This is a genomic window from Frankia sp. CpI1-P (genome assembly GCF_001421075.1).
Lineage (GTDB): Bacteria > Actinomycetota > Actinomycetes > Frankiales > Frankiaceae > Frankia > Frankia torreyi.
This window is the reverse complement of the sequence record NZ_LJJX01000046.1, coordinates 1-49,334: the sequence shown is the minus strand read 5'-3', so window position 1 is coordinate 49,334 and position 49,334 is coordinate 1. Positions and strand designations below refer to the sequence as shown.

Below are 49,334 nucleotides of genomic sequence, written 5' to 3'. Positions count from 1 at the left end.
GCCCAGGCCGCCGCCCAGTCGGCGACCCGGACCATCGCGGTCGGGCAGGTCAACCGGTTGGCGATGAGGACCTCGATGACCTGGCCGTGGGTCAGCCGGGCGTCCTCGCGGACCGGGCAGAGTCGGTCGACGACGCTGGCCACCCCAAGCCGGCGCAGGAAGTCCCGCACGACCGGCAGCGCGCCGAGCATCTTCTCCACGCTCGGAGGTCCATAACCCGCCACGACCGTCACAGGCGGGAACCGTGCCAGGCCCACCACTCCACCCCGCGGCAAACCCGACACGGAACAACCAAAAGATCACGGAACTGTCACATCGCACGAACGTGCGAAGGACAGGGCTAGCCGCCGCGGCCACAGCCCCCTCCGCCAACCCGAGAACGGGAACGACGCGCGCAGGGGGCTGCAGGGGCAAGGGTCCAGGCGGGTCTCTCTGTGGAGACAAACCGGACGCGATGCCCACCAGAAGGACCCCTGTAGCCGGCTTCCCACGCAGCCTCCCGCAAACGCCAAACGCCGCCCCGACCGTGGGAGCGGTCGGGGCGGCGTTTCGTCGTGCAGGCTGTACGGCGGCGGGAGGGCCGCCGCCGGGTCAGACCGTCAGACCTGGCGGACGGCGCGGATGGACTCCTTCAGCGAGCCCATCGTCGCCAGCACGGCCGAGGTCTCGTAGCCGCAGTGCGCCATGCAGTTCGCGCACCGCGGGTCCTTGCCGCGACCGTAGGAGTCCCAGTCGGTGGTCTCGACGAGCTCCTTGTAGGAGGAGACGTACCCGTCGCTCATCAGGTAGCAGGGCTTCTGCCAGCCGAACAGCGAGTAGCTCGGGATGCCCCAGGCGGTGCAGTCGAGCTCCTTCTTCCCCTCGAGGAAGTCCAGGAAGATCGGCGAGTGGTTGAGCCGGAACTTCTTGCGCCGGCCCTCCGCGAAGACCTTCCCGAACATCTCGCGGGTCTCCTGGACGGCGAGGAAGTGCTCCTGGTCCGGAGCCTTCTCGTACGCGTAACCCGGCGAGAGCTGGATCTGGTCGACCTTGAGGTCGTCGTTGAGGAAGGTCAGGATGTCGATGACGTCCTGCGGGCTGTCGTTGTTGAAGAACGTGGAGTTGGTGCCGACCCGGAAGCCGGCCGCCTTCGCCGCGTGGAAGGCCCGCACGCACTCGTCGAACGTGCCCTCCTTCTCCACCACCGAGTCGTGCCGCTCGCGCAGCCCGTCGATGTGCAGCACGAAGGTGAAGTAGGGCGACGGGGTGAAGTTCTTGAGCTTCTTCTGCAGCAGCAGGCCGTTCGTGCACAGGATCACGAACTTCTTGCGCTTCACCAGCTCGTTCACGATCTCGTGAATCTGCGGGTGCATGAGCGGCTCACCGCCCGCGATCGCCACGACCGGAGCGCCACACTCCTTGACCGCGGCAAGCGCGTCCTCGGGGCTCATCCGCTGCTTCAGGACGGACGCCGGATGCTGGATCTTCCCACAGCCCGTGCAGGACAGGTTGCAGGCAAACAGTGGCTCCAGCTCCAACACGAGCGGGAAGTGCTTGCGGCGCCGCAGTTTCTGCTTCGCCAGGTAGGTACCGATACGGAGCTGGTACCGCCACTCGACCGCCACGGCGTAGCTCCCCTCTCCTCAGGTCGCCGGTGGGATGACCGATGATCTCTGCACTGACCATACAGGCTGTACGTACAGCCTGCATGTGGATCGAGCGATGAACTGTCGCACAGCCGTGTCCCGTAGCCGACCCGACCGTCCGAGCAGCCGGTCGCGGAACGTATTCGGCCAGGTCAGAGCCCTCGCTCGACGGCTCAATGACGCCGATGACGGCCTCCACCGGCCTCGCATCGTCAACCTTCGACGAGGCGTCGGAGGTGTGGGGACAACCTCCAACTCGCCCGCAGGTTCCACTGGCCGGACGACGGGATGCCGGCGACGACACTGACCCGTCACGCAGCGTCACACACCTTGGGGTTCCCGGCGACCGGAGCCGTCTCAGGCGAGGATCAGGCAGCTACTGCTGGCCGTGGCAACAATCTTGCCGTCGTCGTCGCGGACGTCCCCCTCGGCGAAGGCCNCCCGGCGCCCCGGCCTCGTGGTCCAGCCGTGCGCCGTCAGCCGGTTGGGCCGGCCCGCCGCGATCCGCACCGGCCGCAGGTAGTTCACCTTGATCTCGATCGAGGTGTAGGCGACGCCGGCGTCGAGCGTGGTCTGCACCGCGCAGGCGGCCGCGGTGTCGAGGATCGTGCAGAGCAGGCCGCCGTGGACCAGGCCGATCGGGTTGTACGCCGACTCGTCAGGCTGGCAGGTAAACACCACGTCGCCGCGCGCGACCTCGACCGGCCGGAAGTCGAACAGCCGGGAGATGGGCGGCGGCGGGATATGGCCGTCGCGCATCGCGGTCAGGAACTCCAGGCCGCTCAGGGTGGCTGCGGCCGACGCGACCCGGATCGGGTCGTACCAGGTGACGGACTTGCTACGCGGCTCGCCCCACAGCGCGGGGTCGGGCTCGGGAACGGCGGGCGCGGATTCCATCGCGGTCATGGTCAGCAGCCTAGGGAGACGCCGGGGGCGGGGATCGCGCACGGCGATCCCCGCCGAGCGGTCGGGCAACCGGCGGTCGGGACCGCGAGTCGGATTACGACGAGCCGGGTACGTGCGCCGGCGAGGCGGCGCCGGCCGCAGTGGCGCCGGCCGCAGTGGCGCCGGCGCGGCGCAGCTCCTTGGGCAGGTGGAAGGCGACCGTCTCGGTACCGACGGATCGGGTGGTCACGTCCGTCGTGCCGAGACCGGACAGCGCGGCGGTGAGTTCCTCCACCAGTGACGGCGGGGCCGAGGCGCCGGCGGAGATGCCGACCGTCTCCACCCCGTCCAGCCAGGACAGCTCCACGTCGCCGACGTTCTCGACGAGGTGGGAGGCCACCCCGTCGCGCCGGCTGACCTCCACCAGCCGCACCGAGTTCGCGCTGTTGGCCGACCCGACGACGAGGACGAGCTGCGCCTCCTGGGCGACCTTGCGCACCGCGTTCTGCCGGTTGGACGTGGCGTAGCAGATGTCGGCGGACCCGGGGCCGACGATCGCCGGGTAGCGCTCCTTGAGCGCGTCGACGACCTCCTCGGCCTCGTCCATCGCCAGCGTGGTCTGCATGAGGTAGGTGACCCGCTCGGGGTCGGGGACGTCGAGGGAGTCGACCTCCTCGGGCGACTGCACCAGCCGGATGCGCCCGGGCGCCTCGCCCAGCGTGCCGTCGACCTCTTCGTGACCGGAGTGGCCGATGAGCAGCACGGTGTCGCCTCGGGAGGTGAACCTGCGNGCCTCGGCGTGCACCTTCTCGACCAGCGGGCAGGTCGCGTCGATGACGGAGAGCTGGCGCCCGTCGGCCTGGTTCCACACCGCCGGGGCCACTCCGTGCGCGGAGAAGACCACGGTCGCGCCGGCGGGCACCTCGTCGAGCTCCTCGACGAAGATTGCTCCGCGGGCGGCGAGGTCGGCCACCACGTGGGAGTTGTGCACGATCTGCTTGCGGACGTAGACCGGCGCGCCGTGGAGCTCCAGGGCGCGCTCGACGACCTCGATGGCGCGCTCGACCCCGGCGCAGAACGCCCGCGGCTCGGCGAGCAGCACGGTGCGCCGGCCCACCGCCGCTGCCCAGGCGCCGATCGGCAGGCCGAGCCGGCGCATCGTGCGCAGGCCCAGCACGCCGCGGCGGACCAGGTCGAGGCGGCCAAGCGGCTCGTCGGCGGTGTCGACGATGACCCGCACCGCGGCGAACGGGACGTCCCCGACCCCCGCGGCGATCGGGGCGCTCTCCATGTCGACCGCGATGGCGCCGGTGGCGGCGAGCCGCGTGCGCTCGTCGCCGGTGGCGACCTTCGCCACGGTGACGATCGGGCCGACGTGGACGGTCAGGCCGAGCCGGCGCAGGTCACCGGCCAGCAGCGGGGCGGACGCGCAGCGGGCGGNGACCGAACCGTCGGCGGCGCGGACCTCGCTGGCGACGACGATGTCCCCGGGCTTGATCCCGGGGGCGAGGCCGCCGGACAGGCCCACGATGGCGGCGGCGTCGGGGCGCGCCTGACGGACCACCCGGGCGGCTCGGCCCGCCTTGTCGGGGCCCATCCCGGTGCGCACCATGACGGTGTCCGAGGGCAGGCCGGACCGGCCGGCCGCCATCGCCTCGAAGCGCAGCGCCGTCGCGACCACGAGCCGCCCGCGGCGGCGGGGCCGGGCCACGGGCGCGGCCGGCTCGGCGGGCCGCGGCGGCGCCTGCACGCCGCCGGCCGGCGCCCCGGCGGACGAGCCCACCGCGGCGGACGGGCCCACCGCGGCCGGGCCTGCGCCCGCCGGTGCCGGCGCGGTCGCGACGCTCGCCGAGCCGCCGCGGCCCGCCGCGGCGACGAGCGGCAACGCGGCCGGCGCGCCCGGCCGGCGCGCCCCGGCGGACGAGGGGACCGACGGCGACGCCGGGTCCTGGTTGGGGATCACGGCGGGTCCCCCCGCCGCGGCCGCCGGGGCCGTGCGGTCGGCGGGGGTCACGACAGCGTCGGGAGCGGTCCCGTCGCCGCCCGGGGAGGTGGAGGTGCTCATGGTGTGGCCACCCCGGTCAGGCCCACGTACCGGCCGAGCGCGGTCAGCGGGAAGACCAGCCGGTACAGGTGGTAGTTCAGGGAGAAGTCGCCGGGGAAACCGGTGCCGGTGAAGTAGGGCTCGTCCCAGGTGCCGTCCGGCCGCTGGGTCTCGCACAACCAGCGCACCCCGCGCTTCACGGCCAGGCTGTGCGGGTCCACCGCCAGCAGCGCGAGCAGCGCCCACGCCGTCTGCGACGCGGTGAGCTCGCCCCGGCCGATCCAGGCGGGGTCGGTGTAGGAGCGCAGGTCCTCGCCCCAGCCGCCCTCGGGCGACTGGTGCTCGAGCAGCCACCGCACCGCGGCGGTGATCGCCGGGTGGTCGGTGGGCACCCCGGCGCCGATCAGCGCCGGCACGACCGCCCCGGTGCCGTAGAGGTGGTTGACGCCCCACCGGCCGAACCAGGAGCCGCCCGGCTCCTGGTTGTCCAGCAGCCACTGCACCGCCCGCTGGGTGATCGGGTGGTCGGAGCGGCCGAGGTCGGCCAGCATCTCCACGATGTGCGCGGTGACGTCCGCCGACGGCGGGTCGACCACCTCGCCGAAGTCGCAGAACGGGATCTTCGTGGTGAGCGTCCGGACGTTGTCCGCGTCGAAGGCACCCCAGGCGCCGTTCGACGAGCGCATCCCGACGCTCCAGTCGACCCCGCGGGCCGCCGCCGCGCGCATCGCCGCGGCCAGCCGCGGGTCCGCGTCCTCGACGGTGTTCACCGAGGGGGCCTCGGCGCGGCCCTGCCGGGATGCCGGCGGGGCGACGTGCCCCGCGCCGAGCAGCCGCCGCAGCGCCAGCACCACCTCGGCGGTGTCGTCGACGTCCGGGTAGAAGTCGTTGTCGAACTCGAACGCCCAGCCGCCGGGGGCGAGCTCGGGGCGGCGCACCGCCCAGTCCCCGGCGACCCGGACCTCCTCGTCGACCAGCCACCGGCCGGCCTTCACCATCGCCGGATGGTCGCCGGGGACGCCGGCGTCGGCCAGCGCGACGACCGCGAGCGCGGTGTCCCAGACCGGCGACTGGCAGGCCTCGATCTGGCGGATCGGACCCTCCGGGGTGTCCCGGCGGATCACGTACCGCTCCATTCCGCGAAACGCGGTGGCGATCACCGGGTGGTTCAGCGGGTACCCCATCAGGTGCAGCGCCATGACGGAGTAGACCCAGGGCGGCTGGATGCCGCCCCAGCACCCGTCGGCCTCCTGCCGGGCGACGACCCACTCGGTGGCCCGCCGCAGCGCCAGGGTGCGCAGGAGCTTGATCGGCCGGCGCTCGTAGCGGTGCAGCAGCTTGTCGAGTCGCTCGAAGGCGCCCTCCCAGCTTCGCAGCGGGGCCGGCTTGCGCCCCGCCGCCGGCACCTTGAGCTCGTCGATGGTGAAGCCGAGGTCGTGCGACGGCCGCAGGGAACCGACGATCGTCAGCGCGACGATCGTCTGGCGCGCCCAGCAGGCGAAGTCGTAGACGTTCAGCGGGATCCACGACGGCAGGAAGATCAGCTCCGGCGGGATGACCGGCACGTCGTCCCAGGACCACTGGCCGAGCGCCGCCAGCCAGATCCGGGTGAACACCCGGGAGGCGGCCACCCCGCCCTGCGCGCGCACGAGCTCCGCGGCCCGCGCCATGTGCGGGGCGTCGACCGCGTCGCCGGCGAGGCGCAGCGCGATGTACGCCTCGATGGTGGTGGACAGGTCGGCCGGGCCGCCGTAGAAAGTGGGCCAGCCGCCGTCCGCGAGCTGCTGGGAACGGATCCAGCGGGCGGTCTGCTCGGTCTCGTCGTCGCCGCGAATNNCGAGGAACTGCTTCATGAACAGGTCCTCGGCGTCCATCGTGACGTTCGTCTCGAGGTCGCCCTTCCACCAGCCCTCATCCGACTGCAGCGCGAGGAGATGGTCCCGCGCGCGGGCCGCGGCGACGCCCGCGTTGATCGGGCCGGCCGTGTGCGGCCTGCCGGTACCGGCGGGCAGCGGTGGTGAGGACCGGGAGATCCCGTAGGCGTCGGCCGTGGCGGGCACCGGGATGGTGGGCCGCTTCGGGCTCTTCTCGGCAGTCGGAGCAGCCGGGGACGGGTCCGAGGTCAGGCTCATCGACGACTCCCCTCGTCGTACGTGCGATGGTCAAGCGGGCGATCACCAGGCTGATCGCCGGTCTGTCCGGCGTCGCGGCGGCCCGGTGGGGCCGCCCGCCGGTCGAGCCGTGGCGGGGCGCCGCCCGGCCTCCCGGCATCACCCCGGCCTGGTACGGGGCGGCGGGTGGACCAGGCGGCATGGGCGCCTGTGCTCACCTGCGGCCTCCTCAGCGATCGCGCTCGGTCACGAAGCGGGCGAGGGCGAGCAGCTCCGCCTCGACCGCGGCCGGCATCGACAGCGAGCGCAGCACGTTCTCGCACGCCTTGAGCTGCCGGTCGGCCTCGGCGGTGGTCCAGTCCCGCCCGCCCGCCTGTTCGACCAGTTCGGCGATGTGCGCGAGTTCCGCCTCACTCGACTCCCCGGTGCCGACGAGGAAGGCACGCAGTTCCTCGGCGGCGCCGCCGCCGGCCTCCAGCGCGACCACCACCGGCACGGACTTCTTGCGGGAACGCAGGTCCGACAGCACCGGCTTGCCGGTGACCGCCGGGTCGCCCCAGATGCCGAGCAGGTCGTCGATGAGCTGGAAGGCCGTGCCGAGGCGGGAGCCGTACTCGGCGAGCGCGTCGACCATCTCGTCGGCGGCGCCGGCGAGCACGGCGCCGAGCGACGCCGAACAGGCCAGCAGCGCGCCGGTCTTGCCGTCCTCCATCCGCAGCGTGTCGGCCACGGTGACGTCGGACCGGCTTTCGAACATCAGGTCCTCGGCCTGGCCGCGAACCAGGTCCTGGACGCCGGCGCCGAGGATCAGCGCCGCGCGCCGCGCGGCGTCCCCCTCGACCTCCAGCAGGACCTGGGTGGCGAGCCCCAGCAGGGCGTCGCCCGCCAGGATCGCGCCGTCGGCACCGAAGACCGTCCAGGCCGTGGGCCGGTGGCGGCGCTCGGTGTCGCCGTCCATCAGGTCGTCGTGCAGCAGCGAGAAGTCGTGCACGAGCTCGACGGCAACCGCGGCCGGCAGGCCGACCTCCGCCGGCGCGCCGGCCGCCTCGGCGGACAGCAGCGCCAACGCCGGGCGCACGAGCTTGCCGCCGCCACCGGGCAGCGGTTCGCCGGCGGCGTCCACCCAGCCGCGGTGGTAGGCGACGACGTGGCGAAGGCGCGGGTGCAGGCGGTCCACCACGGCGCGCAGCGCCGGCACGGTGAGGGTCCGCCCCCGCTCGATCGCATCCGGAACCGTCATGGTCATACCGGGAATCCCCCTGTGGATGAGTGCCCTGGCTGGCCGGTGGGCACCGGCCCGGTGACCGCCTTCGTTGCGGCGGTCACCGTGTTCTCCCCCCGTGGATCCGGAGAATCCGACGAATCCGATGCATTCGGTGCAACCGCTGTATCCAGCACAAGCGATGGGTCTGATGAAGGTGTGGTGCTCGTGGCGGACGCCCCGTCGGCGCCCTGCCGCGGAANGGCGCGAGCCGATGTCGGTGATGGTCCGGCGGCCCCCCGGTCTCCCCCGGCGGACCCGGCCAACCCGTTGACGACGACCCCCATGCCGGCCAGGCTCTCACGGGTTGCAGCGAGTCCGCTACGCACAGCAGATTCCATGGTCGCTGGCCACCCGGTGTCGGTCCAGGTGCCGGCCAGAGCAAAGCCGGGCAGTCCGGTCGAGGTACCCGGACGCAATGCGAGCGAACCGGGCGCCTGCCGGAAGGTGGCCGTGCGCTCCCGGGTCACGAAGACCTCGAGCGGCGCGGCCGCGCGGGCGGCCGGGAACAGCCGGGCCATCTCGTCGACGAACAACGTGCGCAGCTCGTTCGCCGACCGGTCGATCCACGGCTCGGCAGCCGACTGGGACAGCGCCAGGTACTGGGCACCCGGCGGGCCCGAGGCGGCCAGGCCGGAGGAAATCGTCCGGTCGAAGATCCACTGGATCGGCGAGTCGACGACGGCCAGGAACGGCCCCTCGATCACCTGCCGTGGATAGATCATGTGCACGTTGATGATCGGCGAGTCGCCCAGCTCGCGCAGCCGCTCGGGCCGCGGGCCGGCGCCGGCCGGCAGCAGGTCCGCCGCCGCCGGTGGCGGCACCGCGAGGACCACGGCGTCGGCGCGCAGCCTGCCCGCGGCGTCGGTGCCGGGCACCGCCTCGCCGCGGTTGGTGCCGCCGGCGGTGACCGCGAGCTCCCAGCCGCCGCCCGCGGCGGTGATGGCGCGGACCTTGGCCCCCAGGTGCACGTCGGCGCCGGCTGCGGCCAGGGCGGCCATCGCCGCGTCGCCGTGCAGCCGGGCCAGCGGGACCTCCGCCCAGCCGAGGTCGCCGGCGTCGGCGCCGTCCAGCAGGCCCGTGCGCACGACCTTCGCCGCCAGGCCCAGCGAGGCCTCGGCGGCCGGCGCGTTCAGCGTCGCCACGGTCAGCAGCTCCCACAGCGCCTTCGTCGCTGCCGGGCCCTGGCCGTGGCTGGTCAGCCACGCACCGAACGACCGCTCGTCCACCGCCGCGGAGCGCTGGTCGAGGCGGCCGAGCTGGAAGGCCGCGAGCCCGGCACGCAGCCGCTCGGCGAGCGGCAGTGCCCGGTAGCCCAGCAGCGCCGGGGCCAGGTGCAGCGGCGCGGGCAGGCGCACGCTGGTGCGCCGCAGCCGGGTCCGGGTGAGCGAGTCCCCGAGGAGCACCGGGACGTCCAGGCGGGGCTGCAGGGTGGTCAGGTGCTCCACCCCGAGGCGCGCCAGCAGCCCGCGATAGGCGGTGCAGCAGCGCATGAACACGTGCTGACCGGTGTCGATCCACAGGTCTCCCCGCCGGAACGACGTCGTCTGGCCGCCCAGGCGCGGCCGGGCCTCCAGCAGCGTCACCCGCGCGCCGCTGTCCACGGCGAGCAGCGCCGCGGCCATCCCGGCGAGACCGCCGCCGACGACGACCAGGTGTGGTCGGGACTCGTCCCGACCCGCCGCCACAGCCGCGCCGGCCACCCCGGCCGCCTCGCCCATCCCGCGTGCCCCGGAAGTCATGCGGCGCTCGTCTCCGGTCGCCCGGCGAGGCTGCGGGCGGCGACGACCGCCTTCTGCCACCCCGGCAGCGCCAGCCGACGGTCCAGCACAGCAGCCGGTTCGTTCTTGATCCGCCGGTTGAGCCGCAGGTAGATGCCGGCCATCGCGCCGCAACAGGCCGCGCTGCGCCGGTCGAGCAGGTCGAGTAGCACCATGCCGCGGTCGTACCATTCCTCGGCCCGCTGCGCCGAGGACCGCAGGTAGCCCAGCAGTGCCGTCGGCGGCCCGCCGAGACGACCGCTGGCGTCCACGGCGAGCTCGATCCCGGCGGNCTTGAGCTCCTGCGCCGGCAGGTAGATACGCCCGCCGAGCAGGTCCTCGCGGACGTCGCGCAGGATGTTCGTCTGCTGCAGGGCCACCCCGAGGGCGTCGGCGATGGCCGGGGCGGAGCGGTCGGAGGCCGCCTGCTCGGTGCCGAAGATGCCCAGCGAGAGCCGGCCGATCGTGCCGGCGACGAGCCGGCAGTAGCCGACCATGTCGTCGAACGTGTCGTACGTGGTGCCGTGCACGTCACTCTCGACGCCGTCGNCAAGCTCGATGAACGCCTCCAGCGGGATCGGGAAGCGCCGGGCGGCGTCGTCGAGGGCGACGTACATCGGGTCGGAGCTACCCGCGCCCAGGTTGTTGACCTCGGCCCGGACCTGGGCCAGCCCGGCGAGCTTCTCCTCGGCCGGCAGGTCCCCGTCACCGATGTCGTCCAGGTGGCGGGCNAGCGCGTAGACGGCGCTGAGCGCGCCCCGTTTCTCCGGGGGCAGCAGCCGGATGCCGTACGAGAAGTTCCGCGCCGCCTCCTTGGTCAGAGCCTCGCAGGCGGCGTACGCCTCGGCCACGGTCGGCCGGCGCGCCGAGTTCGACGCCGGGCTGTTCATCGACCCTCCTCCGAGCCGCGTCGGGCCGCGACGCCGGTCGCGCTGGTCGCGGTCGCCACCGCCGCGGCGGTGCGGGCCGCCGCCGGCGCTCCCGGAGCCACCGACTGCGCGAGCGCCACCAGAGCGAAGCGTGCCATCCGCGGCTTGGGTGCCTTGGGCGGGCCGCCGAGCACGTCGTAGCCAGCGCGGCGGATCGCGTCGAGCGCCGCGCGGCCGCCGCCGACGAAGCCGGCCAGCGCCAGCCTCAGTCTGCCCGGCACCATCGAGACCAGCGGCGCGCCCTGGTCGATCACGGTGCGGGCGCGGCTGACCTCGAAGGCCATCAGATGGCGCACCGCCGGGCTCGCCACCTTCGCCCGCAGGTCGTCCTCGGTGACCCCGAAGGTGTCGAGGTCCTCCTGCGGCAGGTAGATGCGCCCGGCGGCGAGATCCTCGGCGACGTCCTGCCAGTGCTCGGCGAGCTGCAGCGCGGTGCACACCCGGTCGGAGAGCACGACCCGGTCGGGGGTGGCGAGCCCGAACACGCCGAGCACCATCCGGCCGACCGGATCGGCCGACAGGGTGCAGTAGCGGACCAGGTCGTCGAACGTCTCGTAGCGGGTGACCCGCTGGTCCTGGCGGTTGGCCTCGACGAGCCGCTCGAAGGGCTCGGCGGGCAGGTCGCAGGTGTGCACCGTGCGCGCGAGCAGGCGCAGGACGGGGAGCTCCGGCTCACCGCCGGCCCAGATCACCGACAGATCGTCGGCGAGGCGGTCGAGCAGGATCAGCCGATCGCCCGCGGCCTCGTCGCCGATGTTGTCGACGAACCGACTGAAGGCGTACAGGGCGTTGAAGTGGGCGCGCACGGCCGCGGGCAGCACGATCGGCGAGACCGGGAAGTTCTCCGCCGGCGCGGCGCGCAGGAGGTGTTCGGCGGGAGTGGACAGGCCCGTCGCGCCCGACAGCGCAGGCGTGCGTGGTGGGCCGGTTGGGGCGTCGATGGCGGTCATACGCCTCTCCTTCGATGACGGTCTGCACTCCGGGCGCGGTGTGCCGGGATGGGGGTCCCCGCGGAGGCCGCGGCCGGCGCCAGAAACCTGGACAGCGCCGGGACCTTGGTCGGCGCCAGGACCTTGGGGCAGCGCCGAGGCTCGGCGGGTTCTGCGCTGGCGACGACCCGGTCCGCCGACGGGACCAGGGCGCCCGTTCGCACCGGAGGTCATGGGCGCGCCTCACGCGGACCTGCTCCGCAGGTCCGGACGGACCGGCTCAGGCGACCGGTCCTGGCAGGCGCGCCATGGTGCCACCCGGGGTTCCGGCGGCGCGGGGCCGACGGCGCCATGCGCCGCCGGCCCCACCCGGCGCGTCTGCCGCCGACGGCCCGAAGGCCGCCGGAGCTGTGGTCGGTGTCACTCACCCCCAATTGGCGACACAGGCCAGCCGGCAGCACGCTCCCGGTACCGGATCATCCGAAGACACCCGCCAACCTGCGGTACAGCGACGGCACCGCGCCGTGGATCCGCACCGCGCCGAGCAGCCAACCTGGCACCCAGACCTCCGCGCTGCCCCGTCCCGCCGCCGCCAGCATGCGCTCGGCGACCAGCGCGGCCGGGATCGGCCGCGGCCATCGCCGAACGTACGGCGCCCCGCGGCGGTGGAAGAACGGGGTGTCTACGACGCCAGGTAAACACAACGTCACCGTGATGCCACGTCCGGCGACTTCGGCCCGCAACGCGTCCGCGAAGCCGACCATCGCCGCCTTCGTCGCGGAGTAGGCCACCTCGCCGCGCACGCCGAGCGCACCGGCGATGCTGCCGACGATCAGGATGCGCCCCTGCCCACGATCGAGCATGGCCGGCAGCATGGCCCTGACCAGCGCCATCGGCGACAGGACGTTGACCGCGACGAGTTCCGCGATCGCCTCCGGCGACATCACGTCGAACGGGCCGGCGGCGCCGAGCCCCGCCGAGCACACCAGCAGATCGACGTCGCCGAGCAGCTCACTGGCCCGGGAGGCGACCGCCACCTCCGAGCCGGCGGCCGACAGGTCGACGGAGATGCGGTGACCCTCCGTGGCGGCGGCGACCTCATCCAGCGCCGCGCCGTTACGGCCGACCAACAGCGAGCGGCAGCCGCCGGCGGCCAGCAGCAGGGCGGCCTCCCGGCCGATGCCGCTGGATGCGCCGGTCACGACGGCCGTTCGAGGCGGCCAGGTGGCGGGGGCTGTGCCCGTTCGCGCGGTCCGGTTGGTGAGGACGGTCAACCCTCCCTCACGGAAAGCAGGCCGGGACCGTGTGCTCATGACACACCACTTCCGGTCGTTCCTTTCACGCAGTTCTCCCCCGCGGGCACTGGTTGCACGTCACCTGCTGCTTTCCCCACTCATCTCGCCCCGCGTCGCGAGGTGGCCCGACCGAGCATGATCGGCATGGTCCGATGGCACGAGCTCTCCCGTCGGACCACCGCTTCGACCACACTCGATGGCCGTGCCGATCCGGACAGCTACTGCTTCTCAAGCGTCGGACTCCAGGACCCCGGGCGCGCGAGCGCCACCAGGTCCACGACTCCCACCATTTCACCGTCCCGCAGTCGGATCGTCCATGGTCAGATGGGCGACATCGGGGCGGGCGGATCACATGCGCGGCTCCGGACTCCCTATCACACTCCCTCTATCGTCACGACCCCCGCTATCGGAGCCGTCCCGCTATCGCCGACCGCGGGTGCGGTCCGATTTGGCGGTCGTACGATGGATTCGGGATCTTCTGCTGGGACGTGCGAACCGCTTCCCACGGCCGGCCCGGGTATTGGGGTGATTTCCCACCGCATTGCCCACGCCGGAATTGCCCGGCGACGACCCGNGGCAGGGCCGTCACCACGACATCACAACCGGCGGGCACAGGCCCGCCACCTCCGCCGTCAGTACCCTGCCGTCAGTCCGATCGGGTCGCCACCAGAGCAGCCCCGTCGGCGCCCAGGTTCATCCGTGGATCGTTCCCGCGCCGGGTCGGGCCGGTCTGTGACGTACGCCNGACAGGCTGGTGGGGCATCGTCCGAGCACTGATCCATCCTCCACACGACGACCACCCTACCGCCTTCGACAAACGTGATCGAAAGCGGCATTTCTCCGAACCTAATGGACGGACCACCGGGCGGGGATATCACCCGCCACGGTGACATCCGACACATGGGCCCCGAAGATGCATCACGGGAGGTCCGACAGTGGTCGCCGGCACGACGACGGAGGCACGTTCGGTGGCTACCGGGGGTGCCGACTACCCCAATCGGACACTCAACCGCACCAGTCGATCACCCGTACGAATGCCGGTTCAATCCACCCATCCATCCAGCGGATGGACTACCCCGGGTGGATGCCCGAGGGATTCACCCCACCGATCCGGGTGATCCCAACTCCGCGCACACCGGGAAGCGCGGATGGGGAAGAAACCGACGGCACGGACAGCGCCCCGGATGTCGCGGATTCCACGCACGATCCGGTGGCCCCGGGGGACCGGGCACCCTCGCCCGCACCGGGGCAGCAGACGGATCCCGACGACCAGGGCGCCGGTTCCTCGGCGCCGAGAGCGGCGAGCGCGGCGGCCACGATCTCGCGCCGCTCGGTGGCGGAGACCAGCGGGCGCATGCTCTGCGGCAGCCGGGCCGCCACGGTGCGCAGCGCCGCCGAGCAGAGCGGCTCCCCGCGGCCGGGCGCACCGGTCAGATCGGACCCGCCGAAGGCGACCCGCGCGTCACCGGGAACCGCCCCGGCGCCGTCGGCGTCCTCAGCCCGGGCCTGGGCGTGGGCGCGCTCGAACGCCATCCCGAGAATCCCCGCGCGCAGCGCGCCGACCGCGCAGTGCGCCCGCAGCAGCCGCAGGTCCGACGGCGCCGGACCGGCGAGCGCCCCGACCAGGGCCTGCTGCAGGGAGAGCATGTCGCTCTTGCCGATCTTGCGATGGATCACCGAGGGATCGTTCACGAAGGCGAGCAGGACGCCGCCGGGGCCGGCCATGATGTCCACCAGCCGCTCCAGCAGGACCCGGGCGCTCGGCGGCGGCGACTGCCGGACCAGTTCGACCAGCCGGCCCAGTTCGGAGACGAAGGGCTCCAACAGCGCGTCGAGGATCGTCTCCTTCGACGGAAAGTGGTAATAGAGTGCTGCCTTCGTCACGCCGAGTCGCTCGGAGATGTCCCTCACAGAAGTGCCGGCATACCCTTGCTCTCCGAAGAGGCTCACCGCGGCGGCAAGGATCCGCGACCTGGTATCGCTCGCTGACCCGGGTGACGTCGACTCGACCATGGCAGCCCTGCACCCCTCCGATCGAGTCCGCGACGAATGTTACCCTCAAGCTTACCTACTAAACGACCGGTAAGTTCCCAGGTAGCAAGCAACGGACCGCTGCCGATCAAGACGTCGCAGGTGACGACACCGACCGATCATCAACGCTCGAGGGGAAACCGTGGCTTCGCTCGCCCGATGGTGCTTCAGGCACCGCCGGCTCGTACTGCTCCTGTNGATCGCCGCGATTGCCGTCCTCGGAGGGGTCAGCCAGGCGNCCGGAAGCGACTACAAGGACGCCTTCTCCCTGCCCGGCACCGACTCGCAGAAGGCGATCGACCTGCTGCAGCGCGACTTCCCGGCGGCTTCGGGAGACAGCGCCACCATCGTGCTGCACAGCAAGAACGGCGTCGCCGTCACCGACCCGGCCCTGAAGGCGCCGGCGACGGAGATGCTCGACAAGCTGGCCAAGGTCCCGCACGTCTCGGACGTCGGCAGCCCCTACGGCCCGCGCGGGGCCTCGCAGATCAGCTCCGACGGGCACACCGCCTTCGCCACGATCGACTTCGACGAGCAGGGCATCGACCTGCCCAAGGACGACATCCAGCAGCTCGTCGACACCGCCCGCGGCTACGACTCCAGCACCCTGCAGGTCGAGGCCACCGGTCAGGTCGTGTCGATCACCGAGCAGCAGCAGCAGAGCTACAGCGAGTTCATCGGCATCGCCGCCGCGGCGATCATCCTGTTCATCGCCTTCGGCTCGCTGCTTGCCATGACGCTGCCGCTGATCACCGCTATCGTCGCGCTCGGCGTCGGCAGCCTGCTGATCATCCTGCTCTCGCACGTGCTCACCATCGCCGAGTTCAGCCCGATCCTGGCGACCCTGATCGGCCTCGGCGTCGGGATCGACTACGCGCTGTTCATCGTCAACCGGCACCGCATCGGCCTGCGGGCCGGCAAGTCTCCCGAGGAGGCCGCGGTCACCGCGGTGAACACCTCGGGCCGCGCCGTGNTGTTCGCCGGCATCACGGTCTGCATCGCGCTNCTCGGCATGTTCGCCCTCGGGGTGAGCTTCCTGTACGGCGTGGCGATCTCGGCGGCGGTGGCCGTCGCGATGACCATGGCGGCGGCCGTCACGCTGCTGCCCGCCCTGCTGGGCTTCTACGGCATGCGGGTGCTCAGCAAGCGCGATCGGCGCAAGCTCGCCGACAGCGGCCCGGAGCATGAGAACACCGGAGGCTTCTGGTGGCGCTGGGCCAAGGGCATCGAGCGCCGGCCCCAGTTGTTCGCCGTCATCAGCGCCGTGGTGATCCTCATCATCGCGATCCCGTTCTTCTCGCTGCGGCTCGGCTCCTCCGACCTCGGCAACGGCGACAGCTCGAAGACCACCAAGCGCGGGTACGACCTGCTCGCCGACGGGTTCGGCCCCGGCTTCAACGGCCCGTTCACGATCGTCGCGGAGATCAAGTCGCCGCAGGACACGGCCAACCTGAACGCCGTGGTGAAGGCGGCCCGCGCCACTCCGGGCGTCGCGTCGGTGTCGGAGCCGCGGCCGAGCCCGAACGGCCAGGCGGCGATCGTCTCCCTGTACCCGACGACCAGTCCCCAGGCCGAGGACACCTCGAAGCTGCTGAAGAAGCTGCGCGACGACGTGGTCCCACAGGCCAACCCGTCCCACACCGGGATCTACGTCGGCGGCATCACGGCCATCTTCGAGGACTTCTCCANCACGCTGTCGAGCAAGCTGCCACTGTTCATCGGCGTCGTGGTCGTGCTCGCCTTCCTGCTGCTGGTGGCGGTCTTCCGCAGCCTGCTGGTGCCCTTGACCGCCTCCGTGATGAACCTGCTCGCGGTCGGCGCCGCCTTCGGCGTCGTCGTCGCGGTGTTCCAGTGGGGCTGGGGTTCGTCGCTGTTCAGCATCACCGGCGGCCCGGTCGAGGCGTTCATCCCGGTCATCCTGTTCGCGATCCTGTTCGGCCTGTCCATGGACTACGAGGTGTTCCTGGTCAGCCGGATGCACGANGAGTGGACCGCGCGCCGGGACAACCGGCTCGCCGTCTCGCTCGGGCAGGCCGAGACCGGCCGGGTCATCTCCGCCGCCGGCGCCATCATGACCCTGGTGTTCGCCTCGTTCATCCTCGGCGACGAACGCGTGATCAAGCTGATGGGCCTCGGGCTCGCAAGCGCGATCGTGATCGACGCGTTCATCATCCGGACCGTGCTCGTGCCCTCGCTCATGCACGTCTTCGGCAAGGCGAACTGGTGGGTGCCGGCCTGGCTCGACCGGATCCTGCCGCGGATCTCCGTCGAGTCCGCCGAGGACATCGAGGAGCTGCAGCACACCCCGCTGCCCCCGGACGCGCTGACCTCCGCCGGCCAGCCGGTCGGCACCGGCGGTCACGTCCGCCAGGTCCCCGGCCAGCCGGGACGGGAGGAGGGCAGCCCCCGCGCGGGGGAACCCACCCACTGAGGCGACCCGCCAGGTCCGCCCGCGAACAGGGGGCGTCCCCACGCGGACCGCTGAACTGACGAACCGGGGCCCCGGCAGGCACGTGCCTGTCGGGGCCCCGGCGCGTGCGGTCAGCCCGTGGTGAAGCCGTCGGCGACCGTCAGCGCCTCGTCGAGGATCGCCAGCCCGGTGCGCGCGTCCGCCTCGGAGATGGTGCACGGCGGTACCACGTGCACCCGGTTGAAGTGGGTGAACGGCCACAGGCCGCGCTCGCGGCAGGCCGCGGCGACCGCACCCATCGGGGCCGCGGCCGGGCCGGCGGCGTTGAACGNCACGAGCGGTTCGCGGGTGGCGCCGTCGCGGACCAGCTCCAGTGCCCAGAACACACCGAGCCCGCGGACCTCGCCGACCGAGGGATGGTTGGCTGCCAGCTTCGCCAGCTCCGGCCCGATCACCTCGGTGCCGAGCCTCCGCACATGGTCGAGAATCCCCTCCGCCTCGAACGCCTCGATCGAGGCGACCGCGGCGGCGCAGCCCAGCAGGTGCCCGGAGTAGGTCAGCCCGCCCGGGTAGGGGCGCTCGGCGAAGGCGTCGGCGAGGTGCGGGGCGAGGATCACCCCGCCGAGCGGGACGTACCCGGAGTTCACGCCCTTGGCGAAGCAGATCAGATCCGGGACGACCCCCCAGTGGTCGACGGCGAACCACTCGCCGCACCGGCCGAAGCCGGACATCACCTCGTCGGCGATGAACACGATGCCGTGGGTGTCGCACAGCTCACGCACCCCGGCGAGGTACCCCGGCGGCGGTACCAGGATCCCGTTGGTGCCGACGACCGGCTCGACGATGATCGCCGCGATCGTCGCCGGGCCCTCCAGCGTGATCACCTCCGCGAGGTGGGCGAGCGCGCGGTCGGACTCCTGGGCGGCGTCGGCGGCGTGGAACGGCGAGCGGTACGGGTAGGGCCCGAAGAAGTGCACCACGCCGGGGATCCCCGGCTCGCTGGGCCAGCGCCGCGGCTCCCCGGTCAGGGTGATCGAGCCGCCGGTCGCCCCGTGGTAGGAGCGGTAGGCGGCGAGGATCTTGTGGCGGCCGGTGGCGAGCCGGGCGATACGCACCGCGTTCTCGGTGGCCTCGGCCCCGCCGCTCGTGAAGAAGACGCGGTCGAGGTCGCCCGGCGCGCGCTCGGCGATGAGGCGCGCGGCGCGGGAGCGCACCTCGTGGGCGTGGAACGGCGCGACGGTCGTCAGCGAGCGGGCCTGCGCGACGATCGCCTCGACCACCGCCGGGTGCTGGTGGCCGATGTTGGCGTTGACGAGCTGCGAGGAGAAGTCCAGGTAGCGCCGGCCGGACTCGTCCCAGAACCAGCTCCCCTCGGCGCCGGCGACGACCACCGGGTCGAGGCTGGCCTGGGCCGACCAGGAGTGGAACATGTGCCGACGATCGTCGAGGTACGCCTCGCTGCGGCCGGCGACGCCCGGGGTGCCGGGGGTGGCGGAGGTGGCGGGGGTGGCGGGGGTGGCGGGGGTGGTCGTCAAGGGATCGGGTCCTCTCCTCGTCGTCGGCGTCCCGCGGGTGGGACCGCCCGGTCCGGGCGGACGCGCCGCGCGCCACCGACCCACGGTCGGGCCGGCGGGCGCGCGGCGGCGCCACGGACCATCGGATCTCACCGGCGCCGGGAGCGGGGGCGCCGTCGGTGTGACGGCGGAGACGGGGGGACGGGTCAGCCGCCGCCCGGGTTCAGGGTGACGGTCAGCGGCTTGAAGCTCGACCCCGTGACGTCGACGCCGTCACCCTTGAGCGCCGACAGCGCCTGCTCGACGTACTGATTGGTGTAGGCGAGCCCCTCGGGGGCCTTGGTGAGGACGGTCTGGCCGTCGGCGTTCTTCGTCGCCCTGGCGATCTGGACGGTCCGGTCCCAGGCCGCCTTGTCGACCATGCCGATGCCCTCCGGCGACGGCCAGACCAGCTTGTTGACCTCGTTGGTCTGCCAGAGCTGGTGGCTGGCGCCGAGCTTGGAGCCGGCGGCGACGACCAGGTCACGGCACTCCTGGGCATGGTCGCGGCAGTAGATCCAGCCACGCAGCGAGCCGGTCAGGAACTTCGTCGCGGTCTGCTGGTACGCCCGGTCGTTCTGGAGCTTGTCGGTGGAGGCCCACACCGCGTCCNGGAGCATGGCGGTGCCGACGTCGTTCCAGTCGACGACGGTGAAGTCCGACGGCTTGTACAGCTCGCCGGTCTTCGGGTTCTTCGCCTCCAGCACCTGGGCGTACTCGTTGTAGCTCATCGCCTGGGCGGCGTCGATGTCGCCGGAGAGCAGCGCGTTCATGTCGAACTGCTGCTGGACGAGGGTGACGTCCTTGCCGGGGTCGAGACCGGCCTTGGTCATGCCGGCGAACAGCTCGTACTCGTTGCCGAAGCCCCAGTTGCCGACCTTCTTGCCCTTGAGGTCGGCCGGCCCGCTGATGCCGGCGTCGGCGAAGCTGACCTGCCGGGTGCCGGAACGCTGGAAGATCTGCGCGATGTCGGTGATCTGCGCGCCCTGCTCGCGGGAGGCCAGCGCCTTCGGCACCCAGGCGACGGCGAAGTCGGCCTGCCCCTGGGCCAGCACCGTCTGCGGCACGATGTCCGTGCCGCCCTCCAGCAGTTTGACGTCGAGACCGGCGTCGCGGTAGAAGCCCTTCTCCTTCGCGGCGATGTAGCCGGCGAACTGCGCCTGGGTGAACCACTGCAACTGCAGCTTCACCGGGGTGAGCTTCGCCCCGGTGCCGGTCGTCGACGCATCCGAGCCGCTGCTGCCCCCGTCCGAGCCGCAGGCGGCCAGGGCCAGCACCGCGGCCAACCCGGCCGCGAGCCCACCCAGCGTCCTTTTCCTTCTCATATCGCTCCCGTTACCCCTTGTGAATAAATGCCGGATTCCCGGTTGGTGGCATTACCGACCGGCGTGTCGGCGCCAGGGCATCGCCGCCCTCTCCACCGCCAGGACGACCAGGTAGAACAGCAGGCCCAGCAGGCAGGCCGCGACGACGAACGCCCACGCCCGGGGGTAGGCGCTGTTCGCCGCCGCCGAGGTGATCCGTGAACCGAGGCCGTTCTGCCGGCCGCCGAAGTACTCGGCGACGACGGCGGCGATGACCGCGAGCGACGAGGCCAGCCGCAGCCCGGTGAAGAAGAACGGCAGCGCCCCGGGCAGCGACACGGTCCGGGCGAACCGCCACGGCCCGACCGCGAGGCTGCGCATCAGCTCGCGGTGCACCGGGGCGACCTCGCGCAGCCCGCGGGCGGTGTTGACGAACACCGGGAAGAACACGACGACCGCGACCACCGCGCGCCGCGGCACCGACGACGTCGTCGAGAACATCGCGTTGAACAGCGGGGCCAGCACGATGATCGGGATCGCGTTCATCGCGGCGGCGACCGGGGCGAGCATCCCGTCGATCAGCCGGGAGCGCGCCGCCACGATCGCCGCGACCAGCCCCGCGACCGCGCCGAGGGCCAACCCCACCGCCGCGTTGACCCCGCTGACCCATGCCGCCGACCGGATCGGACCGACGTGCTCGCGAAACTGGTGGGCGATCGCCGATGGGCTCGGCAGCAGGTAGGGCTGCACGTCGCCCAGGTCGACGAACGCCTGCCAGGCGCCGAGGACGACGACCGCGACGACGAGCGGTGGCAGGATCGCCCGCCCGCGGGCCAGCACCCGGGCGGTCGGCCGAACCCCGCTCACGAAGCCCCGACTCCCGCCGGACCGACTCCCGCCGGACCTCCCCCCGCCGGACCGACTCCCGCCGGACCTCCCCCCGCCGGACCTCCCCCCGCCGGACCTGCCCCCGCCGGCGCGCCGCCGCCCGACGCAACGCGCAGCAGGGCGGACTCGCCGGCGCGCAGCGCCTCGCGCACGGCGGTGACCGCGGCGAAGAACTCGGGCTGCTCCCGCAGGTCGGTGCTGTCGACGCCGCGGCCCACGCCGGCCCGCGCCGCCAGCTCCACCGGGACCATCGCCGTGATCCGCCCCGGCCGCGCCGACATGACCGCCACCCGGTCGGAGAGGAACACCGCCTCGGGGATCGAGTGGGTGACGAGGATGACGGTGGTCCCGGTCTCCCGCCGGATGCGGGCGAGCTCCGCCTGCATGCGCTCGCGGGTCATCTCGTCGAGGGCGCCGAACGGCTCGTCGAGCAGCAGCAGCCGGGGCCGCTCGGCGAGGGCGCGGGCGATGGCCACCCGCTGCTGCATGCCGCCGGAGAGCTGGCCGGGCCAGTGGCCGGCGAAGTCCGCGAGCCCGACCAGGTCGAGCAGCTCCCGGGCGCGGGCCCGGCGTTCGGCCTTGCGCATCCCGTGGACCTGCAGCGGCAGTTCGACGTTGCCGAGCACGGTGCGCCAGCCGAACAGGCCGGCCTGCTGGAAGGCGATGCCGTAGTCCTGGTCGAGGCGGGCCTGGCGGGCCGGCCGGCCGCCGACGAGGATCTCCCCGCGGGTCGGCGGGATCAGGTCGGCGACCAGCCGCAGCAGCGTCGACTTCCCGCAGCCGGATGGCCCGATCAGCGAGACGAACTCGCCGCGGGCGACCGTCAGGTCGATGTCCGTCAGTGCCACGGCNGGCGCCGCCCCGGCGACGTCGAACGCCTTCGTCACCCCGCGCACCACCACCGCCGCCTCCTCCTCCGCCGCCGCCACCGCCTCCACTACCGCCTCCGCCGTCATGCCGCTCGTCCTCGCTTCCGTGCGCCGCCCGCGCGGCCCGTCAGGCATGACGGCCCCACCGGCGGCCGACCGCCGCTTCCAACAGCGCCACCGCGGCGGCCATGACCAGCCCGATGGCCGCGGCGCCGAGCACCGCGTCGTACAGCCGGGTCGCGTCGCTGCTCGCCGACATGGAGTAGTCGATGATCAGTCGCCCGACGCCGCCGCGGGTGCCGGTGGAGATCTCGGCGACGACCGTGCCGATCACCGCCGAGGCCGCCGCGAGCCGCAGCGCCGGCATCAGGTACGGCACCGACGCCGGCAGCCGCAGCCGGATCAGCGTCTGCCACCATGACGCCGCGTAGCTGCGCATCAGCTCCACCGACTCCGCCGCCGGCGCCTGCAGCCCGCGCAGCATCCCGACGGCGACCGGGAAGAACGCCAGGTACGCGGCGATCAGCGCCACCGACATCCAGCGCTGCCAGGCCAGACCGCCCAGGTGCAGCCGGCCGCCCCAGCCGGCGACCAGCGGGGCGAGCGCGACCAGCGGGATGGTCTGGCTGGCGATCACGTACGGCAGCAGCCCGCGCTCCAGCACCCGCAGGCGGGCCATCGCGACGGCGAGCAGCACGCCGACCCCGACCCCGACCCCGAAGCCGGCGAGCGCCACCCGCAGCGAGAACCACATCCCGCGCAGCACCGACTCCCCGACGGTGCGGTCGTCGCGCAGGCTGAGCTCGGGCCGGCCCAGCTCCGCNAGCACCGACCAGACGTGCGGCATGGCCGCGTCCGTGGTCCGCGGCAGCACCGGCGCGCCCCACAGCCGGGTGCCCTGCGGCGACCCGACCGCCTTGTAGCCCTCCCACACGGCGCACAGCAGCACGAGCGCGACGAGCGCGAGGACACCCCGGCGCAGTCGGTCCCGCGCCGCCACGCCCGCGGCCTGCCGCCGCGGCGGCAGGCCGAGCGGGTCGGGGCCCGCGGGGTCGCCGGTGGGCGTGGCCCCGGTGGCGGGACCGGCCACGGTCGCCGCCGCGGCCGTCGACAGGGCGGCGTCGGTCATCCGCCGGCCGCCGGAGTCGGGTCCGCTGGCGGCCCTGCAGGAGACACCGCGGGCGGCGTCGCCGACGGCGCCCCGGTCGCCGGGGCGACCGGGGCGGGGGGCTGGGTGCCGGCGGAGGTGGCGCGCACCGTGCCGGCGACGGCGGGGATCACCGTCTCGCCGTACGCCTCGAGGGTCGCGAGCTTGGCGTCGTGCTGCAGGTAGACGGCGAACTGGTCGACGCCGAGCTCGGCGAGCTGCGCCAGCCGCTCGATGTGGGCCTCCGGCGGGCCGAGCAGGCAGAACCGGTCGACGATCTCGTCGGGGACGAACGTGGTGTGGGCGTTGCCGGCCCGACCGTGCTCGTTGTAGTCGTAGCCCGTGCGGCCGGCGATGTAGCTGGTCAGCGCGGTCGGCACGGAGCCGTCCGCGCCATAGCGGGCGACGAGGTCGGCGACGTGGTTGCCGACCATCCCGCCGAACCAGCGGCACTGGTCGCGCTGGTGGGCCAGCGACAGCGGGTCCGCGGCGCCGATGTAGGCGGGCGCCGCGACGCAGAACTTCACCGCCGCCGGGTCCCGCCCGGCCCGCTCGGCGGCGCGGCGCACCGCCCGGATGGTCCAGGCAGCGATGTCCGGGTCGGCGAGCTGGAGGATGAACCCGTCGCCGATCTCCCCGGTCAGCGCCAGCGCCTTCGGCCCGTAGGCGGCGATCCAGACGTCGAGCCGGCTCGCCGCGCCCCACGGGAAGCGCACGGTGCTGCCGTCGACCTGCGCGCTGCGCCCGTTCGCGAGCTCGCGCACGACCTCGATGCACTCCCGCAGGGTGGCCAGGGACGTGGGCTTGCCGTTGAGGACCCGCACCGCCGAGTCGCCCCGGCCGATCCCGCAGATCGTCCGGTTGCCGAACATCTCGTTGAGGGTNGCGAACAGCGACGCCGTGACCGTCCAGTCGCGGGTCGCCGGGTTGGTCACCATCGGCCCGACCAGCACCTTGCGGGTCGCGGCGAGGATCTGGCTGTAGATGACGAACGGCTCCTCCCACAGCAGGTGGGAGTCGAAGGTCCAGACGTGGCTGAAGCCCAGGTTCTCCGCCTGCCGGGCAAGGTCGATCACCCGGGAGGCGGGCGGGTTCGTCTGCAGCACCACTCCGACGTCCACCGCGTCACCNCGTCCGGGGGAAGCCGAGGTCGACCGAGCTCGTCGCCGGGTCGGGCCAGCGGGAGGTGACGACCTTGGTCCGGGTGTAGAAGCGGATCCCGTCCGGGCCGTACATGTGCAGGTCGCCGAACAGCGAACCCTTCCAGCCGCCGAAGCTGTAGTAGGCGACCGGCACCGGGATCGGCACGTTGACGCCGACCATCCCCGCCTGCACCTCGGCGGTGAACCGCCGGGCGGCCCCGCCGTCGCGGGTGAAGATCGCCGCGCCGTTGCCGTACGGGTTGTCCTCGATCAGCCGCAGTGCCTCGTCGTAGGTGGCGACCCGCACGACGGCGAGCACCGGCCCGAAGATCTCGTCGGTGTAGACGGCACTGGTCGGCCGCACGTGGTCGACGAGGCTCGCGCCGAGGAAGAAGCCGGGGCCGCTGGTGGCGGGGTCGGTGCGGCCGTCGACGACGACGCTCGCCCCCTGGGCGGTGGCGGTGTCGAGGTAGGCGGCGACCCGGTCCCGGTGCGCCGCGGTGATCAGCGGCCCCATCTCGCTGGCCGCGTCATACCCGGGTCCCACCCGGATGCCGCGCACCCGCGCGGCGATCGCCTCGACCAGCGGGTCGGCGGCCTCCCCGACCGCCACGACCACCGACACCGCCATGCAGCGCTCGCCGGCCGAGCCGTAGGCGGCGGAGACCGCGGCGTCCGCCGCCGCGGCGATCTCCGCGTCGGGCAGGACGACCATGTGGTTCTTCGCCCCGCCGAGGGCCTGCACCCGCTTGCCGGCGGCGGTGGCGCGTTCGTAGACGTAGCGGGCGATCGGGGTCGAGCCGACGAAACTCACCGCGGCGACGTCGGGATGGTCGAGCAGCGCGTCGACGGCGACCTTGTCGCCCTGCACCACGTTGAGCACGCCGTCGGGCAGCCCGGCGCGCCCCAGCAGCTCGGCGAGGAACAGCGCCGGGGACGGGTCGCGCTCGCTGGGCTTGAGCACGAACGCGTTGCCGCAGACCAGCGCGTTCGCGAGCATCCACAGCGGCACCATCGCCGGGAAGTTGAACGGGGTGATGCCGGCGACGACGCCNAGCGGCTGGCGCACCTCGTGGACGTCGACGCCGGCGGAGACCTCCTCCGAGTAGCCGCCGCGCAGCAGGTGCGGGGCGCCGCAGGCGAACTCGACGTTCTCCAGGCCGCGGGCGATCTCGCCGAGCGCGTCGTCGAGGGTCTTGCCATGCTCGGCGGTCAGCAGCCGGGCGACCTCCTTGCGGCCGGCGTCGAGCAGGTCGCGGAAGCGGAACATCACCTCGGCCCGGCGGCCGAGCGGCGTCGCCCGCCAGCCCGGGGCCGCCGCGCGGGCGACGCCGACCGCGGCGCGCACCTCCTGCGCCGAGGCGAGCGCGACGCGGGCCTGCTGCTCGCCGGTCGCCGGGTTCCACACTGGCGCGTAGCGACCGGCGGCGTCCGCCGCCTCGGCCCCGCCGATGAGATGACCGATCGTCCGCATCGCCGCACCTCCTCTTCCGTGTCAACGCAGGTCAGCGCAGGTCAGCGCAGGTACTGGGACAGGCCGCGGGGCACGTAGCGGCCGTGGCCGGCACGGCCGCTGAACTGCCCGCCGGAGACGACGACGGACCCGCGGGAGAGCACCGTGTCGACCTTCCCGGCGATCTCGAAGCCCTCCCAGGCCGAGTGGTCGAGGTTCATGTGGTGGGTGGCGGCGCTGATCGTCGTCGTCGCGTTCGGGTCGTAGACGACGATGTCCGCGTCCGAGCCGGGGGCGATGACGCCCTTGCGCGGGTAAAGGCCGAACATCCGCGCCGGGGTGGTCGCGCAGGTCTCGACCCAGCGCTGCAGTGAGATCTTCCCGGTGACGACGCCCTGGTAGATCAGGTCGATGCGGTGCTCGACGGTCCCGATCCCGTTCGGGATCTTCGAGAAGTCGCCGCGGCCGAGCTCCTTCTGCTCCTTGAGGCAGAACGGGCAGTGGTCGGTGGAGACGACGGCGAGGTCGTCGGTGCGCAGCCCCCGCCAGAGGTCGTCGGCGTGCGGGGCGGTGTTCGTGCGCAGCGGCNGGGAGGCGACGTACTTGGCGCCCTCGAAGCCGGGGGCGCCCAGGTGCTCCTCCAGGCTCAGGTACAGGTACTGCGGGCAGGTCTCGGCGAACACGTTGCGCCCGGCGGCCCGGGCGGCGCTGACCACCCCGAGGGCCTCGGAGGCGGACAGGTGCACGAAGTACAGCGGGGGGTTGCCGGCGACCTGGGCGAGCACGGACGCCCGGTGGGTGGCCTCGCCCTCCAGCGCCGACGGTCTGGTCAGGCCGTGGTGGATCGGGTCGGTGTCGCCGCGGGCCAGCGCCTGCGCGACGAGGACGTCGATGGCCAGGCCGTTCTCCGCGTGCATCATGATCGTGGCGCCGGAGTCGGCGGCGCGCTGCATCGCCCGCAGGATCTGGCCGTCGTCGCTGAAGAACACGCCGGGGTAGGCCATGAACAGCTTGAAGCTGGTGACGCCCTCGTGGGCGACGAGGGAGTCCATCGCCTTGAGCGCGGCCTCGTCGACCCCACCCATGATCATGTGGAAGCCGTAGTCGATCGCGCACTGCCCCTCGGCCTTGGCGTGCCAGGCGGCCAGGCCCTCCTCGACGACCTCGCCGGTGCGCTGCACGGCGAAGTCGACGATCGTGGTCGTGCCGCCCCAGGCCGCGGCGGCCGAGCCGGTGGCGAACGTGTCGGAGGCCGCGGTGCCGCCGAAGGGCAGCTCCATGTGGGTGTGCACGTCGACCCCGCCCGGGATGACGTACTTGCCGGTGGCGTCGATGACCCGGTCGGCGTCGACCGCCGGGCGGCCCGCGCCGCTCGCCGCCGGCCCGCCGCCGGCCGCACCCCGGGCGGACGCACCGAGCGCGGCCGGCGGGGCGAGCAGGGCGGCCACCGTCTCGCCGTCGACGAGCACGTCCGTCGGGGCCGCGCCGAGCGGTCCGACCAGCGTCCCACCCGTGATGAGCGTTCTCATGCGTCAGATCCCTCCTTGCGGCGGGGTGGGGTCAGGGGGCGGTGAGGTCGCCGTAGGCGTCCGGCCGGCGGTCCCGGTAGAAGGCCCAGCGGTTGCGCACCTCGGCCAGCAGGTCCAGGTCGAGGTCGCGGACCATCAGCTCGGGCTCGTGCGCGTCGCCGGTGCCGTCGACGAACGCGCCCTCGGGGTCGACGAAATAGGACGTGCCGTAGAAGTCGTCCTCGCCGAGGTCCTCGATCCCGACCCGGTTGATGGCGCCGATGAAGTACTCGTTGGCGACCGCCGCGGCCGGCTGCTCCAGTTTCCACAGATAGTTCGACAGGCCACGCGACGTCGCCGATGGGTTGAACACGATCTCGGCGCCGTTGAGGCCGAGCGCCCGCCAGCCCTCGGGGAAGTGCCGGTCGTAGCAGATGTAGACGCCGACCCGCCCGATCGCGGTGTCGAAGACCGGGAATCCCAGGTTTCCTGGCCGGAAGTAGAACTTCTCCCAGAACCCGGTCACGTGTGGAATGTGGGTCTTGCGGTACTTGCCGAGATAGCGGCCGTCGGCGTCGAGGACGGCCGCGGTGTTGTACAGCACGCCGGGCTGCTCCTGCTCGTACATCGGCAGCACCATGACCAGGCCGAGCTCCGCGGCCAACGCCTGGAAACGCTCGGTCGTCGGCCCGGGAATCGACTCGGCGTAGGCGTAGTAGGCGGGGTCCTGCACCTGGCAGAAGTACGGGCCGTAGAACAGCTCCTGGAAACAGATCGCCTTCGCCCCGGCGGCGGCGGCGGAGCGGGCGTACTCCTCGTGCGCCTTGATCATCGTTTCCTTGTCGCCGGTCCAGCGGGCCTGGACGAGAGCGGCTCGAATCACCCTGGACATGCCTGCACCACCCCTGTCGCCGGCCGGCCGGGCCGCTGCGTGTTCGCCCGACGGTCTGCCGTAGAAATTTGTCGTGTCAGATCCGCCGTGCACCGGTTCGGCGCACCGCCGCGGGCCGGTCCGGCGCCATTCGCCTTACCCCGCCGCCGGTCCGCGCACGCCGGAGGATCGGTTTTGCTTGACCGCAGACTACTGTCACACTTCAACCCGGACAATTGTCCTGTTGTTACCATTTGTTACAGGCAGGGGACGAACGCCATGCTCGAACTGATCGCCGCCGCGGTGGACGACCGCTCCGCGCGGGGCATCGCCGGGGCGGTGAGCCGGCTGGTCTCCGCGGGGAGCCTGCCCGGCGGGGCCCGGCTGCCCACCGTGCGGGAACTGGCTGCGATCCTCGGGACGAGCCCGACCACGGTGAGCCAGGCCTGGCGCACGCTGGCGCGCGCCGGGGTCATCGTGCCGCGCGGGCGGGCCGGGACCTTCGTGCTGGAGAGCGCCGCGCCCACCGTCGGCGGGGCGCGGCGCTACCGGCGGGTGACCCGCAGTCCCGGCCGGATCGGGCGGGACTACTCCACCGGAACGCCCGACCCGGCGCTGCTGCCCGACCTCGCCCCCGCGCTGGCCCGGATCGCCCGCGGCAACCTGACCACCAGCTACCTCGACGACCCCGTGCTGCCCGAACTGGAGAAGGCACTACGGGCCCGCTGGCCGTTCTCTCCCGAGGCGATCACGGTGGTCGACGGGGCCATGGACGCCCTCGACCGGGTGACCGGCTCGCTCGTCGGCTACGGCAGCCGGGTGCTGGTGGAGAACCCCTGCTTCCCGCCGCTGCTCGACCTGCTGGAACTGGTCGGAGCGGAGGTCGTCGCGCTTCCGTCGGACGCCGCCGGGGTGCGTCCCGACGCGGTGCGCGAGGCCCTGACCACCCGCCCGGTCGCGCTGTACCTGCAACCGCGGGCGCAGAACCCGACCGGGGTGAGCATGACCGAGCACCGCGCCCGCGAACTCGCCGAGCTGCTCGCCGGCACCGGGGTGACCGTGATCGAGGACGACCACGCCGGCGACGTGGCCCTCGCGGCGCCGGTGAGCCTCGGCCGCCACCTGCCGGCATCCTGCGTGCACATCCGCAGCTTCTCCAAGAGCCACGGCCCGGACCTGCGCCTGGCCGCCGTCGGCGGGGTCGCCGCCACCGTCGAGGCGGTGGCCACCCGCCGCCTGCTCGGCCCGGGGTGGTCGAGCCGGCTGCTGCAGGCCGTCCTCGCCGAGCTGTTGGCGGACCCGGCGACCGAGCGGACGCTCGCCGCCGCCCGCGCCCGCTACACCGCGCGCCGGGAACGGATGCTCGCCGCGCTCGCCGCGCGCGGGGTTCACGCGGTCGGCGCGGACGGCATCAACCTGTGGGTCGACGTCGCCGACGAACAGGTCGCCCTGGTCGCGCTCGCCGCCCGCGGCATCGGGGCCGCGCCCGGCACACCGTTCGAGGCGGCCCCGCTGGACGGCGACCACCTGCGCGTCACCGTCGGGCTCATCGCCGACGAGCTCATCGAGGCGACCGCCGACGCGCTCGCCGACGCCGCCCAGGGCTGAGCCCTCGCCGATCTGGTCTACTCGACGCCGCCGCGGATGAGCCGGGCGGTCTCCCGGGCGATCCGGCTCAGCGACTCCTGCGGCAGCTCGGCCTCGGCGGTGGACGCGCTGACCTGCGATCCCGGGCGCAGGCCGAGGTAGGAGGCCGCGGCGAGGGCGGCGCCGATCGCCGGCGCCACGATGAACAACCACAACTGCCCGAGCGCCCAGCCCCCAACGAAGACGGCCGGACCCAGCGAGCGGGCCGGGTTCACCGAGGTGCCGTCGAGCGGGATACTGATCAGGTTGCACAGGACGAGGACCAGCCCGATCGCGAGTCCCGCGAAGCCGAACGGGGCCCGGACGTCGGTCGCGCCGAGCACCGTGAACACCAGCAGCGCGGTGAGCAGGATCTCGACGAGGAAGACGCCGCCGAGACCGTAGCCGCCCGGCGAGTGCACGCCGTAGCCGTTGGCGCCGAGCCCCTGCAGGCCGGGCGAGTACCCGAACGGCCCCGCGTCGGCGAGCAGCCAGACCGTGCCCGCGGCGACGATCGCGCCCACGCACTGCGCCGCCACGTAGCCGAGCGCGTGCCTCGGCTCGATCTTCCGGCACAGCAGCAGCCCGAGGGTCACCGCCGGGTTCACGTGGCAGCCGGAGATCGGCCCGATCACGTACACCAACACGAGCAGCGCAAGCCCGAACGCCAGCGCGACCCCGAGCACGCCCACGGCGTCGCGGGCCAGCACGGCCGTCCCCNCCCCGCCGAGGACCAGCACGAACGTTCCGAGACCTTCGACCAGATACCTGCGCACACGGCACCCCCTCCGCCGCCGGGACCGCCCCGGCCGCGGCCGGAGGACACGTCCACCTAGTTACTCCAAGCGCATGAATCGTTTCACAGGGTCCTCAACCCCGCCAGATGATCATGTGTGAGCCATCGGTGGCCGGGCCGGATGTGCCGCGATGGGCCCGCCGCGCGCCCATACTCGCGCCATGGGCATGGCCACGGCACCGGCGGCGCCCGGCGACGACAGCTTCAGGGATGACGGCGGCAACGGCGGCGGTGGGCTCGAACCGGGCGCCGCGCTCGCCGGGGAGGCGGCGCGCTACGCGCGGCTCGGCTGGATGCGGGCGACCTCCGGCAACCTCTCGGTGGTCGTCGGGACGGATCCCGTGCGGATCCTCGTCACCGCGAGCGGCCTGGACAAGGGTGCCCTCGCCGCGACCGACGTCGTCGAGCTGGACGGCGCCGGGGTACCGACGGGACGGCTGCCGACCAGCGGGGCGCCGACCAGCGGGGTGCCGACCGAGNTGGCGCAGCCGCCGGGTGCGGGCAGGTCGCGAGCGGCGGGCGGCCCGCTGCGGCGGCCGTCGGCGGAGGCCGTCCTGCATGCCCGGCTGATCGCGCTGACCGGGGCCGGTGCGGTCGTCCACCTGCACACGGTCGCCTCGGTGCTGGCCGCCGACCGGTTCCCGGCCGGGCTGACCCTGCGCGACCACGAGATGCTCAAGGCGCTCGGCCGCGCCGCCGACGGCGATCCGGTCCGGCTGCCGGTCGTCGCGAACAGCCAGGACATGACCGTGCTCGCCGGGCGGGTGAGCGCGGCGTGGGACCCGGCGACGCCCGCGGTCCTCGTCGCCCGGCACGGGATGTACGTCTGGGGCACCGACCTGGTCGCCGCCCGGCACCGGGCCGAAGCGGTGGAGTGGCTGTGCGAGTGGGCCGTGCGCAGCGCGGAGCGGACGGTCGGGTGACGCCGAGACCATCCGGCGGAGCGGACGGTCAGGTGACCGTGGGGAGCGGGCCGCCGGGCCTCGCGCCGTCCTCGGTGACGAGGAGGCTGACCAGGTGGGCGGGGGTGACGTCGAACGCGGGATTGAAGCCGCGGACGCCCGGCGGCGCGATCGGGTGGCCGGCCAGCGTGAGTACCTCCGCGCCGTCGCGCTCCTCGATCGGGATGTCCGTCCCCGACGGGGTGTCCGGGTCGATCGTCGAGCGCGACGCGGCGACGACGAACGGGATGTCCGCGTAGGCGCAGGCGAGCGCGATCCCGACCGTGCCGACCTTGTTCGCGACGTCCCCGTTGGCGGCGATCCGGTCCGCGCCGACCAGCGCGACGTCGACGAGGCCGCGCAGGATCGCGCCCGCGGCGGCGCCGTCGGCCTGGATCCGGCAGTCGATGCCGGCCCGGGCGAGCTCCCAGGCGGTCAACCGGCTGCCCTGCAGCAGCGGCCGCGTCTCGTCGACGTGGACGACCTCGACGGCGCCGCGGGCGTGCAGCTCGCGGATGACGCCGAGCGCGGTCCCCCATCCGGCGGTGGCGAGCGAGCCGGTGTTGCAGTGCGTCAACACCCGCAGGGGGCGCCGGGTCGTGCGGGCGAGCACGCCGTCGGCGCCGTGCCGACCGATCGCCCGGTTGGCGGCCTCGTCCTCGGCGGCCAGCCGCTCGGCCACCGCCAGCACCGCCGGCAGGCCGTCGGGGATGCGCCGGGCGGCCGCGTCGACGCCGGCGGCGAGCGCCAGCGCGGTCGGCCGGGCGGCCCGCAAACGGCGCAGCGCCGCGTCGAGCCGCCCGGGTGCCCAGCCGTCACGCTCGGCGTTACGCAGCGCGAGCACGACGCCGAACGCCCCGGCGACCCCGAGCGCGGGTGCCCCGCGCACGGCCAGCCNGCGGATCGCGGCGACCAGCTCGTCCGGGTCGTCCACCTCCAGGTGGACCAGCGTCTCGGGCAACGCGGTCTGGTCGAGCAGGCGCAGCGAGGTGCCCGTCCAGACCAGCGGCCGCGGCTCGGGGTCGCCGGCATCTACCATGATCGGACCGTAACCGATGACCGTGGGTCGCGCCCGGCGAAACGACCGGGATACACCCGGTCGGCGGCACCGGACACCGGCCTTGACCCGCATCCCGGCCCGGCGGAACATTGACGGGCGATGACCTATCTCACGACGTGGACGGCCGATACCCGGCCGCGCCTTCTCGAAGAAACCGCCGATCCCGCGCGGATCGCGGCGGTATTGACCGGAATATCCGTGCGTTTCGAGCGGTGGCCGTTGGCCCCCGGGCTGCCGGCCGGCGCCGGAACCGAGGAAATCCTCGCCGCCTACCGCTNGCGGATTGACACGCTGACCGCCGCCGAGGGATTCGTCCTCGTCGACGTCGCCGCCCTGCACCCGACCGCGGCGGCCGACTGGCGCGAGGTGGCGGCCGCCGCGCGGGAGCGTTTTCTCGCCGAGCACACCCACGACGACGACGAGATCCGGTTCTTCGCCGCCGGCAGCGGCGTGTTCTACCTACACGTCGACGATCGGGTGCAGGCGGTGCGCTGNGAGGCCGGCGATCTGATCAGCGTGCCGAAGGGCACGACCCACTGGTTCGACATGGGCGTCGATCCGGATTTCGCCGCCGTCCGGTTCTTCCGCGCCGAGGACGGCTGGGTCGGCGCGTTCACCGGCAGCGACATCGCCACCCGGATTCCTGATTTCGACGCCCTCGCCCGGCGGGCCGCGAGCGCCGCCCAGCCGGCGGCGGAAGCGCCGGCCACCGGAGCGCCGGCCACCGAAGGGCCGGCCGCAGCCTCGTGAACCCGCCGCGCCTGAGCGCCGGGCTCGCCCTGCTCGACATCGAGGGGACGACCAGTCCCACCGCCGCCGTGCTGGGCACCCTGTTTCCGTATGCCCGGGCGCGGCTGGGGCCGTGGGTCCGCGAGCACGGTGATGATCCCGAGGTGCGCCGGATCGTCACCGAGGCACGGTCGCTGCTCGGTGAGGCCGACGCGCCGGTGGAGCGGGTCGTCGCCGCGCTCGCCCGGTGGAGCGACGATGACCGCAAGGTGGCGCCGTTGAAGGCGCTGCAGGGGCTGATCTGGGCAGCGGGTTTCGCGGCCGGGGAGCTCGACGGTGAGCTGTTCGACGATGTCGCCCCCGCGTTGCGGCGCTGGCACGCGGCGGGGGTCCGGCTGGCGGTGTTTTCGTCGGGTTCGGCCCGCGCCCAGCGGGCCTGGTTCGCCGCGACCCCGGCGGGCGATCTGACCAGCCTGTTCGACGGATACTTCGACATCGACAGCGCCGGGCCCAAACGCGATCCGGCCGCCTACCGCCGGATCGCCGCCGAGCTCGCCGTGACGCCGCCGCGCGCGGTGTTCCTGTCCGACGTGTCCGCCGAACTCGACGCCGCGGGGGCCGCCGGGTTCGCCACCGTCGCTGTCCTGCGGCCCGACGAGCCGCACCACGTCGCCGGCACTCATCACTGCGTCGCGTCGTTTGCCGAGTTGGCCATCGACCCAGCCTGACTCGCCGCCGACCCCGACTCGCCGCGGGCGCAGAGCGGGCCGAGCCCACGGATCGGGCCGAGCCCACGGATCGGTCAGCCGTGGCTCTCCCGGGTGTTGACGGACAGCGCACCGAGATCGGCCGGCCAGTCGGCGAGCTCGGGACCGGGCGCGGGGTCGGGAGGACAGCGCACCGCGCTACGCCCAGCCGTCCCACGCGCCAGGGTCTGGACGGGAATCTGCTCGCCGTGCTCCAGGTAGCCGGCCCGGTGCGGGGTGCGCCGCAGGCGGGCGGCCGCGGCGACCCGGCGGGCGTGCAACGGCGGGAGCAGCCGGTCGACCTCGTCCACCGGCACGAAGGCGAAGTTGACGAGCTCATCCATGTCGAGCCGGATGCGCTCGCGCCAGGCGGCGGGCAGCAGGCCGCCGTCGAAGACGAACAGCAGCATCTCCCCCTCCAGCCAGCCGTCCTTGGGACGCGGGNCCCAGTCGACCGCGAGGAGCTCGCCGATCGGCGGGGTGATGCCGAGTTCCTCCTCCACCTCACGCACGCAGGCGGAGTACGGAGATTCTCCGGGCTCGACAAAACCGCCCGGAATGTCCCACCCGGGCTTGTAGGACGGCTCGACGAGCATGACTCGGCCGTCGTCGTCGAAGAACAGGGCGCCGGCGGCTACATAGGGCCGCGCCATCGGCGGGATCTCGCCACTGGAGGCCGATCGGGTCACGGTGGGCACTCCACCGTCCACCACATAGTCTGCCGCCCCCTCCGGCGAGCGCTGTTCGCGTCCGACGAAATGCGCTCCGTTATAAGATCCGCTTCCGTCCGTCATACTGGAACTCTCACGATCTTCATTCATGTCCGTCCCCATCTGGCGCAGGACTGACGATCAGGCCGGCAGCCACGAAGCGGACCGCCTGCGCAGCCGCATCACCGATACCCGACCACGAAATGGCCGGCCTCGCCAGCGATTCGCGGCGACCTCGGGGAAGACCACGCGCCGGAAGCATGAACTTCCAGGCGAGCATAATCCACGAGATCCCGCGTTCATTTCGTTGACATCTGCGGCGACCCGAGCATCNGGGACGAGCTGTTGTGCCAACTAAGGCGGGCAGTGTCGACGATACGGAAGGATGCCACCTTCCGACCGGACCGCGATGAACGGCGCAGTCCGNCCAGGATCCTCACACCCCACCCGAAAACGAAGATTACGGATCCGCAAAAGCGGAGCATTCTGCTAAAAATAAACGCATCTACGTGTGCCAGAACGCATCTTGATCCGTAGATGCGGATGCACGCACGAAGNTGCACAGCAGGGACATCCGGGACCGTCCCGGCCGACCGTCGACATCGCCCCCGGTCGCAGACCGATGCGGCCGCAACCGTTCGGCCACCGTAGAGACCCCGCACGCCTCCAGGTCGACCACCGTGAGTAACGGGCAGCCCCGTCGCTGGGCACCGGCCGCCGGAGCGGTGTGATTCCTGTCATCCCGACCGATCAGTCGCCATTTCCCCTTTTTCGGTCGGGTTAGTGAAGGTTGCTCGGGAACGAGTCACTTTTNCGGCGAACGCGCAGGATCCGTCCGCCCGAGCAACCGCGGAGCCGGAAAGCGGCCCGAAAAGCCACCGTGACGGTTCATCCGCACACCATTGGTGACTGCCTGACGCGCAGGGTGGACGGGCGACCCCACCTCGCCCGGCGGAGTGGTCGGCTGGTGGCGGACCGGCGACGCCCGCGGCGGGGCGTGACCGTCGTTCGGGCAGGTGGCGGGCGCGGCGGGCCCACCCGGCGGCCGCGATGCCCCGGCCCGCCCCGTCCGTCACGGTTCTCTTGCCAACGCCGTTAGGTTGCCCTAACTTAGCTGAGGTTAACCGCAGGTGACGGGCCGCACATCCGCAAGGCCGGGAAGTCGCGGGCGAACAGAGACGGAGGCAGGGTTTGCTTCCCACGTTTGTGATCGGCCTTCGGGAGGGCCTTGAGGCGTCGCTGATCGTCGGCATCGTCGCGGCCTTCCTCCGGCAGCGGGACCGCCGGGACGCCCTGCGCCAGGTGTGGCTCGGCGTCTCGCTCGCGGTGCTGCTCTGCCTGGGCATCGGCATCGCGCTGCACGTCCTGGACCGCGAGCTGCCCCAGCGCAAGCAGGAGGGGCTCGAAACGGTCATCGGACTCATCGCGGTGGCCATGGTGACCTACATGGTGGTCTGGATGCGGCGTCACTCCCGCGACCTGCGGGGGTCGCTGGAGTCGGCCACGGCGTCGGCGCTGGAGACCGGCTCGACCNGGGCGCTGGTGTTCATGGCCTTCCTGGCCGTGCTGCGCGAGGGATTCGAGACGGCCGTGTTCCTCATCGCGGCGTTCAACGCGAGCAGCTCGCCGGGCACCGCCGGCGGGGGCGCGCTGNTCGGCGTGCTGGTGTCCGTGGCGGTCGGCTTCGGCATCTACCGCGGCGGCGTGCACGTCAACCTGGCGCGTTTCTTCCGCGTGACGGGCCTCGTCCTCGTGCTGATCGCGGCCGGCCTGCTGGCGACCGCGGCGCATACCGCGCACGAGGCGGGCTGGCTCAACATCGGCCAGCAGCGGACGTTCGACCTGTCGTGGCTGGTCCGCCCGGGTACGCCGCTGGCGAGCGTGCTGACCGGAGTGCTGGGGTTGCAGCCCCGACCCGTGGTCGCCGAGGTCATCGCCTGGCTCGTGTACCTGGTGCCGCTGACCGCGTACGTCGCCTGGCNGGCCCGTCGCCGCCCGCCCGCCGCCCCTCGGCCCACGACCACCGCGGAGCGGGACGCCACGGGCGCGCCGGCCACCGACCCGGCGCCCGCGGCCCAGTGACCGCCCCCGGGCCGCCGGTCAGGTCCCTGCCGTCACATGGGACCAGTCGCCATGCATATCCATTTCACTGATCCGGAAGAGAGAAGAGTGGGGGCACACGTGCGCCGCGCACCTGTCGCGTATAGNGCCATCGCCGTTGTGATCGCGACGGGCGCCGTCGCCTGCGGGGGAAGTGACTCGGGCAGTTCCGGGGGCTCGGGCGCCGCCGCCGGGGCGAAACAGACGGTCAACGTCACGATCACCTCGAAGGCGTGTACGCCGGACGTGTCGACGATTCCGTCGGGCCCGACCATATTCAAGGTGGTCAACAAGGGCGCGGATGCCGTCACCGAGGCCGAGCTGGTCGACGGCGACACCATCATCGGCGAGAAGGAGAACATCACCCCCGGCCTGTCCGGGACGTTCTCGCTGAATGTGAAGGCCGGCAAGTACCAGCTCTACTGCCCCGGCGCGGACACGGAGAAGGTCGACTTCACCGTCACCCAGGCCGCCGGCTCGGCCCCCGCCGCGACCCACAGCGCCGAGGTCACCACGGCGCTGACCACCGCGACCACCGGCTACGCCACCTACGTCCGCCAGCAGGTCGCGGACCTGGTCACCTCGACCGGTGCGCTCGTGACCGCGGTGAAGGCCGGCGACCTCGACCGGGCGGCCACGCTCTACGCCGCGCCGCGGCTGGCCTACGAGCGGATCGAGCCGGTCGCCGAATCGTTCGGGGACCTCGACCCCGCGATCGACGCGCGCATCGACGACGCCCCCGACGCCGCGAGCTGGACCGGCTTCCACCGACTGGAGAAGGCGATCTTCGCCGACCGTTCGCTGGCGGGCACCGGGCCGATCGCCGACAAGCTCAACACCGACGTCGGCAAGCTCAACACGCTCGTGGCGAAGACGACCTTCCAGCCGGCGCAGATCGCCAACGGCGCCACCACGCTGCTCGACGAGGTCGGCAAGACGAAGATCACCGGCGAGGAGGAGCGGTACAGCAAGCTCGACCTCGTCGACATCCAGGGCAACGTCGAGGGTGCGAACAAGGCGTTCACGCTGCTGGAGCCGGCGCTGAAGTCGCTCGACCCGAAGCTCGCCAGCACCGTGCGCACCCGCTTCACCGCGATGGACAAGGCGCTGGCCCCGTACAAGGAGGGCACCGGCTACGTCAGCTACGACAAGGTGACGCAGGACCAGCGCCGCGGACTGTCCCAGGCGGTCGACGCGCTGGCCGAGCCGCTGTCCCAGGTCGCCGGCGTCGTCGTCAGCTAGGCCGCGCCCCGGCGAGAGCCGGGCCGCAGAACAGGCAGGGCGGTGCGCGGGCGGCCGTGCACCGCGAACGACCAGGTCAGAGGGGTCGGGGGGCGGGCGGAAGCCTGACCCCTCGGCCCGTGGGAGAACCCCCTGACCCACGGGAGAAGGGGTATCGACATGGCCGAGCAAGTCGCGTTGTCGCGCCGGCGGGCGCTGTTCGGCGCCGCGGGCCTTGCCGGGGCAGGCGTGGTCGCGGCCACCGCCGCGGGCTGTTCGGACGACTCGTCGTCCGCGACCGCCGCAGCGCCCCGGGGCGTCGTGCCGTTCCACGGCGCGCAGCAGGCCGGGATCACCACCGACGCCCAGGACCGGCTCGCCTTCGCCGCCTTCGACGTCTCCGCCGGGGTGAGCCGGGACCAGCTACGCGAGCTGCTCGTCGGATGGACCGCGGCCGCCGCCCGGATGGCCGCCGGGCAGGCCGTCGCCGACGACGCCGCCGCGCCGCACTCGCCGCCGCGGGACACCGGCGAGGCGATCGGGCTNACCGCCGGCAACCTGACCATCACCTTCGGAGTCGGGCCGAGCCTGTTCGACGGACGCTTCGGCCTGGCCGGGCGCAGGCCCGCGGCGCTCGCCGACATCCCGCCGCTGCCCGGCGACAACCTCGACCCGCTACGCAGCCGCGGCGACCTGTGCGTCCAGGCCTGCGCCGACGACCCGCAGGTCGCCTTCCACGCCGTGCGCAACCTGCGCCGCCTCGCCCAGGGCACCGCCGTGCTGCGCTGGTTCCAGCTCGGCTTCGGCCGGACCAGCACGACCAGCAGCGGCCAGGACACGCCGCGGAACCTGATGGGCTTCAAGGACGGCACGAACAACGTCAAGCGCGAGGACACCGCGTCGCTGGACAAGCATGTCTGGGTCGGCGCGGACGGCGACCAGGCGTGGATGCGCGGCGGCACCTACGTCGTCACCCGCCGCATCCGGATGCTGCTGGAGTCCTGGGACCGCGACTTCCTCCTGGACCAGGAGCAGGTGTTCGGGCGGACGAAGGCGAGCGGCGCGCCGCTGGGGGCGGCCGAGGAGTTCGACCCGGTCCCGCTGACCGCCAAGGGGGCCGACGGCGAGCCGGTCATCCCCGCGGACGCCCACATCCGGCTCGCGGCCGCGTCGACCAACGGCGGCGCGACGATCCTGCGCCGCGGCTACTCCTACACCGACGGCGTCAACCAGGAGACCGGGCAGCTCGACGCGGGCCTGTTCTTCATCGCCTTCNAGCGCGACCCCCGCACCGGGTTCCTCCCGATCCAGCGCCGGCTCGCCGCGTCGGACGCGCTCAACGAGTACATCGTCCACACCAGCAGCGCCGTGTTCGCGATCCCGCCCGGCGTCCGNGACCCCAAGGACTTCTGGGCCAGCAGCCTGTTCACCGCCTGACGCCGCCCGTTCCTACTCAACGTCCGCCCCTTGCTGTCGCTGTGCGCCGACCGCCGGATAAGAGCACCGAGGATGTAGCCGCTCACGCGGCTGCGGCGGCCCGGTACGCAGCGGGCGCATCAACAGCAGCCTGACCGAGAACGGCGACCGGATCACGCTCGTCGCCCACGTCGCGCAGTTGCCCGGCAAGATCATTGAGCACAGCCGCGATCTCCGGGGACGCCGGGTAGAGGCCCACAGAGTCCCGCACCCAGGCGAGCGCGGCTGCATGCGCATGCAGGACCGCAACGACCCGGTCGGCAGCATCATCCGGCTGCTCGAGCAGTCGATCGACCAGCACCTGAGCCTGTGCGCGTTCATCGATCCCCGCCAGGCGCATGATCTTATCCTGTGGGGACCGGCAACAACCTCCTTCCGCGTCGCATCGTTGTGGCGGTGCGTGGCAGAACCTGCACGTGGAGGCGCATGCGATACCTGGGTGTTCGATGCTGAATACGCGGATCGAAACGCATCATCAGGCGAGGCGTGAAGCATTCTTCGCTGGGAAGGCGGGGCGGCGATGGGCATCAGCGTGGCGTCGGCCGTGGGAGAGAATGACTGCTATTCGTGTGCGGGCAACGCGGCGCTGGCCGGGCTGCCGCCGCGGGAGCGGGTGCTGATCGGGACGGGCTGGCGGGCGGCGCACGCGATCCGCACGGCGCTGCCGGGGTGGCTGGTCCTGGTCAGCCGGCGGCACGTCACCTCCCCGGCGGAGCTCACCGAGGCCGAGGCCGCCGAGCTCGGGGTCCTGACCTGGCGGCTGAGCCGGGCGCTGGTCGAGGTGACCGGCTGCGTGAAGACCTACGTGGCCGCGTTCTCGGAAGCCGCCGGGTTCGAGCATCTGCACATCCACGTCGTGCCGCGCGCCGCGGATCTGCCCGCCGCGGCCCAGGGCCCGGACGTCTTCACGTTCCTGCGCCGTCCGGAGGCCGAATGGGTGCCGCCGGCGGTGATGGACGACCTTGCCACCAGGCTCACCGCAGCGCTCGGCGCCGCGCCCTGACGCCTCCCGGCTACTGGTACAGCCCGGATGCCGGGATACCCGGATGCCGGGGATACCCGGAGCCGGCTCAGTCGACGACGGCCGGGGCGGTGGGGTCGTCCAGGTAGCCGAACATCATGGCTAGCTGGCCGGTGGTGTTGCGCTTCTCGGACAGCGGCGGCAGGGCGTCGCGCGGGAACCAGCCGACCTCGGAGGTCTCCAGCCCGCCACCGAGGCTCCCGCCGACCACCCGGCATCGGATGAAGATCTTGTAGGTGTCGTTCGGGTACGGCGGGTGGGCGTGGCGGCGCTTGTCGAGGACGGCGAGCAGGCGCTCCGGCTCGGCGCGCAGCCCGGCCTCCTCGAAGATCTCCTTGACGACGACCTCGGCCGGGGTGAGGCCGACGTCGGCCCAGCCGCCGGGCAGCGACCAGCCGCCATCCTCCTTCTCGCGGACGAGCAGGATCCGGTCGCCGTCGAACAGCACCCCGCGCACGTCGACCTTCGGCGTCTGGTAGCCGACCTCACCGCCGAAAAGGCCCTCCGCAGCCTCGACGGTGACGACGGTGCAGTGGGCCGCGATCTCGTAGCTGAGCCGCCGGAGCTGGGAGAACCGTTCGAGGTCGTACGGGTCCTGGGAGTAGGCGAGNCCGGCCTGGGCGATGGAGTGCAGCTCACGCACCCACGGCAGCCACTCGGGATTGCGCGCCCCCACCTGCTGCCAGGACGACTCTGGCTGGGCAGGCGGCTCTGGCTGGGCAGGCGGCTCGGACCGGGCGGGTGGCTCGGACTGGACGGGCCCCGCGGGCGCGGGGTGCGGCGGTGCGGCGTCCTCGGTCATGGCCTGATCCTCTCCTCCGGCCGGGCCCCGACGGGGCCCGGCCCGCGGGAACGTCGACGCGTCGGGCGGGCGGCGTCGAGGTTTCCGGCGATGCGTGCCGATTTCGGCGTGTCCATCGCGATGATCGGCGATCCTCGGGGGGTGAGCTCCTTTGCGGACGAGCCGTTCTCGGCCTTCCAGGCCTGGGCCGCCGAGGCCGGGGCGGACGGCCCTCCGGAGAACGTGGTTCCGGGCGTCGTCCCGGTCACGGCGGTCATCGGTCGGACGGCCGACACCGTCGTCGTGCTCGCCGGGCTGGCCGCCTGCGCGGACGGTGTCGCGGTGTCCGTCGAGGTGCTGTTGCGGCGGGGGGATCCCGGCGAGGCCGAGCTGTCGCCGAACCGTGGTTGGCTGCACGGGGCCCCGGTGCGGGTGCCCCTGCGGGTACGTTTTGCCGACGGTACCGAGACGACCGGCCCGGATTCGCCCCTCGAGCTGCCCCCGGGTCTCGGCCCGGACGCGACCGGCCCGACGCCCGTTGCGACGCTCACCTTCGGCGGCTCCTCGAGCGTCCCGGGCCGGACCCGGCTGCGCTACTGGCTGCGACCGCTGCCGCCGCCCGGTCCGGTCACCTTCACGACCTCGCTGGCGGCCCGGGGCCTGGCCGAGTCCACGCTGACCGTCGACGGCACGCTCATCCGCAGCGCCGTGGAGCGGGCGATCGAGCTGTGGCCGTCGGGTCCGGCGGTCGACGCCGACCCGGCGCCCGCCTAACGTCTTCAGGTCGTGCCCCAGGTGATCGCGGTGACCTGCGCCTGCGCCGCGGTCTTGGCAGCAGCGCCGGTCCGATGGCACAACGACATGCGTGCAACCGGCCGCGGTCACACGTACCGCGACCGGCTGTCACACCATGGAGCCGCCTACGATGCGGCCGTTCCGCGGTAGCCCACCGGGCCCTCGTTCGGGAACTGGGCCGTGCCCTGGAACGAGACGCCGTCGTTGAAGAAGGTCACGCTTCCGTTCCCCTGCGGGCCCGACCAGGACACCTGGGTCCCGGTGGCGGGCCGGCCCGACTGGGGCACGACGCCGTTCCGGTTGCTGATGACGATCTGCAGATCGCTGTCCTTGTGCCAGTCCGCGCCCGGACCGCCCCACTGGATTTCGGTGTGGTAAAGGGACATTTTTCCACCTTTCCTGTCCGCACGGCCGCATCTCGGCCCATGCAAGAATCCGACCGGCGAAAGAGAACAGAACAACCAGCCGGGCCCGTCCCGCGAGACAGCCCACAACGGTCGGCGGCCCATCGCACCGACGCAGAAAGTGAACCCCNGTGATTCAGNCGGCTGCCCGAAAAGGCGCATCTCGAANCGGCGCAGGGGAAGCGTAACGATCCCGGAACCTGGTGACAACACCCAGGTACGGCAAAATACCGTACCGAGTTACCAGAACCCATTATGCCCGTATTGCCCCGTCGGCACGGCTATCCAGGAAGAGACGGTGTCGTACGGGAAGATCCGTTCACCTCCCGGTGCCACCAGACCCGTCACGCGGACTGTGCCGCGGCCCGCAGCGCCGCGACCGCGTGCCGCACCGCCGGGCGACCCGCGTTGTCGGCGCGCCAGACGGCGTAGATGCTCCTGCCCAGGACCGGGCGCAGCGGGAGCACGCGGACCCCGGCCGGCACCGGACCCTGACCGAGCCGAGGCACCATCGCAAGCCCCATGCCCGCGGCGACCATCGCGAGCTGGGTCGAGTACTCGATCACAGTGTGCTCGATCCGGGGCTGGGCATCGTGGGCCCGCAGCGTGTGGATAAGCCAGTCGTGGCAGGTGGAACCCACGGTCCGGCTGATCCAGCGCTCGCCGAGCACCTCGTCGACGGCGATCCAGTCCCGGCCGGGCCCGGCGAGCGGATGGTCGGCGGGCAGCGCCACCTCCGCGACGTCCGCCATGAGCGTGGCGCGGTGGAGTCCGTCCGGCAGGGTCATCGGTGCGTTTTCCCAGTCCTGCACCAGGCCCAGGTCCAGCTCACCCCGACCGACCCGCACGAGGGGACTCTGGAAGTCCATCTCCTCGACCCGGACAACAAGGCTGGGATGCCCCTCTCCCAGCAGGCGCAGCGCGGCCGGCAACAATCCGCGGGCCGCGGTCGGGAACGCGCCGACAGTCAGCGTGCCGACCACCTTGCCGAGCTGCGCGTGAAGGTGCGCCTCCGCCTCGCTCATCATCGACAGGATGCGCTCGNCGTGGTCCACCAGCAGGGTCGCCGCAGCTGTGAGCCGGACTCCCCTGCCGTGGCGGAGCAGCAGGTCAGTGCCCGTCTCCCGCTCCAGCTTCGCGATCTGCTGGGAAACCGACGAGGTGGTGACATGAAGCATGTCCGCGGCTGCGCCGACCGATCCGTACCTGGCGACCAGGCACAGGACCCGCAATCGTTCCAGGTTCAACATATAAGCAATGCTACGCGGTGCTCATTAGTAGGTTTACCTTGTTCTCTCCGCCGGGGCGCGCCAATGATGGGCCGATGCCGCCACCATTCCGTCATAGCCCGCAGGCGTCGCTCCCGGCCGCCGGGAGTCGTGGCCAGGCCGACGAAAAGCCCTTGTCCTCGCACGTCGCCGGCCGAGCACTGCCCAGGGTCGGCTGGCGGATGCGGTTCGGACTGCTGGCGACGATCTGGGGACTCAGCTTTCTCCTCGTCAAGGTAGGCACGCAGGGATTTCCCGCCCTGCAGGTCGCGTTCGGCCGGGTCGCCTTCGGGGCGGCCGCCCTCACCGCCACCCTCGTGCTCAGACGCGACCGGCTGCCACGCGGGCTCGGGCTGTGGGCGCACCTCGCGGTGGCGGCGATGTTCCTCAACGCGGCCTCGTTCGCCCTGTTCGCCTTCGCCGCGCAGCGGATCCCCTCGGCACTCACCGGGATCTGCAACGCGACCACGCCNCTGTTCACGACGCTCGCCTCGCTCGTCGCCCTCCCGGGTGAGCGGCCCGTCCGACGTCAACTCGCCGGCCTGCTGATCGGCTTTCTCGGCGTCCTGGTCGTGCTCGGCGTCTGGGATGGTACGGCGGGACAGAGCATCACCGGAATGGCCCTGGCCCTGGCCGCGGCGACGAGCATGGGCGTCGGCTGGGTGTACGTGCGGCGTTTCCTGACCGGTTCGGGGTGTTCGAGCCTGGCGCTCTCGACCGGTCAGCTTGCCGCCGGGGCTGTGGAACTCGTGGTCGTTACCGCCGCCTTCTCGGACCTCCCGACCCGCTTCCCCACGCGATCGCTGCTCGCGGTGCTGGTTCTCGGCGTCCTCGGCACGGGTGGGGCGTTCCTGCTCCAGTACGGGCTCGTCCGGGACGCGGGCGCGACGGTCGCGGCGACGGTCACCTACGTCGTCCCCGTCGTGTCGACGCTGGCCGGGGTCCTGCTCCTCGGCGAAAGCCTGACGTGGAACGAGCCGGCCGGCACGGTGGTGATCCTCACCGGCGCCGCCCTGTCCCAACGCGGGGTCGCCGCCGCGGCGACCGCAGACCCGACCGCGAACGGCTCGTCCGCCCTCGGTCCTGCTGCGGTGACCGGCGGCCGCGGCGACCGCGTTCGCGGACACGGTCACTCCTTCGCACCACGTTGGCACGCAGCGCACAGACGCCCATTAGGATCATTCGGGAGGGATCGTCGCAAAAGGTGAGGGGGCTGGTTGTGGTGTCGAGCGCGGATCTACCCGACCCGGTTGGCGAGCAGCCGACGGACCGGGCCACGACGGACCGGGCCACGACGGACGGGCAGTGGTGGAAGTCCCTCGCGGACGAGCACGTCCCGGTGGCGCTGAAGACCGACCAGCCGCACTCGGCCCGGATGTACGACTACTACCTGGGCGGGAAGGACAACTNCCCCGCCGACCGGGAGGCCGCCGAGCAGGCCCTGTCGGTGTTCCCGAACGCGCGCATCGCCGCCCGCCAGAACCGGGAGTTCATGATTCGGGCGACCCGGTACCTGGCCGGCGAGGTCGGGATCCGTCAGTTCCTCGACATCGGTACGGGCATCCCCACCAGCCCGAACCTGCACGAGGCCGCGCAGAGCATCGCGCCCGACGCCCGGGTCGTCTACGCCGACAACGACCCGATCGTCCTGACCCACGCCCGGGCCCTGCTCACCGGCACCCCGGCGGGGCGGACCGCCTACATCGACGCCGACCTGCACGACACCGAGCGCATTCTGGACGCCCCGGAGCTGCGCGAGACGCTCGACCTGTCCCGCCCGGTCGCCCTGTCCCTGATCTCGATCTTCCCGTTCATCCCGGACACCGACGATCCNCACGGCATCCTGCGCCGGCTCCTCGATGCCCTGGCGCCCGGCAGCCACCTCGTCCTCACCCACCTGTCCGCCGACTTCGATCCCCCCGCCGCGTCGCGGCTCATGGACACCTACCACCGGCAGGGCATCCCGCTGCAGCTACGGAGCCGTGCGGAGGTCGAGGGGCTGTTCGCCGGCCTGGACCTGATCGACCCCGGCGTGCAGATCGTGCACCGCTGGCGTCCCGACGGCAGCGCGGCGGACCTGACCGACGTCCAGGTCGCCGGCTACGGCGGCGTCGCCGTCAAGCGCTAGCTGGGCTCCGGGCTTACCTCAGTTCCCGGGTTCCTGCCTGGTCAGGGGCACGGGGATCGCGGCCGCCTCCGTCAGTTCCGCGTCATCCGGGTCGGCGGATGGGTGGCCCGCCCCCGGACGGTCGGCAACGTCTCGAGGTGCCTTGACGAGGGTGGGCGATTCGACGAGGGCGGGCGGTTCGGTGGAGCCGTGGGCGAGGACCTGGCGCATGCGTTCGGTGTCGAGGACGCCTTCCCAGCGGGCCACGACGAGGGTGGCGAGAGTGTTCCCGCAGACGTTCGTCAGTGCCCGGCATTCGGACATGAATTTGTCGATGCCGAAGATGAGCATGATGGCGGCCACCGGAATCGTGTCGACCGTGGAGAGGGTGGCGGCGAGGACGATGAATCCGGAACCGGTGACGCCCGCGGCGCCCTTCGAGGTCAGCAGGAGCACACCGACGATGGCGAGCTGTTGGNCGATCGACAGGTCGGCGTCGACGGCCTGGGCGAGGTAAAGGGCGGAGAGGGTCAGGTAGATGCAGGTGCCGTCGAGATTGAACGAGTATCCGGTGGGCACGGTCAGCCCGACGACCTGTCGGGGGGCGCCGAGCGCTTCGAGCTTGCGCATGAGCTGGGGAAGCACCGGCTCCGAGGAGGAGGTGCCCAGGACGATCAACAGTTCCTCGCGGATGTAGCGCAGCAGCCGCAGAATGTTGACGCCGACGGCGGCNGCGATCGCGCCCAGAATGACGAGGACGAAGAACACCGAGGTGCCATAGAAGATACCGATGAGCTTGCCGAGGCTGGTCAGGGTGTCGACGCCGTACTTGCCGATGGTGAAGGCCATGGCCCCGAACGCGCCGACGGGAGCCGCGTACATGATGATCCGCATCACCTGGAACATCGCGGTACCGACCCGCTCGATCCCGGACGCGATGCCGGTGCCGGCGGACCCGATGAGGTTCAGGGCGATCCCNAACAACACCGCGAAGAACAGCACCTGCAGGATGTCGCCGTCGGCGAAGGCGCCGACCACGCTGCCCGGCACGATGTCGGACAGGTAGTGGCCCCAGCCCTCGCTCCTGCCCTGCTTGATGTAGCCGCCGACGGTGTCGTTGACGGCGAGGGCGGCAGGGTTGGCGTGCACCCCGTCGCCGGGTCGGAACACGTTCATCACGACCAGGCCGAGCAGGAGCGCGAGGCTGGTGACGGCCTCGAAGTAGACGATGGACTTCAGGCCGACGCGGCCCACCTTGCGCAGGTTGTCGACCTGCGCGATGCCACCGACGACGGTGCAGAACACGATGGGCGCGATGACCATTTTGATGGCGTCGACGAAGGTCGTGCCCAGCGGCTGGAGGCGGACCGCGAAATCCGGGGCGAGCTGACCCACGACGATGCCCGCGGCGATACCGGCGAGGACCCACACGTACAACTGGCGGTACCACGGACGGCGGACCCGCGGGGCCGGTGGAGCGGGCGCGGTCATCTAGGCCTCCTCGCCGGGCGGGAAAACCTTTCCCGGTGGTGTCGATGTTCGCGACCACACTGCTCAGCACCGGACCTCGTGTCACGGTTCTGCTCATATTCTCCAGACACGGCACCATGGTGCCCGTGCTCCGCGGATGGAGGGTGCGGACACGGCCGCGACACCGGGACTTCGACCGCCGGTTCCGCACAATCGTCGGTCGAACTTTGACGCATTTCCGACAACCGGCGGATGCATTCCAGGGCTTACTCTGTGAAAATACGCACCACTCGAGACGGGAAAATCCGACGGACTATTAGCCCGATGCCACCCCCTGCCGTTTCGCCCACCAGACCGTCCGGAGNCGCGACGCATGCCTGACGAGCCGATCCGCACCCTGATCGTCGACGGTGACACGCGGNTGGCCGAGAAGCAGCGCAGCTATGTCGATCAGATTCCCGGATTCGCCGTCATCGGCATCGTCCACAGCGGCGCCGAGGCCCTGGACTTCGTCTCNCGCGGTCGTCCGCATCTCGTACTGCTCGATCTCCTCCTGCCCGACACGACGGGCGTGGAGGTGTGCCGCACGCTGCGCTCCCGGGGCGCCGCGCTCGACATCATCGCCGTGACCTCGGCCAGCGACCTCGCGACGGTCCGGGCAGCGCTGTCGTACGGGGTCGTCCAGTACCTGGTGAAACCGCTCAGCGCCGCGACTCTGCGCGACCGTCTCCACCGGTTCGCGACGGCGCACCGCGAGATGGCGGCCACTCCCCCACGTCATCTCAGCCAGGGGGAGGTCGATCGCGCGCTGGCCGCGCTCCGGCCGCCGGCCACCCCGGTCGCGGACCAGCCCAAGGGCGTGTCCGCCACGACCCTCGACTCCGTCGTGGCCCAGTTACGGGCCAAGACCGTGCCGGCCTCCGCCGAGGACATCGCCGCCGCGATCGGAGTGTCTCGCGCCACGGCCCGCCGCTACCTGGAGCATCTGGCCGTCCATCGGCTGGCGATCCGCTCCCATCGCTACGGCCGGTGCGGCCGTCCCGGGAACCTGTACCGCTGGCAGGGGGCCTAGGGCTCCCTGCCACTCCAATTTAATCGACCCTCGGGTTGACATTAATCCCCGGGATTGTTACCAATGTCACGGAGATGCGGGATCATCACCGCCCCCGACGACAGGAGGGTCGATGATCGACCAATCGCAGCTGATCATCGATGGCGAGCTCGTCGCCGACGCGGGACCGACCGACGAAGCTCGTCTGCGGCGGCAACCGCTCGCCGCATCACGACCGCGGTTTCTACGTCGAGCCGACGCTGTTCGTCGACGTCGATCCCGATGCCCGCATCGCCCAGGAGGAGATCTTCGGCCCGGTGGTGACGGTGCTCCCGTTCGACGATGACGACGACGCGGTCGCGATCGCGATCGACAACGCCCACTGGCTCGCCCTGGACTCGCCGTTCGGCGGCTACAAGCAGAGCGGTCTCGGCCGGGAGAACGGCATCCCCGGCTTCGAGTCCTTCCTGGAGATCAAGACGATCGGGTACCCGCCGGCCTGATGCGAGCCGCCTGCCGGGGCCGACGTCCAGTTCACTCGTGATGAGAAGGCGCAGGTAGCGACGTGGGTAAGTTCGACGGCAGGGTCGCCTACATCACCGGGGTCGCGCGTGGCCAGGGCCGCTCGCACGCGTTACGGCTGGCCGAGGAGGGGGCCGACATCGAGCAATGGTTGAGACCTGTGGATCGGCTGGGGAGGGCGTACCTTCCCGGTGATCGAGGTTGAGGTCTCAGTCAGGCCGACGTTGACGCGTCGGTCGGGAAGGCACGCCCGTGCTCACGGTAGTACCCGAGGAGAACACGCCCGCCGATGGTCCGGCGGGCAGCCCGTCGCTGATCGATGAGATCGTCCGGGAGGGTGCCCGGCGGATGCTCGCCGCCGCCCTGGAAGCCGAGGTCGACGCCTACATCGCCGAGCTCGCCGACCAGCGTGACGCCCGTGGCCGTCGGCTGGTGGTCCGTAACGGTCACGCGCAGCCGCGGCAGGTGATGACCGCCGCCGGCGCGGTCGAGGTC

The 49,334-nt window shown here is 72.4% G+C and carries 32 protein-coding genes and 45 pseudogenes; 30 read left to right on the top strand and 47 right to left on the bottom strand.

Going from position 1 to position 49,334, the window contains the following annotated elements; translation table 11 throughout:
• The 18 genes and pseudogenes from FF86_RS24200 to FF86_RS24150 form a co-directional block, all read right to left on the bottom strand.
• The coding region (locus FF86_RS24200) for a DUF4277 domain-containing protein (protein ID WP_128423620.1) at positions 1-233 on the bottom strand (233 nt) is incomplete at its 3' end.
• A 366-nt stretch (positions 234-599) separates the two neighbouring features.
• The gene (hpnH, locus tag FF86_RS24195) at positions 600-1,604 is read right to left on the bottom strand and encodes an adenosyl-hopene transferase HpnH (protein ID WP_009740212.1); all 1,005 of its coding nucleotides are present in this window, start codon (positions 1,602-1,604) and stop codon (positions 600-602) included.
• 378 nt (positions 1,605-1,982) lie between these two features.
• Positions 1,983-2,064: pseudogene (locus tag FF86_RS56730) on the bottom strand (aromatic compound degradation protein PaaI); the annotation flags it as partial.
• A gap of 1 nt (position 2,065) precedes the next feature.
• The coding region (locus FF86_RS24190; RefSeq protein ID WP_242419433.1) for a PaaI family thioesterase at positions 2,066-2,531 on the bottom strand (466 nt) is incomplete at its 3' end.
• Between the two features lie 94 nt (positions 2,532-2,625).
• A pseudogene (locus tag FF86_RS56725) lies at positions 2,626-3,300 on the bottom strand (4-hydroxy-3-methylbut-2-enyl diphosphate reductase); the annotation flags it as partial.
• A 1-nt stretch (position 3,301) separates the two neighbouring features.
• A pseudogene (locus FF86_RS56720) lies at positions 3,302-3,950 on the bottom strand (4-hydroxy-3-methylbut-2-enyl diphosphate reductase); the annotation flags it as partial.
• A 1-nt stretch (position 3,951) separates the two neighbouring features.
• Positions 3,952-4,575, bottom strand: a pseudogene (locus FF86_RS56715) (4-hydroxy-3-methylbut-2-enyl diphosphate reductase); the annotation flags it as partial.
• A pseudogene (locus FF86_RS24180) lies at positions 4,572-6,389 on the bottom strand (prenyltransferase/squalene oxidase repeat-containing protein); the annotation flags it as partial. The pseudogenes FF86_RS24180 and FF86_RS56715, both read right to left, overlap by 4 nt.
• Before the next feature lie 2 nt (positions 6,390-6,391).
• Positions 6,392-6,686: pseudogene (locus FF86_RS56710) on the bottom strand (squalene--hopene cyclase); the annotation flags it as partial.
• 208 nt (positions 6,687-6,894) lie between these two features.
• Positions 6,895-7,911, bottom strand: coding sequence for a polyprenyl synthetase family protein (locus tag FF86_RS24175; protein WP_044887407.1), 1,017 nt, complete (start codon positions 7,909-7,911; stop codon positions 6,895-6,897).
• A gap of 218 nt (positions 7,912-8,129) precedes the next feature.
• Positions 8,130-9,668, bottom strand: a 1,539-nt coding sequence (hpnE, locus tag FF86_RS24170; protein WP_242419432.1) for a hydroxysqualene dehydroxylase HpnE, incomplete at its 3' end; no start/stop codon positions are given.
• A pseudogene (locus FF86_RS56705) lies at positions 9,665-9,978 on the bottom strand (squalene/phytoene synthase family protein); the annotation flags it as partial. The gene hpnE and the pseudogene FF86_RS56705, both read right to left, overlap by 4 nt.
• A 1-nt stretch (position 9,979) precedes the next feature.
• Positions 9,980-10,235 (bottom strand): annotated as a pseudogene (locus tag FF86_RS56700) (squalene/phytoene synthase family protein); the annotation flags it as partial.
• A gap of 1 nt (position 10,236) precedes the next feature.
• Positions 10,237-10,417 (bottom strand): annotated as a pseudogene (locus FF86_RS56695) (squalene/phytoene synthase family protein); the annotation flags it as partial.
• Position 10,418: 1 nt separating this feature from the next.
• Positions 10,419-10,576, bottom strand: a pseudogene (locus FF86_RS56690) (squalene synthase HpnD); the annotation flags it as partial.
• Positions 10,573-11,565: a squalene synthase HpnC gene (gene hpnC / locus FF86_RS24160; protein ID WP_044887410.1), complete on the bottom strand. Its 993-nt coding sequence runs from the start codon at positions 11,563-11,565 to the stop codon at positions 10,573-10,575. The gene hpnC and the pseudogene FF86_RS56690, both read right to left, overlap by 4 nt.
• A gap of 455 nt (positions 11,566-12,020) precedes the next feature.
• Positions 12,021-12,857: an SDR family oxidoreductase gene (locus FF86_RS24155; protein ID WP_044887411.1), complete on the bottom strand. Its 837-nt coding sequence runs from the start codon at positions 12,855-12,857 to the stop codon at positions 12,021-12,023.
• A gap of 1,053 nt (positions 12,858-13,910) precedes the next feature.
• Positions 13,911-14,852 (bottom strand): TetR/AcrR family transcriptional regulator, encoded by a 942-nt coding sequence (locus FF86_RS24150; protein ID WP_044887412.1) that lies wholly within the window; start codon positions 14,850-14,852, stop codon positions 13,911-13,913.
• Positions 14,853-15,109: 257 nt separating this feature from the next.
• Here FF86_RS24150 and FF86_RS56685 point away from each other — a divergent pair.
• The 4 genes and pseudogenes from FF86_RS56685 to FF86_RS56665 all read left to right on the top strand — a co-directional run.
• Positions 15,110-15,843 (top strand): annotated as a pseudogene (locus FF86_RS56685) (MMPL family transporter); the annotation flags it as partial.
• Positions 15,844-15,876: 33 nt separating this feature from the next.
• Positions 15,877-16,558, top strand: a pseudogene (locus tag FF86_RS56675) (MMPL family transporter); the annotation flags it as partial.
• Position 16,559: 1 nt separating this feature from the next.
• Positions 16,560-16,853, top strand: a pseudogene (locus FF86_RS56670) (MMPL family transporter); the annotation flags it as partial.
• A gap of 1 nt (position 16,854) precedes the next feature.
• A partial coding sequence (locus FF86_RS56665; RefSeq protein ID WP_242419431.1) for an MMPL family transporter occupies positions 16,855-17,301 on the top strand: 447 nt, incomplete at its 5' end.
• A gap of 110 nt (positions 17,302-17,411) precedes the next feature.
• Here the strand turns inward: FF86_RS56665 and FF86_RS56660 are convergent.
• From FF86_RS56660 to FF86_RS24100, 14 genes and pseudogenes are all read right to left on the bottom strand, one after another.
• Positions 17,412-17,611 (bottom strand): annotated as a pseudogene (locus FF86_RS56660) (aspartate aminotransferase family protein); the annotation flags it as partial.
• A gap of 1 nt (position 17,612) precedes the next feature.
• On the bottom strand, positions 17,613-18,815 hold a 1,203-nt coding region (locus FF86_RS24140), incomplete at its 3' end, for an aspartate aminotransferase family protein (RefSeq protein WP_255355902.1).
• A gap of 185 nt (positions 18,816-19,000) precedes the next feature.
• Positions 19,001-19,445, bottom strand: a pseudogene (locus FF86_RS56655) (ABC transporter substrate-binding protein); the annotation flags it as partial.
• Position 19,446: 1 nt separating this feature from the next.
• Positions 19,447-20,158: ABC transporter substrate-binding protein (locus tag FF86_RS56650; protein WP_242419430.1), on the bottom strand; the 712-nt coding region annotated here is incomplete at its 3' end.
• Between the two features lie 51 nt (positions 20,159-20,209).
• Complete coding sequence (locus tag FF86_RS24130; protein ID WP_044887415.1) at positions 20,210-21,004, bottom strand: ABC transporter permease; 795 nt, start codon at positions 21,002-21,004, stop codon at positions 20,210-20,212.
• Positions 21,001-21,876, bottom strand: a pseudogene (locus FF86_RS24125) (ABC transporter ATP-binding protein); the annotation flags it as partial. The pseudogene FF86_RS24125 and the gene FF86_RS24130, both read right to left, overlap by 4 nt.
• A gap of 145 nt (positions 21,877-22,021) precedes the next feature.
• Positions 22,022-22,717, bottom strand: a pseudogene (locus FF86_RS56645) (ABC transporter permease); the annotation flags it as partial.
• A gap of 302 nt (positions 22,718-23,019) precedes the next feature.
• Positions 23,020-23,925, bottom strand: a pseudogene (locus tag FF86_RS24115) (TIGR03842 family LLM class F420-dependent oxidoreductase); the annotation flags it as partial.
• A 1-nt stretch (position 23,926) separates the two neighbouring features.
• A partial coding sequence (locus tag FF86_RS56640; protein ID WP_242419429.1) for an LLM class flavin-dependent oxidoreductase occupies positions 23,927-24,162 on the bottom strand: 236 nt, incomplete at its 3' end.
• Positions 24,163-24,172: 10 nt separating this feature from the next.
• Positions 24,173-25,237, bottom strand: a pseudogene (gene mmsA / locus FF86_RS24110) (CoA-acylating methylmalonate-semialdehyde dehydrogenase); the annotation flags it as partial.
• Position 25,238: 1 nt separating this feature from the next.
• On the bottom strand, positions 25,239-25,657 hold a 419-nt coding region (locus tag FF86_RS56635; RefSeq protein WP_242419428.1), incomplete at its 3' end, for an aldehyde dehydrogenase family protein.
• Between the two features lie 41 nt (positions 25,658-25,698).
• Positions 25,699-26,224: pseudogene (locus FF86_RS56630) on the bottom strand (amidohydrolase family protein); the annotation flags it as partial.
• A 1-nt stretch (position 26,225) separates the two neighbouring features.
• The coding region (locus FF86_RS56625; RefSeq protein WP_242419427.1) for an amidohydrolase family protein at positions 26,226-27,165 on the bottom strand (940 nt) is incomplete at its 3' end.
• A gap of 31 nt (positions 27,166-27,196) precedes the next feature.
• Complete coding sequence (locus FF86_RS24100; protein ID WP_055870076.1) at positions 27,197-28,036, bottom strand: nitrilase-related carbon-nitrogen hydrolase; 840 nt, start codon at positions 28,034-28,036, stop codon at positions 27,197-27,199.
• A gap of 258 nt (positions 28,037-28,294) precedes the next feature.
• Between FF86_RS24100 and FF86_RS24095 the strand changes: the two genes are divergently transcribed.
• On the top strand, positions 28,295-29,623 hold the full coding sequence (locus tag FF86_RS24095; RefSeq protein WP_044887419.1) for a PLP-dependent aminotransferase family protein: 1,329 nt from the start codon (positions 28,295-28,297) through the stop codon (positions 29,621-29,623).
• A gap of 17 nt (positions 29,624-29,640) precedes the next feature.
• On the opposite strand, the pseudogene FF86_RS24090 reads toward FF86_RS24095, so the two are convergent.
• Positions 29,641-30,361 (bottom strand): annotated as a pseudogene (locus FF86_RS24090) (aquaporin); the annotation flags it as partial.
• 243 nt (positions 30,362-30,604) lie between these two features.
• Here FF86_RS24090 and FF86_RS63040 point away from each other — a divergent pair.
• Together FF86_RS63040 and FF86_RS56615 are read left to right on the top strand one after the other, a co-directional pair.
• Positions 30,605-30,916 (top strand): annotated as a pseudogene (locus FF86_RS63040) (class II aldolase/adducin family protein); the annotation flags it as partial.
• Position 30,917: 1 nt separating this feature from the next.
• A partial coding sequence (locus tag FF86_RS56615; protein WP_242419426.1) for a class II aldolase/adducin family protein occupies positions 30,918-31,360 on the top strand: 443 nt, incomplete at its 5' end.
• Positions 31,361-31,388: 28 nt separating this feature from the next.
• On the opposite strand, the pseudogene mtnA reads toward FF86_RS56615, so the two are convergent.
• Together mtnA and FF86_RS56610 are read right to left on the bottom strand one after the other, a co-directional pair.
• Positions 31,389-32,275: pseudogene (gene mtnA, locus FF86_RS24080) on the bottom strand (S-methyl-5-thioribose-1-phosphate isomerase); the annotation flags it as partial.
• A gap of 1 nt (position 32,276) precedes the next feature.
• Positions 32,277-32,417: pseudogene (locus FF86_RS56610) on the bottom strand (S-methyl-5-thioribose-1-phosphate isomerase); the annotation flags it as partial.
• A gap of 120 nt (positions 32,418-32,537) precedes the next feature.
• Between FF86_RS56610 and FF86_RS56605 the strand changes: the two are divergent.
• From FF86_RS56605 to mtnC, 4 genes and pseudogenes are all read left to right on the top strand, one after another.
• Positions 32,538-32,715 (top strand): annotated as a pseudogene (locus tag FF86_RS56605) (cupin); the annotation flags it as partial.
• A gap of 1 nt (position 32,716) precedes the next feature.
• Positions 32,717-32,932 (top strand): annotated as a pseudogene (locus FF86_RS56600) (cupin); the annotation flags it as partial.
• 1 nt (position 32,933) lies between these two features.
• A pseudogene (locus FF86_RS56595) lies at positions 32,934-33,188 on the top strand (hypothetical protein); the annotation flags it as partial.
• Complete coding sequence (gene mtnC, locus FF86_RS24070; RefSeq protein WP_044887422.1) at positions 33,185-33,895, top strand: acireductone synthase; 711 nt, start codon at positions 33,185-33,187, stop codon at positions 33,893-33,895. The pseudogene FF86_RS56595 and the gene mtnC, both read left to right, overlap by 4 nt.
• Before the next feature lie 74 nt (positions 33,896-33,969).
• On the opposite strand, the pseudogene FF86_RS56590 reads toward mtnC, so the two are convergent.
• Both FF86_RS56590 and FF86_RS68045 read right to left on the bottom strand, forming a co-directional pair.
• Positions 33,970-34,357 (bottom strand): annotated as a pseudogene (locus FF86_RS56590) (NUDIX hydrolase); the annotation flags it as partial.
• A gap of 1 nt (position 34,358) precedes the next feature.
• The coding region (locus FF86_RS68045) for an NUDIX domain-containing protein (protein WP_396230047.1) at positions 34,359-34,566 on the bottom strand (208 nt) is incomplete at its 3' end.
• A gap of 1,263 nt (positions 34,567-35,829) precedes the next feature.
• On the opposite strand from FF86_RS68045, the pseudogene FF86_RS56580 reads away from it, so the two are divergent.
• The 7 genes and pseudogenes from FF86_RS56580 to FF86_RS56555 all read left to right on the top strand — a co-directional run.
• A pseudogene (locus FF86_RS56580) lies at positions 35,830-36,156 on the top strand (FTR1 family protein); the annotation flags it as partial.
• 1 nt (position 36,157) lies between these two features.
• Positions 36,158-36,276, top strand: a pseudogene (locus FF86_RS56575) (FTR1 family protein); the annotation flags it as partial.
• Position 36,277: 1 nt separating this feature from the next.
• Positions 36,278-36,604: pseudogene (locus tag FF86_RS56570) on the top strand (FTR1 family protein); the annotation flags it as partial.
• Between the two features lie 227 nt (positions 36,605-36,831).
• Positions 36,832-37,965 (top strand): iron uptake system protein EfeO (gene efeO / locus FF86_RS24055; protein ID WP_242419424.1); only part of this gene is annotated, 1,134 nt, incomplete at its 5' end.
• Between the two features lie 159 nt (positions 37,966-38,124).
• Positions 38,125-38,489 (top strand): annotated as a pseudogene (locus FF86_RS56565) (Dyp-type peroxidase domain-containing protein); the annotation flags it as partial.
• 1 nt (position 38,490) lies between these two features.
• Positions 38,491-39,219, top strand: a pseudogene (locus FF86_RS56560) (Dyp-type peroxidase); the annotation flags it as partial.
• 1 nt (position 39,220) lies between these two features.
• A pseudogene (locus tag FF86_RS56555) lies at positions 39,221-39,338 on the top strand (hypothetical protein); the annotation flags it as partial.
• Between the two features lie 125 nt (positions 39,339-39,463).
• Here the strand turns inward: FF86_RS56555 and FF86_RS24045 are convergent.
• Complete coding sequence (locus FF86_RS24045; protein WP_236706535.1) at positions 39,464-39,760, bottom strand: hypothetical protein; 297 nt, start codon at positions 39,758-39,760, stop codon at positions 39,464-39,466.
• Between the two features lie 180 nt (positions 39,761-39,940).
• Here FF86_RS24045 and FF86_RS24040 point away from each other — a divergent pair, with 180 nt between their 5' ends.
• Positions 39,941-40,423: an HIT family protein gene (locus FF86_RS24040; RefSeq protein WP_044887426.1), complete on the top strand. Its 483-nt coding sequence runs from the start codon at positions 39,941-39,943 to the stop codon at positions 40,421-40,423.
• 67 nt (positions 40,424-40,490) lie between these two features.
• Here FF86_RS24040 and FF86_RS24035 read toward each other — a convergent pair.
• Together FF86_RS24035 and FF86_RS63035 are read right to left on the bottom strand one after the other, a co-directional pair.
• Positions 40,491-41,051: pseudogene (locus FF86_RS24035) on the bottom strand (NUDIX hydrolase N-terminal domain-containing protein); the annotation flags it as partial.
• Between the two features lies 1 nt (position 41,052).
• Positions 41,053-41,243: pseudogene (locus FF86_RS63035) on the bottom strand (DNA mismatch repair protein MutT); the annotation flags it as partial.
• Between the two features lie 90 nt (positions 41,244-41,333).
• Here FF86_RS63035 and FF86_RS24030 point away from each other — a divergent pair.
• On the top strand, positions 41,334-41,996 hold the full coding sequence (locus FF86_RS24030; RefSeq protein WP_044887427.1) for a hypothetical protein: 663 nt from the start codon (positions 41,334-41,336) through the stop codon (positions 41,994-41,996).
• Between the two features lie 146 nt (positions 41,997-42,142).
• Here the strand turns inward: FF86_RS24030 and FF86_RS24025 are convergent, their stop codons facing one another.
• The 3 genes from FF86_RS24025 to FF86_RS56550 form a co-directional block, all read right to left on the bottom strand.
• Positions 42,143-42,403 carry a hypothetical protein gene (locus FF86_RS24025; RefSeq protein ID WP_044887428.1) on the bottom strand — a complete coding sequence of 87 codons (261 nt, stop codon included), beginning with the start codon at positions 42,401-42,403 and terminating at the stop codon, positions 42,143-42,145.
• A gap of 362 nt (positions 42,404-42,765) precedes the next feature.
• A complete protein-coding gene (locus FF86_RS24020) occupies positions 42,766-43,446 on the bottom strand; it encodes a LysR substrate-binding domain-containing protein (protein ID WP_242419434.1) in 681 nt (226 codons plus the stop codon).
• A gap of 20 nt (positions 43,447-43,466) precedes the next feature.
• A partial coding sequence (locus FF86_RS56550; RefSeq protein WP_242419423.1) for a LysR family transcriptional regulator occupies positions 43,467-43,671 on the bottom strand: 205 nt, incomplete at its 3' end.
• Between the two features lie 74 nt (positions 43,672-43,745).
• On the opposite strand from FF86_RS56550, the pseudogene FF86_RS56545 reads away from it, so the two are divergent.
• The 5 genes and pseudogenes from FF86_RS56545 to FF86_RS56525 form a co-directional block, all read left to right on the top strand.
• Positions 43,746-44,161, top strand: a pseudogene (locus FF86_RS56545) (EamA family transporter); the annotation flags it as partial.
• Between the two features lies 1 nt (position 44,162).
• On the top strand, positions 44,163-44,897 hold a 735-nt coding region (locus FF86_RS56540; protein WP_242419422.1), incomplete at its 5' end, for a DMT family transporter.
• A gap of 14 nt (positions 44,898-44,911) precedes the next feature.
• Positions 44,912-45,098 (top strand): annotated as a pseudogene (locus FF86_RS56535) (SAM-dependent methyltransferase); the annotation flags it as partial.
• A 1-nt stretch (position 45,099) separates the two neighbouring features.
• A pseudogene (locus tag FF86_RS56530) lies at positions 45,100-45,522 on the top strand (SAM-dependent methyltransferase); the annotation flags it as partial.
• Between the two features lies 1 nt (position 45,523).
• Positions 45,524-45,817, top strand: a 294-nt coding sequence (locus FF86_RS56525; RefSeq protein WP_242419421.1) for an SAM-dependent methyltransferase, incomplete at its 5' end; no start/stop codon positions are given.
• 18 nt (positions 45,818-45,835) lie between these two features.
• Here FF86_RS56525 and FF86_RS56520 read toward each other — a convergent pair.
• The 4 genes and pseudogenes from FF86_RS56520 to FF86_RS56505 form a co-directional block, all read right to left on the bottom strand.
• Positions 45,836-46,274, bottom strand: a pseudogene (locus FF86_RS56520) (cation:dicarboxylate symporter family transporter); the annotation flags it as partial.
• Position 46,275: 1 nt separating this feature from the next.
• Positions 46,276-46,528, bottom strand: a pseudogene (locus FF86_RS56515) (cation:dicarboxylate symporter family transporter); the annotation flags it as partial.
• 1 nt (position 46,529) lies between these two features.
• Positions 46,530-46,774: pseudogene (locus FF86_RS56510) on the bottom strand (cation:dicarboxylate symporter family transporter); the annotation flags it as partial.
• 1 nt (position 46,775) lies between these two features.
• Positions 46,776-47,287: cation:dicarboxylate symporter family transporter (locus FF86_RS56505; RefSeq protein ID WP_242419420.1), on the bottom strand; the 512-nt coding region annotated here is incomplete at its 3' end.
• Positions 47,288-47,688: 401 nt separating this feature from the next.
• On the opposite strand from FF86_RS56505, the pseudogene FF86_RS56500 reads away from it, so the two are divergent.
• From FF86_RS56500 to FF86_RS23990, 5 genes and pseudogenes are all read left to right on the top strand, one after another.
• Positions 47,689-47,782: pseudogene (locus FF86_RS56500) on the top strand (hypothetical protein); the annotation flags it as partial.
• A 1-nt stretch (position 47,783) separates the two neighbouring features.
• Positions 47,784-48,338, top strand: a 555-nt coding sequence (locus tag FF86_RS24000; protein WP_242419419.1) for a response regulator, incomplete at its 5' end; no start/stop codon positions are given.
• Positions 48,339-48,478: 140 nt separating this feature from the next.
• Complete coding sequence (locus FF86_RS23995; RefSeq protein ID WP_044888796.1) at positions 48,479-48,820, top strand: aldehyde dehydrogenase family protein; 342 nt, start codon at positions 48,479-48,481, stop codon at positions 48,818-48,820.
• 62 nt (positions 48,821-48,882) lie between these two features.
• A pseudogene (locus FF86_RS32450) lies at positions 48,883-48,981 on the top strand (SDR family mycofactocin-dependent oxidoreductase); the annotation flags it as partial.
• Positions 48,982-49,091: 110 nt separating this feature from the next.
• A pseudogene (locus FF86_RS23990) lies at positions 49,092-49,334 on the top strand (IS256 family transposase); the annotation flags it as partial.

Coding starts and splice junctions, on each gene's coding strand:
- FF86_RS24020 (WP_242419434.1), bottom strand. CDS start 43,446: ATGAGCGAGGCGGAGGCGCACCTTCACGCGCAGCTCGGCAAGGTGGTC.
- FF86_RS24040 (WP_044887426.1), top strand. CDS start 39,941: ATGGGCATCAGCGTGGCGTCGGCCGTGGGAGAGAATGACTGCTATTCG.
- FF86_RS24025 (WP_044887428.1), bottom strand. CDS start 42,403: ATGTCCCTTTACCACACCGAAATCCAGTGGGGCGGTCCGGGCGCGGAC.
- hpnC (WP_044887410.1), bottom strand. CDS start 11,565: ATGACCGCCATCGACGCCCCAACCGGCCCACCACGCACGCCTGCGCTG.
- FF86_RS24175 (WP_044887407.1), bottom strand. CDS start 7,911: ATGACCATGACGGTTCCGGATGCGATCGAGCGGGGGCGGACCCTCACC.
- FF86_RS24150 (WP_044887412.1), bottom strand. CDS start 14,852: ATGGTCGAGTCGACGTCACCCGGGTCAGCGAGCGATACCAGGTCGCGG.
- FF86_RS24045 (WP_236706535.1), bottom strand. CDS start 39,760: ATGCGCCTGGCGGGGATCGATGAACGCGCACAGGCTCAGGTGCTGGTC.
- FF86_RS24095 (WP_044887419.1), top strand. CDS start 28,295: ATGCTCGAACTGATCGCCGCCGCGGTGGACGACCGCTCCGCGCGGGGC.
- FF86_RS23995 (WP_044888796.1), top strand. CDS start 48,479: ATGGCGAGCTCGTCGCCGACGCGGGACCGACCGACGAAGCTCGTCTGC.
- FF86_RS24030 (WP_044887427.1), top strand. CDS start 41,334: ATGCGTGCCGATTTCGGCGTGTCCATCGCGATGATCGGCGATCCTCGG.
- FF86_RS24155 (WP_044887411.1), bottom strand. CDS start 12,857: ATGAGCACACGGTCCCGGCCTGCTTTCCGTGAGGGAGGGTTGACCGTC.
- FF86_RS24100 (WP_055870076.1), bottom strand. CDS start 28,036: ATGTCCAGGGTGATTCGAGCCGCTCTCGTCCAGGCCCGCTGGACCGGC.